This window comes from Priestia sp. MDV22-iso46, assembly GCF_058629175.1.
Genome location: NZ_JBZVWT010000003.1, coordinates 557095 through 613951 on the forward strand (window position 1 = coordinate 557095; position 56857 = coordinate 613951).

General features: G+C 39.0%; 61 protein-coding genes, 1 pseudogene, 2 riboswitches and 3 other annotated features (2 of these 67 running past the window's edge). Of the genes and pseudogenes, 42 read left to right on the forward strand and 20 right to left on the reverse strand.

Annotation, left to right across the window (positions count from 1 at the left end):
* On the forward strand, positions 1-66 hold the end of the coding sequence (locus AC4NPH_RS20375; protein ID WP_097812199.1) for a cobalamin B12-binding domain-containing protein. Its footprint begins 600 nt before the window's first position; the window shows 66 of its 666 coding nt (coding positions 601-666); the start codon falls outside the window, past its left edge; it ends in the stop codon at positions 64-66.
* Positions 53-877, forward strand: coding sequence for an STAS domain-containing protein (locus tag AC4NPH_RS20380; protein WP_013057754.1), 825 nt, complete (start codon positions 53-55; stop codon positions 875-877). Before AC4NPH_RS20375 ends, AC4NPH_RS20380 begins: the two co-directional genes overlap by 14 nt.
* A gap of 78 nt (positions 878-955) precedes the next feature.
* On the opposite strand, the gene pdxR is transcribed toward AC4NPH_RS20380, so the two are convergent.
* Positions 956-2389 carry a MocR-like pyridoxine biosynthesis transcription factor PdxR gene (gene pdxR / locus AC4NPH_RS20385; RefSeq protein WP_063672012.1) on the reverse strand — a complete coding sequence of 478 codons (1434 nt, stop codon included), beginning with the start codon at positions 2387-2389 and terminating at the stop codon, positions 956-958.
* A gap of 144 nt (positions 2390-2533) precedes the next feature.
* Between pdxR and AC4NPH_RS20390 the strand changes: the two are divergent.
* Positions 2534-3452: pseudogene (locus AC4NPH_RS20390) on the forward strand (DMT family transporter).
* Between the two features lie 112 nt (positions 3453-3564).
* Here AC4NPH_RS20390 and AC4NPH_RS20395 read toward each other — a convergent pair.
* Positions 3565-4479 carry a LysR family transcriptional regulator gene (locus AC4NPH_RS20395; protein ID WP_013057751.1) on the reverse strand — a complete coding sequence of 305 codons (915 nt, stop codon included), beginning with the start codon at positions 4477-4479 and terminating at the stop codon, positions 3565-3567.
* A gap of 408 nt (positions 4480-4887) precedes the next feature.
* Here AC4NPH_RS20395 and AC4NPH_RS20400 point away from each other — a divergent pair, with 408 nt between their 5' ends.
* On the forward strand, positions 4888-5991 hold the full coding sequence (locus AC4NPH_RS20400; RefSeq protein WP_013057749.1) for a citrate synthase/methylcitrate synthase: 1104 nt from the start codon (positions 4888-4890) through the stop codon (positions 5989-5991).
* A gap of 55 nt (positions 5992-6046) precedes the next feature.
* Here AC4NPH_RS20400 and AC4NPH_RS20405 read toward each other — a convergent pair whose 3' ends face one another.
* The gene (locus AC4NPH_RS20405) at positions 6047-6511 is read right to left on the reverse strand and encodes a DUF4306 domain-containing protein (protein ID WP_223260182.1); all 465 of its coding nucleotides are present in this window, start codon (positions 6509-6511) and stop codon (positions 6047-6049) included.
* Between the two features lie 188 nt (positions 6512-6699).
* On the opposite strand from AC4NPH_RS20405, the gene AC4NPH_RS20410 reads away from it, so the two are divergent.
* On the forward strand, positions 6700-7584 hold the full coding sequence (locus AC4NPH_RS20410) for a diacylglycerol/lipid kinase family protein (RefSeq protein WP_025751162.1): 885 nt from the start codon (positions 6700-6702) through the stop codon (positions 7582-7584).
* Between the two features lie 28 nt (positions 7585-7612).
* Here AC4NPH_RS20410 and AC4NPH_RS20415 read toward each other — a convergent pair whose 3' ends face one another.
* Positions 7613-8176 (reverse strand): YitT family protein, encoded by a 564-nt coding sequence (locus AC4NPH_RS20415; protein ID WP_029322703.1) that lies wholly within the window; start codon positions 8174-8176, stop codon positions 7613-7615.
* A gap of 348 nt (positions 8177-8524) precedes the next feature.
* On the opposite strand from AC4NPH_RS20415, the gene AC4NPH_RS20420 reads away from it, so the two are divergent.
* Positions 8525-9694, forward strand: coding sequence for an MFS transporter (locus tag AC4NPH_RS20420; RefSeq protein ID WP_098196684.1), 1170 nt, complete (start codon positions 8525-8527; stop codon positions 9692-9694).
* 184 nt (positions 9695-9878) lie between these two features.
* Positions 9879-10325, forward strand: coding sequence for a GNAT family N-acetyltransferase (locus AC4NPH_RS20425; protein ID WP_013057744.1), 447 nt, complete (start codon positions 9879-9881; stop codon positions 10323-10325).
* Positions 10326-10650: 325 nt separating this feature from the next.
* Here the strand turns inward: AC4NPH_RS20425 and AC4NPH_RS20430 are convergent, their stop codons facing one another.
* Positions 10651-11010, reverse strand: a complete 360-nt coding sequence (locus tag AC4NPH_RS20430; protein ID WP_013057743.1) for a hypothetical protein — start codon at positions 11008-11010, stop codon at positions 10651-10653.
* A gap of 67 nt (positions 11011-11077) precedes the next feature.
* Complete coding sequence (locus AC4NPH_RS20435; RefSeq protein ID WP_013057742.1) at positions 11078-11944, reverse strand: YitT family protein; 867 nt, start codon at positions 11942-11944, stop codon at positions 11078-11080.
* Between the two features lie 162 nt (positions 11945-12106).
* Here AC4NPH_RS20435 and cobT point away from each other — a divergent pair, with 162 nt between their 5' ends.
* The gene (gene cobT, locus AC4NPH_RS20440) at positions 12107-13144 is read left to right on the forward strand and encodes a nicotinate-nucleotide--dimethylbenzimidazole phosphoribosyltransferase (protein ID WP_013057741.1); all 1038 of its coding nucleotides are present in this window, start codon (positions 12107-12109) and stop codon (positions 13142-13144) included.
* 58 nt (positions 13145-13202) lie between these two features.
* Here the strand turns inward: cobT and AC4NPH_RS20445 are convergent, their stop codons facing one another.
* On the reverse strand, positions 13203-13337 hold the full coding sequence (locus tag AC4NPH_RS20445; protein WP_013057740.1) for a hypothetical protein: 135 nt from the start codon (positions 13335-13337) through the stop codon (positions 13203-13205).
* A gap of 318 nt (positions 13338-13655) precedes the next feature.
* On the opposite strand from AC4NPH_RS20445, the gene AC4NPH_RS20450 reads away from it, so the two are divergent.
* A complete protein-coding gene (locus AC4NPH_RS20450) occupies positions 13656-14336 on the forward strand; it encodes an FHA domain-containing protein (protein ID WP_013057739.1) in 681 nt (226 codons plus the stop codon).
* A 15-nt stretch (positions 14337-14351) separates the two neighbouring features.
* Here AC4NPH_RS20450 and AC4NPH_RS20455 read toward each other — a convergent pair whose 3' ends face one another.
* The 3 genes from AC4NPH_RS20455 to AC4NPH_RS20465 all read right to left on the reverse strand — a co-directional run bounded on the left by AC4NPH_RS20455 (position 14352) and on the right by AC4NPH_RS20465 (position 16160).
* Positions 14352-15119 carry a class I SAM-dependent methyltransferase gene (locus AC4NPH_RS20455; RefSeq protein ID WP_279824100.1) on the reverse strand — a complete coding sequence of 256 codons (768 nt, stop codon included), beginning with the start codon at positions 15117-15119 and terminating at the stop codon, positions 14352-14354.
* Between the two features lie 182 nt (positions 15120-15301).
* Complete coding sequence (locus tag AC4NPH_RS20460) at positions 15302-15763, reverse strand: DinB family protein (RefSeq protein ID WP_053487444.1); 462 nt, start codon at positions 15761-15763, stop codon at positions 15302-15304.
* 121 nt (positions 15764-15884) lie between these two features.
* The gene (locus AC4NPH_RS20465; protein WP_013057736.1) at positions 15885-16160 is read right to left on the reverse strand and encodes an AbrB/MazE/SpoVT family DNA-binding domain-containing protein; all 276 of its coding nucleotides are present in this window, start codon (positions 16158-16160) and stop codon (positions 15885-15887) included.
* A 413-nt stretch (positions 16161-16573) separates the two neighbouring features.
* On the opposite strand from AC4NPH_RS20465, the gene rpsN reads away from it, so the two are divergent.
* The gene (rpsN, locus tag AC4NPH_RS20470) at positions 16574-16843 is read left to right on the forward strand and encodes a 30S ribosomal protein S14 (RefSeq protein WP_013057735.1); all 270 of its coding nucleotides are present in this window, start codon (positions 16574-16576) and stop codon (positions 16841-16843) included.
* A gap of 29 nt (positions 16844-16872) precedes the next feature.
* On the opposite strand, the gene AC4NPH_RS20475 is transcribed toward rpsN, so the two are convergent.
* Positions 16873-18624 carry an N-acetylmuramoyl-L-alanine amidase family protein gene (locus AC4NPH_RS20475; protein ID WP_491938902.1) on the reverse strand — a complete coding sequence of 584 codons (1752 nt, stop codon included), beginning with the start codon at positions 18622-18624 and terminating at the stop codon, positions 16873-16875.
* 560 nt (positions 18625-19184) lie between these two features.
* Here AC4NPH_RS20475 and AC4NPH_RS20480 point away from each other — a divergent pair.
* Positions 19185-19718 (forward strand): GrpB family protein, encoded by a 534-nt coding sequence (locus AC4NPH_RS20480; protein ID WP_013057733.1) that lies wholly within the window; start codon positions 19185-19187, stop codon positions 19716-19718.
* A 34-nt stretch (positions 19719-19752) separates the two neighbouring features.
* Here AC4NPH_RS20480 and AC4NPH_RS20485 read toward each other — a convergent pair whose 3' ends face one another.
* From AC4NPH_RS20485 to AC4NPH_RS20500, 4 genes are all read right to left on the reverse strand, one after another.
* Entirely contained in the window at positions 19753-20433 is a 681-nt protein-coding gene (locus AC4NPH_RS20485; protein ID WP_057235282.1) for a DUF4397 domain-containing protein, read from the reverse strand.
* A gap of 115 nt (positions 20434-20548) precedes the next feature.
* The gene (locus AC4NPH_RS20490) at positions 20549-20986 is read right to left on the reverse strand and encodes a hypothetical protein (RefSeq protein WP_013057731.1); all 438 of its coding nucleotides are present in this window, start codon (positions 20984-20986) and stop codon (positions 20549-20551) included.
* A 92-nt stretch (positions 20987-21078) separates the two neighbouring features.
* Positions 21079-21816 (reverse strand): oxygen-insensitive NADPH nitroreductase, encoded by a 738-nt coding sequence (nfsA, locus tag AC4NPH_RS20495; protein ID WP_013057730.1) that lies wholly within the window; start codon positions 21814-21816, stop codon positions 21079-21081.
* Positions 21817-21845: 29 nt separating this feature from the next.
* Positions 21846-22130 carry a putative quinol monooxygenase gene (locus AC4NPH_RS20500; protein WP_013057729.1) on the reverse strand — a complete coding sequence of 95 codons (285 nt, stop codon included), beginning with the start codon at positions 22128-22130 and terminating at the stop codon, positions 21846-21848.
* 204 nt (positions 22131-22334) lie between these two features.
* Here AC4NPH_RS20500 and AC4NPH_RS20505 point away from each other — a divergent pair, with 204 nt between their 5' ends.
* A complete protein-coding gene (locus tag AC4NPH_RS20505; protein ID WP_029322683.1) occupies positions 22335-22649 on the forward strand; it encodes an ArsR/SmtB family transcription factor in 315 nt (104 codons plus the stop codon).
* Positions 22650-22668: 19 nt separating this feature from the next.
* On the opposite strand, the gene AC4NPH_RS20510 is transcribed toward AC4NPH_RS20505, so the two are convergent.
* Entirely contained in the window at positions 22669-23004 is a 336-nt protein-coding gene (locus tag AC4NPH_RS20510) for a CHY zinc finger protein (RefSeq protein ID WP_029322681.1), read from the reverse strand.
* Positions 23005-23181: 177 nt separating this feature from the next.
* On the opposite strand from AC4NPH_RS20510, the gene murG reads away from it, so the two are divergent.
* The 16 genes from murG (at position 23182) to AC4NPH_RS20590 (ending at position 38309) form a co-directional block, all read left to right on the forward strand.
* Positions 23182-24249 (forward strand): undecaprenyldiphospho-muramoylpentapeptide beta-N-acetylglucosaminyltransferase, encoded by a 1068-nt coding sequence (gene murG / locus AC4NPH_RS20515; RefSeq protein WP_013057726.1) that lies wholly within the window; start codon positions 23182-23184, stop codon positions 24247-24249.
* A 421-nt stretch (positions 24250-24670) separates the two neighbouring features.
* A riboswitch (cyclic di-AMP (ydaO/yuaA leader) is annotated at positions 24671-24813 on the forward strand.
* 72 nt (positions 24814-24885) lie between these two features.
* Positions 24886-25023, forward strand: coding sequence for a hypothetical protein (locus tag AC4NPH_RS20520; protein WP_176532961.1), 138 nt, complete (start codon positions 24886-24888; stop codon positions 25021-25023).
* 15 nt (positions 25024-25038) lie between these two features.
* Positions 25039-25179, forward strand: a riboswitch (cyclic di-AMP (ydaO/yuaA leader).
* Between the two features lie 378 nt (positions 25180-25557).
* Positions 25558-25638 (forward strand): K(+)-transporting ATPase subunit F, encoded by an 81-nt coding sequence (kdpF, locus tag AC4NPH_RS20525; RefSeq protein ID WP_063611563.1) that lies wholly within the window; start codon positions 25558-25560, stop codon positions 25636-25638.
* 24 nt (positions 25639-25662) lie between these two features.
* Entirely contained in the window at positions 25663-27324 is a 1662-nt protein-coding gene (gene kdpA / locus AC4NPH_RS20530) for a potassium-transporting ATPase subunit KdpA (RefSeq protein ID WP_170959532.1), read from the forward strand.
* Positions 27325-27345: 21 nt separating this feature from the next.
* Positions 27346-29421: a potassium-transporting ATPase subunit KdpB gene (gene kdpB, locus AC4NPH_RS20535; RefSeq protein ID WP_098314645.1), complete on the forward strand. Its 2076-nt coding sequence runs from the start codon at positions 27346-27348 to the stop codon at positions 29419-29421.
* Between the two features lie 13 nt (positions 29422-29434).
* Entirely contained in the window at positions 29435-30001 is a 567-nt protein-coding gene (gene kdpC, locus AC4NPH_RS20540; RefSeq protein ID WP_053487438.1) for a potassium-transporting ATPase subunit KdpC, read from the forward strand.
* 53 nt (positions 30002-30054) lie between these two features.
* On the forward strand, positions 30055-31197 hold the full coding sequence (gene kdpDN / locus AC4NPH_RS20545; protein WP_279824108.1) for a KdpD-like non-kinase potassium sensor: 1143 nt from the start codon (positions 30055-30057) through the stop codon (positions 31195-31197).
* 35 nt (positions 31198-31232) lie between these two features.
* Complete coding sequence (locus AC4NPH_RS20550) at positions 31233-31667, forward strand: CBS domain-containing protein (protein WP_053487437.1); 435 nt, start codon at positions 31233-31235, stop codon at positions 31665-31667.
* Between the two features lie 254 nt (positions 31668-31921).
* Positions 31922-32476 carry a signal peptidase I gene (gene lepB, locus AC4NPH_RS20555; RefSeq protein WP_013057720.1) on the forward strand — a complete coding sequence of 185 codons (555 nt, stop codon included), beginning with the start codon at positions 31922-31924 and terminating at the stop codon, positions 32474-32476.
* 90 nt (positions 32477-32566) lie between these two features.
* The gene (locus AC4NPH_RS20560) at positions 32567-33661 is read left to right on the forward strand and encodes an oxidoreductase (RefSeq protein WP_055990930.1); all 1095 of its coding nucleotides are present in this window, start codon (positions 32567-32569) and stop codon (positions 33659-33661) included.
* 250 nt (positions 33662-33911) lie between these two features.
* Positions 33912-34799 (forward strand): sulfite exporter TauE/SafE family protein, encoded by an 888-nt coding sequence (locus AC4NPH_RS20565; RefSeq protein WP_013057718.1) that lies wholly within the window; start codon positions 33912-33914, stop codon positions 34797-34799.
* A 464-nt stretch (positions 34800-35263) separates the two neighbouring features.
* The gene (locus AC4NPH_RS20570; RefSeq protein ID WP_013057717.1) at positions 35264-35725 is read left to right on the forward strand and encodes a hypothetical protein; all 462 of its coding nucleotides are present in this window, start codon (positions 35264-35266) and stop codon (positions 35723-35725) included.
* Between the two features lie 115 nt (positions 35726-35840).
* Positions 35841-36299, forward strand: a complete 459-nt coding sequence (locus AC4NPH_RS20575) for a hypothetical protein (protein WP_063671998.1) — start codon at positions 35841-35843, stop codon at positions 36297-36299.
* On the forward strand, positions 36299-36619 hold the full coding sequence (locus tag AC4NPH_RS20580) for a hypothetical protein (RefSeq protein WP_013057715.1): 321 nt from the start codon (positions 36299-36301) through the stop codon (positions 36617-36619). The genes AC4NPH_RS20575 and AC4NPH_RS20580 overlap by 1 nt, the downstream gene beginning before the upstream one ends.
* Positions 36619-37878, forward strand: a complete 1260-nt coding sequence (locus AC4NPH_RS20585) for a glutathionylspermidine synthase family protein (RefSeq protein WP_098314644.1) — start codon at positions 36619-36621, stop codon at positions 37876-37878. Before AC4NPH_RS20580 ends, AC4NPH_RS20585 begins: the two co-directional genes overlap by 1 nt.
* Positions 37879-37892: 14 nt before the next feature.
* Complete coding sequence (locus tag AC4NPH_RS20590) at positions 37893-38309, forward strand: DUF350 domain-containing protein (protein WP_013057713.1); 417 nt, start codon at positions 37893-37895, stop codon at positions 38307-38309.
* 18 nt (positions 38310-38327) lie between these two features.
* Here the strand turns inward: AC4NPH_RS20590 and AC4NPH_RS20595 are convergent, their stop codons facing one another.
* Positions 38328-38474, reverse strand: coding sequence for a hypothetical protein (locus AC4NPH_RS20595; protein WP_016764718.1), 147 nt, complete (start codon positions 38472-38474; stop codon positions 38328-38330).
* Positions 38475-38663: 189 nt separating this feature from the next.
* On the opposite strand from AC4NPH_RS20595, the gene AC4NPH_RS20600 reads away from it, so the two are divergent.
* Positions 38664-39089 carry a DUF6843 domain-containing protein gene (locus tag AC4NPH_RS20600; RefSeq protein ID WP_013057712.1) on the forward strand — a complete coding sequence of 142 codons (426 nt, stop codon included), beginning with the start codon at positions 38664-38666 and terminating at the stop codon, positions 39087-39089.
* A gap of 42 nt (positions 39090-39131) precedes the next feature.
* Here AC4NPH_RS20600 and AC4NPH_RS20605 read toward each other — a convergent pair whose 3' ends face one another.
* Entirely contained in the window at positions 39132-39584 is a 453-nt protein-coding gene (locus AC4NPH_RS20605; RefSeq protein WP_013057711.1) for a hypothetical protein, read from the reverse strand.
* 172 nt (positions 39585-39756) lie between these two features.
* On the opposite strand from AC4NPH_RS20605, the gene AC4NPH_RS20610 reads away from it, so the two are divergent.
* On the forward strand, positions 39757-41094 hold the full coding sequence (locus tag AC4NPH_RS20610) for a sodium-dependent transporter (RefSeq protein ID WP_013057710.1): 1338 nt from the start codon (positions 39757-39759) through the stop codon (positions 41092-41094).
* A 304-nt stretch (positions 41095-41398) separates the two neighbouring features.
* Positions 41399-41800: a YfbO family protein gene (locus AC4NPH_RS20615; protein ID WP_013057709.1), complete on the forward strand. Its 402-nt coding sequence runs from the start codon at positions 41399-41401 to the stop codon at positions 41798-41800.
* Positions 41801-41847: 47 nt separating this feature from the next.
* Here the strand turns inward: AC4NPH_RS20615 and AC4NPH_RS20620 are convergent, their stop codons facing one another.
* The gene (locus tag AC4NPH_RS20620) at positions 41848-43542 is read right to left on the reverse strand and encodes a catalase (protein WP_013057708.1); all 1695 of its coding nucleotides are present in this window, start codon (positions 43540-43542) and stop codon (positions 41848-41850) included.
* A 452-nt stretch (positions 43543-43994) separates the two neighbouring features.
* On the opposite strand from AC4NPH_RS20620, the gene AC4NPH_RS20625 reads away from it, so the two are divergent.
* Together AC4NPH_RS20625 and AC4NPH_RS20630 are read left to right on the forward strand one after the other, a co-directional pair.
* Positions 43995-45161, forward strand: a complete 1167-nt coding sequence (locus tag AC4NPH_RS20625) for a C40 family peptidase (RefSeq protein ID WP_013057707.1) — start codon at positions 43995-43997, stop codon at positions 45159-45161.
* A 124-nt stretch (positions 45162-45285) separates the two neighbouring features.
* The gene (locus AC4NPH_RS20630; RefSeq protein WP_013057706.1) at positions 45286-45600 is read left to right on the forward strand and encodes an MTH1187 family thiamine-binding protein; all 315 of its coding nucleotides are present in this window, start codon (positions 45286-45288) and stop codon (positions 45598-45600) included.
* 64 nt (positions 45601-45664) lie between these two features.
* On the opposite strand, the gene AC4NPH_RS20635 is transcribed toward AC4NPH_RS20630, so the two are convergent.
* On the reverse strand, positions 45665-47248 hold the full coding sequence (locus tag AC4NPH_RS20635) for a PucR family transcriptional regulator (protein ID WP_098314643.1): 1584 nt from the start codon (positions 47246-47248) through the stop codon (positions 45665-45667).
* A 306-nt stretch (positions 47249-47554) separates the two neighbouring features.
* On the opposite strand from AC4NPH_RS20635, the gene allC reads away from it, so the two are divergent.
* The 9 genes from allC to AC4NPH_RS20680 form a co-directional block, all read left to right on the forward strand.
* Complete coding sequence (allC, locus tag AC4NPH_RS20640) at positions 47555-48796, forward strand: allantoate deiminase (protein ID WP_029322650.1); 1242 nt, start codon at positions 47555-47557, stop codon at positions 48794-48796.
* Between the two features lie 12 nt (positions 48797-48808).
* Positions 48809-50059, forward strand: coding sequence for a pyridoxal-phosphate-dependent aminotransferase family protein (locus tag AC4NPH_RS20645; protein WP_029322648.1), 1251 nt, complete (start codon positions 48809-48811; stop codon positions 50057-50059).
* Positions 50060-50102: 43 nt separating this feature from the next.
* Positions 50103-51713 (forward strand): gamma-glutamyltransferase, encoded by a 1611-nt coding sequence (gene ggt / locus AC4NPH_RS20650; protein WP_057273475.1) that lies wholly within the window; start codon positions 50103-50105, stop codon positions 51711-51713.
* A 24-nt stretch (positions 51714-51737) separates the two neighbouring features.
* Positions 51738-52322, forward strand: coding sequence for a chromate transporter (locus AC4NPH_RS20655; RefSeq protein WP_013057701.1), 585 nt, complete (start codon positions 51738-51740; stop codon positions 52320-52322).
* The gene (locus tag AC4NPH_RS20660) at positions 52319-52849 is read left to right on the forward strand and encodes a chromate transporter (protein WP_013057700.1); all 531 of its coding nucleotides are present in this window, start codon (positions 52319-52321) and stop codon (positions 52847-52849) included. Before AC4NPH_RS20655 ends, AC4NPH_RS20660 begins: the two co-directional genes overlap by 4 nt.
* 59 nt (positions 52850-52908) lie before the next feature.
* A complete protein-coding gene (locus AC4NPH_RS20665; protein WP_098196676.1) occupies positions 52909-53367 on the forward strand; it encodes a GNAT family N-acetyltransferase in 459 nt (152 codons plus the stop codon).
* A 200-nt stretch (positions 53368-53567) separates the two neighbouring features.
* Positions 53568-53773, forward strand: a binding site (T-box leader).
* 70 nt (positions 53774-53843) lie between these two features.
* Positions 53844-54050 (forward strand) — a binding site (T-box leader).
* Positions 54051-54176: 126 nt separating this feature from the next.
* A complete protein-coding gene (locus tag AC4NPH_RS20670; protein WP_013057698.1) occupies positions 54177-55250 on the forward strand; it encodes a bifunctional 3-deoxy-7-phosphoheptulonate synthase/chorismate mutase in 1074 nt (357 codons plus the stop codon).
* Positions 55251-55256: 6 nt separating this feature from the next.
* Positions 55257-55457: a binding site (T-box leader), on the forward strand.
* A 49-nt stretch (positions 55458-55506) separates the two neighbouring features.
* Entirely contained in the window at positions 55507-56673 is a 1167-nt protein-coding gene (gene aroC / locus AC4NPH_RS20675; RefSeq protein ID WP_013057697.1) for a chorismate synthase, read from the forward strand.
* A 20-nt stretch (positions 56674-56693) separates the two neighbouring features.
* Positions 56694-56857, forward strand: partial view of a prephenate dehydrogenase gene (locus AC4NPH_RS20680; RefSeq protein ID WP_013057696.1) — the start only. The gene runs 694 nt beyond the window's last position; the window shows 164 of its 858 coding nt (coding positions 1-164); it begins with the start codon at positions 56694-56696; its stop codon lies off the right edge, out of view.

Genomic DNA, 56857 nt, shown 5'->3' on the forward strand with positions numbered 1-56857 from the left:
CTTCACCAACTAAATAACTGGTTAATCAGTTATCACAAAGGAGTGGAAGTTAATGTCGATGCTTGAATATGTTCCAATTCCTTACTTTTTAGTGGATACTGAATTTAATATTTTGGAATGGTCGCAACAATCAGGTCATTTATTTAAGCCTTCAGCTAATTTTTTAGATCTTGTAGACGTATTTAGTCAAGAAAAGGCGAGAAAGTTTTTAAGCTTGCGCCAAAAAGATTCTCGAGAACTGTCGGTAGACGAACCCCATGATGAGCAAACGCTTGTCCAAAGCCGAGGCCAGGCTATTCAGAAAGTAGAGCTTGTGATGCAAACCAATGATTCGCCTTATTCACTGTTTGAATGCTTAATTCAATGGGATAGTGATATAGGTCATTTAGTTTGTATTCGCCAAGATGAACGTATACAAGAGCTAACGAATCTTGTTCAAGACCATCGGAAACGATTAGCAGATACAGATTTTGAACTGCTTGAACAAAAAGAACGTCTTGAAAAATCATTACAAAAAATTAAGCAATTGTCCGCTTCTTTTATTAAATTATCCTCTAAAGTAGGACTTATACCTCTTTTTGGAGACTTAGATACAGATCTTGTAGCTGAAAATACGTGCATTTTGCAAAACTTTGCGCATGAAGGAAATTACACCACGCTTCTATTTGACTTTGGAGGCTTAGATATATTAACAACCGAAGGAATTCAAGCTTTTGCAGGCTTTATGCAGTCCTTCTACCTTATGGGTATCACATGCTACATTATCGGCATGAAGCCTCACCATACGGCTGCTTTGAAAAATAGAACGTTTGGTGATCAAATTATTTATATGAATAATCTTAGTGAAATTATTGCTGTGAATAAAAATGTGAGTTAAAAGAGTGGAGGAGAAGAAAGAATAACTTTCTTCTCCTCTTTCTGTATACACTTCTTCGCTTACAATTAAACATTCTTTTTATATTTCAGCTGAAAAGATAGCATTAAGACGTTGAAGTCCAATGTTCAAATCAGTATCACTAAGAAGGGAATAGCTTATTCGAATGTAAGCATGAGGAGGTTTGTGAACGAAACAAGCTTCACCAGGTAAAAAGCAAACATTATGCTCCTGGGCTTTTTTTAATAATGCGAATGTGTTTACATTTTGCGGCAGTTTTAACCATAAGTTGAAGCCTCCTTTAGGGACTTGGAATTGAACGTAGTCGGAAAGAGGCGAAAGCAGGTCGCTTGCATGATCTCTTCTCAATTGCAAAGCGATCCTCAGCTTTTCCATATGCTGTTTCATTCGCTCAGTGCGTAAGAAAGCTAGCACAGCTTTTTGAGTTAGTAAGGGACTACCAATATCCATCAATGCTTTAACCGCATATAGCCAATCAAATACAGAACCTTGTGCATAAAGTAATCCAATTCGAAGTCCTGGAGCCAAAGTTTTACTAAACCCCTTCAAGAACAAAACATGCCCATTTTTATCAAACGTTTTGATCGGTGGAGGCACTGATATATCATCGAAATAAATCTCTCCAAACGAATCATCTTCAACAATAAAAAAGTGATACAATTCGGCCAAATCAACTAGTTCTTTGCGGCGCTGTCTGCTCATTAGTATACCTGTAGGGTTTTGAAAAGAAGGGTTTACGTACAAAAGCGAAGGCTTTATTTTTTGGCAGACTTCTTCTACTAAATCAGATTGTATTCCTTCTTCATCTAGTTCAATTGAAATGACGTTAACACCTTTATTGGTGAAGACATCAATTGCAGCTCCGTAGCATGGACTCTCTACTATAACCGTATCCCCTGGCTTTAAAAGCGTTTGAGCAATTAAATCAATACCTTGCTGAGCGCCACTTGTAATCATGATTTCATGAGGATCAGCTTTTATTCCTTGCTCTCTCTGTAAATAAGAAGAAAGCTCTATGCGAAGCTCACGATCTCCTTGAATTGGACCGTATGTGGCTAAAACAAGCTCATTGGTACGTAAAAGACTTTGCATTTCTTGCGCTAAAAACTGATTAGGAAGGAGACGAGGGAAAAGAATAGCCTGAGAGAAATCATAATATTTACGATCACGATTTAAGCTATACTGAGAGCGCGTGATATTTACGTTTAATTCATCTTGCCATGAAAAATTATTTAATACCTTGGAAGAACGTTTAGTAACCCCTTTAACAAAAGCTCCTTTTCCTGACTGTATTACGATTAATCCTGATTTTTGTAAGAGCTGATACGATTTTCGTACCGTTAATAAGCTTATTTCTAACTCTTGTGATAGCTTGCGTAAAGAAGGGAGCTGATCACCAGGTTTTATCATGCTCGTTTGGATGCGATAACGAATCTGCTCATAGATTTGCTGATAAATGGGGGTAGAAGATTTTTTATGTACATTAAATCTCATTGTGTCACCTAACTATTCTTTTTCTTTAGTTAACCTCAAAATAAGCATGGGCGCAACTGGAAAAACAGCAACTGTTATAGTCAAGGTTTTACTGTTATACTTCCTTTCTTTTATACTCGTGGCATGTTTAAAGGAGGAAGATATATGATTATTATTAATTACGTACTTATCTGTTTTATTTTCGGCACGACATTCTTAACTATTAAATTAGGGATTGAAGCAGGAATGCCTCCACTTTTCTCAGCTGGAACTCGCTTTCTTTTAGCAGGAATATTAGTAATCTCGTACTTTGCATATAAAAAAGACGTTCGACGCTCGTTATTACTTTCAAAAAAAGTGATGATAGTAGGGTTTTGTTTGACCTTTATGACATTTTCAACACTCTATTGGGCAGAACAACATGTGACATCGGGTCTTGCAGCTGTTTTATCTGCTACTGGCCCAATGATGATATTGCTTATTCAAGTGATGCAAAGAAAAATGGAATTAAAAAAAGAGCAGTTATTCGCTTTGCTTCTGGCTTTTACCGGTGTTATTTGCATTTCACTTCCAAATGTGACAGCCACTATGTCTTATTCGCGGACGTTAGGGTGTATCATTATCATAGTAGGAGAAGTATTTTACGGCATAGGCAGCAATTATTCGAAAGCTTTGTTAAATAAACTAAAAGAAGTATCACCGTTTTTAATTAACGGTATTCAAATGTTTTACGGGGGAATATTTCTACTGGTGCTATCTTTATGTACAGAGCAGATCCATGTTTTCACTATTATGCCTTGGAACGCAGTATGGTCTATTGTATATTTAATTTTTGTTGGTTCAATTGCTGGACACGGCTTATATTATTGGCTAATAGCCCAAACAAATCCGGTTTTTCCATCTACGTGGTTGTATGTATCTCCTTTAATCGCGGTGTTAATCGGTTATGTAGTCTTAAATGAAGCTATCACGCCTTCTATTATTGGCGGAGGCCTTCTTATTTTAATAGGAGTGTTTATGGCCAATCGTGAAGCTTTGGGAGTACATTTTTAAAAAAGGTGTGCTATTCAAAAAGCAGCTGTAAAACAAGTCGCCATTTGCTGACTTGTTTTTAGTCAATCGGATGACAAAGAAGATTGAAGAAGATATCAAAGATGACTAAAAACCTCTTCCTAATGAAAGAAGAGGCTTTTTTGTTAAGAGTTTGCTGACATCGTATGAGACGGTAAAATGATATCTTGGTCGACGAGAAAGGACAAAAGTTCTCGTGTAGCATATGACATATAGCGATCTTTTTTCAAAATGATCCCGAGCTCCCACATTGGAGTAGGGGCGGCAATTGGAATACTTTTAATAAAGGGATTATTGATTTTCGGAAACACGGACTTTGGTAAAATAGCAATACCTAATTCAGAAGCAACTAGTTCAATAATCAAATCCCATTGAGAACTTTCGTACGCTATTTTTGGATGAAAACCCGCTTGAATGCACTCATGAATAATGCGATCATGAAGAGAGAAATCTTTGCTGAACAGAACAAACGGCTCTTCTCTAAGCTCGCTCAAAGCAACAATTGATTTAGCTGCCAGCGGATGCTCATGATGAATGTATAAATTAAACTCTTCTTCAATAAACGGATAGATGTGAAAAAGAGGGTTTTGAATAGGCAACACGATAATGCCAAGGTCTACTTGTTCGTTTTCTACAAGTTCGACAATTCGCTTTGCGCCAAGCTCCACAAGCTCTAATTTCACCTGAGGATGTTTTGATGTAAAGTTTTTTGCAATCATCGGGAAAACAACAGTCCCTACTAAAGGAGGAATTCCTACTTTAATATCTCCTGTAGGCAGATTCCGTAAATCATCTAACAGAGCATGCAGCTCGTGAAGAGTGGATACCAGCTTTTGGCTTTGCCCATACACAATCTGTCCTGCATCGGTTAACGTCAGCTTTCGAGTAGAGCGATCAAAAAGATCTACGCCGAGTTCTTCTTCTAGTTTCTTTACAATTTTACTTAATGCTGGCTGAGACAAGTGAATTGCAGCTGCTGCTTTCGTGAAACTTTTTTGATTAACTACTTCCATGAAATGTTGCAGTTCTCGAATATCCATAAATTCTCCTCACTAGTATTCTTAGTTTTCATACTATTTATTCTATTTATCTATTTTACTTATGATTCAAATAAATGTAAACTCTTACATAAGGAAGTGAATAGGGATTCATCTAAAAATAGTACATCAAATTCCTCTAAATACGTTAGAAACCCGCATGTTTGTAAGCGTTAACAAAAAAGCACCCTCGAAGAAAATCCTAGAAAAATATTTTTTTCTCCCGTAAAACAAAGCCGCGAGCGCAGAAATAACAAGTGTTGAAATGTTCATTTTGTATACTGTTCTGACAATTAAGAAAGAGGAATAAAATGGTATAGTGCACCACTAAGGTGAGTCTATTCATTCTGCAAACGAGCCGTACATAGAAAAAAGGCCTGTTTGTTAAAAATAATTGGGGGAGTGGTTGAGATGACATACGTTAAAGGACTAGAAGGAATCATTGCAGCTGAAACAAAAGTAGGGCATGTTGATGGAGAGAAAGGTCAGCTGATTTATCGCGGATATTGGGCAAAAGATTTGGCGATCAATTATTCTTTTGAAGAAGTTTCTTATTTAATTTGGAACGGCACGCTGCCAAATCATGATGAGTTAAAAGCATTTAAACAAAAAATGGTGACTCATCGTACGCTTCCAGCTAATATTGTTGCGTTAATGGACTGTTTGCCAAAAGATACAGAAGTGATGAGCGCGCTTCGCACATGTATCTCAGCATTAGGAGACCCTTCATACAGCTGGCCTCCGACAAAAGAGCAGGCGCTTGCGATTACAGCGGTAACACCTACCATTATTGCCTATTGGTATCGTAAAATGAATGATTTAGAAGTAGTAGAACCTAACGAGCATTTGGATCATGTAGCAAACTATTTATATATGATTAACGGGGAAATTCCAGATCAAAGTTTGGTTACTGCGCTGAACGCATATTTTGTTTTGACAATTGAACATGGGATGAACGCCTCAACCTTCTCATCACGCGTTATTTCATCTACCGAATCTGACATGGTTTCAGCTATTTGCGGAGCAATTGGCGCGATGAAAGGTCCGCTTCACGGAGGAGCTCCTTCTGGTGTTATTACCATGTTTGATGAAATTGGAAGTGAAGAGAATATTGAGCCTTGGGTTCGTAAAAAATTAGATAATAAAGAGAAAATTATGGGATTTGGTCATCGCGTTTATCGTACACATGACCCAAGAGCAGAAGCATTAAAAGAAGTATCGAAACAAATCTCAGGAGACAACGGGCTATTTGATTTAATTGTTAAAATTGAAGATAAAACCATTGAATTACTCAATGAATACAAGCCGGGTCGAGGCATTTATACCAATGTAGAATATTTCGCTGCAGCGGTTATGAAAGCGGTTGAGCTTCCGTCTGAACTATTCACACCAACCTTCACAGCAAGCCGTGTAGTTGGCTGGACAGCTCATGTCGTAGAGCAGTCAGAAAATAATCGTATTTACCGACCTCAGTCTGCGTATATAGGTTATACGCCAGTTGAACAAAATCAATAAATAAACTCGGTTTCACATAAAAAACGTCGGTAGATCCGACGTTTTTTTCATATGGTTAAATATATTCTTTTTGAGAATAAAATCGCTTTAATAAATAGAATAATCCGACTGCTAAGCATAAACTTGCTGCAGCTAAGCTAGAGGTAATCATGGCGTGCTCACCTTCGGTAGGGGTATGTGAAAGTTTATAGCTGCTGTAGCATAAGAGAGCTGTGATACATAAACAGCAGGAACTAATCAATCCATAACGCTTTTTGAAGCCAATAATAGATAGTAATACAATCAAATAAATTCCGCTCACCATCATCATAATTGGAAACTGAGGGTGGAATTTAATTGTATATAACAAATAATCGATGTGAGAATAGTGATGAACCGCCGAGGACTTTGTTAGCCCTCCGGTCAAACTAGCTGATAAAGGTCCTTCAAGCATCGAAGAGCCGTTATACCAAGTAGCGACTGAGGAAAGTAAAAAAACAAAACAACTTGCAAATAGCTGCGTCATGCATTTTATTGACACGTATAGAAAGCTCCTCTCAATAACCATCTTTTGTTAATACAAGTCCGAAAATTATTATAGCAGGTTTTGAAAGTAAAAAAAGTACTATTGGAATGGTTTCATAAAACGTTCATATTTGAAAAGGTTTGTTTTTTAAAGAGAAAGGGAAAAAAAGTGAAACGGAAGATATGAATAGAGGAGAGAGAAAGATGAAAGCAGCAGTGATTTTGAATCCAAACGCAGGAAACAAAAAATTAGTAAATGAAATTGACTTTATATGTGATCGGTTAAACACTGCATTTGAGACGGTTACTTTATATAAAACAGAGCAACCTGGAGATGGTGCCGATCTGGTAAGAAAATTGGAAGGCAAAGCGGATGTCATTATTGGAGCAGGAGGAGACGGGACAATTTATGAGCTCATCAACGCTCTTGCTCCGCTGCAGCAACGTCCTGTATTTGCTATTTTACCTGGAGGAACGTGCAACGACTTTTCGCGTGCAATTGGAATGAATCAAAATCCTTTAAAAGCGGTGGAGCAAATTATAGAAAAGCAGACGGAGGCAGTGGATGTTGGAAAACATGGCGAAGATTATTTTTTAAACTTTTGGGGAATCGGCCTCGTAGCTGATGTATCTGAAAATATTTTAGAAGAAAATAAAGAGAAATTTGGTAAGCTCTCTTATTACATGAGCGTAGGTAGAACTTTAAATCAAGCAGAGCCTTTTCAATTAAAAATGACGAGCGAAAAAGCTTCCTATGAAGGAGAAGCTGTTATGGTGTTAATTGGAAACGGTCCCTTTTTAGGAGGAACTCGCGCTATGCTAGGAAACAGCTCATTTCAAGACGGATTATTAGATGTATTCGTTATTAAAGAAATGGGAATCGAGCCGGTTATGGCATGGTTACAAACAAGCCCTGATGAGGAACAGCTTAACCCTGAAAGCAACCTTATGCATTTTCGTGCAAAAGAAGTTCATATTGAAACTACTCCTGAAAAAACGGTAGATTGTGATGGAGAAAAAGAAACGACGACACCTTCAACGATTACGGTTCTCCACAATCACATAAATATGATAGTCGGAAACAGATAAAAAAACGCTGGAAGTTCCAGCGTTTTTTTTATGAAGACAGCCATCGCGGAGAAGTAAAGAGCATAATCATTATGCTGCTCATCGTAATAACAAGCATGGAGTAGCAAAAAGCAGTAAATCCGATAATATGTAAGCCCACTATCATAATCGTACTGTCTAAGATAAAAATGGTTATTCCTATATTGATTTTCCATTTTTTTGATACAATAATGGCAATTAAATCAAGCCCGTCCGAACTGATGCCGTAGCGAAGCATCAGTCCTATTCCCATTCCTACGAGTGCGCCTCCAAGCAGTGAGCTAAAGAGCAAAGGAAGCTCCAGCGTGCCTTCGAGAATAGACAGCCATTCTGTCATAAAAAAAGAAACAAATAAACCTATACTTCCATAAAAAAAGTTTTGACGATGACGAAAAAAAGCATATAAATAGACAGGTACGTTCAAAAAGAAAATGGACATTCCGATAGGAGTTCCAAACACATAATATACGATAAGCCCAAATCCTATAAGTCCACCGTCTAGTAAGTGATACGGAGCAATAAATCCGTTTAGCCCTAGTCCAATTAATAAGCTGCCACAGCAAATCGAAACCACTCTCGAAAAAATATTCCTCACCCTATACGTTAAATTTTAATAGGAGTAATCGTTCATCTATATATATGGCAAGCTTGGGTTATTTAGAAGTAAAAAGAAAATTATGTAAAAAGTATTGATTCTATAACTCTGATATTCTATAGTTAATCTAACTTCGTTTTCACGACAATTTCTTGATTTTTTACGATACTGTTTAACTGTTTGTATTTTTAATATATAAAAAAGTTGTGTTCGGTAAAAAGCATACGATTGTAATAAGTCGATAAAAGCAAGCCGCTATATAAAGGGGTTGATTACGTGTAGGATTCTCTTTCTTTTCAGTCATACTAAAAAGAAAGAGGGATTGTCGTGAAAAATCGTTCCGTAATTTTTTTATGGTTTGGTCAAAGTCAAGCCAATTTAGCAGATGTATTATATATTGTTGCGTTAATCAGCATTCTTTATGCTCAAAATAGTTCTCCCGTGCTGCTTTCATGCATTCCGTTTACCATTACGACTGCTAAGTTTTTGAGCAGTTTTACTGTGCCTTTTCTTATAGATCGCTACAGGGCTAAGCGTATTCTTGTTGTGTCTCAGCTGTTAAAAACCAGTGTTTTGTCTATGTTTTTCTTGTGGCATATGTCGCTTATCAGCATGCTGTGCTGCGTGGCGCTTATTGCTTTTTTCGATGGGTGGGCAGCTCCGGTTCAAAGCTCTATGCTTCCTCATTTAGTAGATAAAGAGACGCTGTTGAAATGGAACAGTATGTTTAATGTCACCGATCAAACGATTCAAATTGCAGCCTATCCGCTTGGAAGCTTTCTGATCATTAGCTGGGATGCTACTGGCCTTTTATGGCTGTCATTTTCGTTATTCAGTTTGTCAATCGTATTTATGCAGTCCATTCGCATTAACGCTCATTCTTCTAAAACGAAGCAAAAACAAGGGTTAAAAGAGGGATGGAAGCTAATTTGGCATTATCCGCGCCTGCGGGTTTTATTAGTCATGGAGGTTTTAGAAGGGATGGCTGCCGGCGTTTGGGCATCAGCAATTGTCTACGTGTTTGTGAAAGAGATATTAAATAAAAATGAAGCTTGGTGGGGATATATCAACAGCAGTTTTTTTGTTGGAACGGTTCTTGGAGGTTTCGTTTTGTTGAAGATTTCAGTTGAACAAGAGAAAAGTCTTTATCATATCGTAACATTAGGCAGTCTTTTATCAGGTTTCTTTACATTATTGTTCGGAGTGATGCCTGCTCCTTTTCTTTCACTTTTACTTAGTTTTGCTATTGGTATTGCCCTTCAAATAAGCGCTACGTGTTCTTACACGCTTACACAAACGGCCGTTCCTTTAGAAAAGCTTTCTAAGGTACTTTCCGCTACGCTTAGCGTTTCATATGTGACGTTTGGGCTTTCGGTGCTGCTGCTTGGAGCTGTTGCTTCGCTAAATGTGACGGCGGCGTTTCTAACAGCAGGAGGACTGATTGTAATCAGCGGCTGTGTAGGTTTATTCTTACGAAATTATGCGCTTGCTAACTAAAAAAGGTTGCTATTTGCAACCTTTTTTAAAACATTGTATTTTCTCTCCTCAACCATAAGCCGTATAAGGTTGTTTGCTTTAAATATCCCTTGTGTAAAAGTAGGGAGCTTTTCACGAAAACGAAAGGAAAAAAAGTATGGTTATCGAATTATGTTAAGAGCGTTGAGCTAAAAGGAGTGATTAAATGGTTGTCATTCGACAGGCGGTTGAAACTGATCGAGAGCGACTGGCTACGTTAATGCAAGAATATATAGTAAAATTCTGTGAGCAGCCTGCCCCTTCCCGGAAAGCTTTAACTTTACATATTAAGCGCTTATTGAATAATCCTTCCTATGGTATCCAGTTTGTTGCTGAATTGGAAGGGAAACTAGTAGGTTTTGCGACGGTGTACGTATCGTGGAGCACCTATTATTTTAAAGAAACAGCCATCTTAAAAGACTTGTACGTATCTCCTTTAAACAGAGGAAATAAAATTGGTGAACGTTTGTTTAAGATCTGCCTTGCCTATTCTCAAAAGTATGAGTTTGCAGGTATGACCGCTGAGTGCAGCAGTGAAAATAAAGTTGCTCAAAACCTTTATCAAAAAATGAACGGTAAAGAAAATGCAGGGGTTCAATACCGTTTTTTTTAAGAGAAGTGCAGCTTTTACTTTTAAGACTTCTACTAAATGGCAAAAATATGTTATAGTATGAAAAGTGAAATTGATGAAAATGTCGGTGGGCTATATGTTAGATGATCGTATCAATAGTAGGGGGAAGTTGGACTAGCTGTTTGAAAGGCGGCCATCCTATTTTTAGTATAGCCGCAAGGAAGGAGCAGGACCTTGAAAAAAAATCCAATCTTAAACGCGTGGAAAATAGTAACTGCAACGAGCGGTTTTTTACTTGCGCTGTTTATCTTTAAAGTCCGAAAAGGAAGATAACCATATAAAGAAAGCTCCTCGATTGAGGAGCTTTTTATGATTTAAGAATAGGAAACGTCAAGGGAGTCACTGTTGATAAAGAATCTCTGTAAGAATGATAGGTGAAATAATGACGTGTTGGACTATAAATAGTCATGTAAAGTAAATAATCATATTTCGTTTCCATATAGAAAAAAACGCCGTCTACGTGGAGTGTATAGAAAGAGTACGACATCCCGAGCAGCGTTTGCTTTTGTACGCTTGTGCTTGGGTTTTCTTTAATCCATTCATACAGTTCAAACGCACTCACTCCTGGTGATGATTGCAGCGTATGTACTTTGTCATATAACTTATCAGATACATCGGAAACCGACTGTTTTAATTGGTGAAATAAGTTGGACATTTGTTCTTTCATTGTGGTGAGCTCCTTTACGGGTAGTCAGCTATTAGCATGCTCAAAGAAATCCACGCTTATGTATAAGTTAGTGGATGGCTGATTTGAATTTGCCGCCATGCGCTTCTTGGGTATCCATAATGGTTGTAAATGCATGCGGATCTATTTCGGAAATAATGGTTTTAAGCTTGGTAATTTCTAAACGCGTCACAACTACGTATATGACTTCTTTTTCTGTACCTTCAAATCCGCCTTTACCGTAAAGCTTTGTAACGCCGCGTCCTAGACGATGTGTAATAGCATCTGACAGCTCTTCGTAGTGATTTGAAACAATAAAGGCTGCTTTTGTTTCATCAAGACCCTGAATAATCGCATCGATTGTTTTAGAAGCAATATAGTACGTAAGGATCGAGTACATGGCCTGTTCCCAACCTAGCACAAACCCTGCCCAAGCAAAAATGAAGATATTTAAAAACATCACAAATTCGCCCACAGAAAACGGGATTTTTTTTGTTAATAAAATACCTAAAATCTCAGTTCCGTCTAACGCTCCGCCGTGACGAATGACCGTTCCTACACCTGCTCCTAACAGTAGCCCGCCAAATACAGTAGCAAGAAGCGGTTCAGATGTTACAGCTGGAACATGGTGCAATTGAGATTCTACAATGGATAAAGCAACAACTGCAAACATAGATGAAAAGCAGAAGTTACGACCAATTTGTTTGTATCCACTATATAAAAAAGGGAGATTAAAGATGATGATAAGCAGACTGAACGGCAATTTCGTTAAGTAAACTAAAATTAGAGAAATACCGATAATACCGCCATCAATTACGGAATTTGGGACTAAAAATAATTCGATAGAAACGGCAGCCAAGGAAGCCCCAATTAACATCATAATGTAGCGATAAATGAGCCGACCTGCCTTTTCCTTTTTGTGCTGTTTCGTTGTCATAAAATCTTTCCTTTCAAAATACTGCCTATACGCAACTCTTACTAGTATAACTAAGTCTTGGGAACTCTATCCAATTATCTACTTTAAAAAAGACTAGCCAGAATAAACAAAATCCTGTTAAATTAAACGGTAGACATTTGCTGAAATAAAGGAGCTGTACATATGATAAACGTTTATATTCCAGCGCTTCAAACAAGCGCTGGCGAAAAAGCGGCACGCTATATTGATACACTAACCAAACCGATAGGAAGCCTTGGAAGACTCGAAGAAATAGCAGTGGAATTAGCGGCCATGACCGGGGAAGTTTTTCCGACAGTCACGCCGCCAGGAGTCCTCGTTTTTGCAGGCGATCATGGAATTGTAAAAGAAGGAGTTTCAGCTTATCCGCAAGACGTAACGGCACAAATGGCGCTGAATTTTTTGCAGGGAGGAGCAGCTATTAACGTGTTTAGTCAGCAAATAGATGCACAGTTCAAACTGATTGACATCGGCATTGCTTCTGACCTTTCCCATAAGGACCTTGTACAACGCAAAGTGAAGCTGGGGACAGCAAGTTTTTATAAAGAAGACGCGATGACGCGCAATGAGGCAGAACTGGCTGTTCAAGTCGGATATGAAGAAGCTGAAGAGCTTATTGCCCAAGGAATTAAATGTTTGATTGTAGGAGAAATGGGCATCGGAAATACTACGTCAAGCACGGCTATTTTAGCTGTATTGACAGGAGAAAAAGTCTCTAAGCTTGCGGGAATGGGCACAGGGATTTCTGATGAACAACTGCGCCACAAAGTGAACGTGATTGAAGAAGCGCTGCAAAACAGGCACATTAACCCTCAGGATCCGATTGATATTATTAGTAAAATAGGGGGTCTTGAAATTGCCGGGATGACAGGTGCTATGCTGGCGGCAGCTGCTCACCGTATTCCTATTTTAGTAGATGGTTTTATTTGTACAGTTGCAGCCCTTCTAGCAACAGAAATCAATACACAAGCAAGAGACTATATGTTTGCTAGTCACGAATCTGTTGAACAAGGCCATGCGTGTGCAATGAAGCTTCTTGGCAAGAAACCGCTCCTCAACCTCAATCTTCGTTTAGGTGAGGGAAGTGGAGCTGCTGTTACATTTCCGCTGCTGCACTCGGCTTCACTGATGATTGCCAATATGGCTACGTTTCAATCTGCTGGAGTGTCTGAGAAAGAATAAACCTAAAAAAGACATGGAAACAAAACCATGTCTTTTTTCTTTATTTTATAAAAAAATCTTATATTTTTAACATCATAAACCAATAAATGCTAAAGCTAGCACCTGTTAAAATAAATGATCCAATAATTAACAATACCAGTGCAACGCGTCGTTTAATCGCTTGAATTTCTCTATCTTTTGGCAAACGTCCCATTGGTCTTCCTCCATTATGTAAATATTTCACGTATTTTCCTATTTTACTCCGCTTTAAAAAGAGAGAACATATGTCAAAGTTACTAAAAACTAAATTATTTTACAAAAAAATTGTATCCCCATTACAGCAGGGCAAAGAATACGTATTTTTTCAGTTAGAAAAGGACTGCTCTAAAGGTTTACTTACATGGCAACAACCTTTATCATATAACTGACTATACTATGATGTTATCCAAAGTTGGAAGAAATCTCAATAAATGTGAGTGTTATAATTACATGATAAGAGTCAGAAAATTTTAAAAAAGAGTGTGAGCAAACAATGAACGGTATGTTGATTATTCGGAACGGAGCTCCTTTTTATGAAGGAGCTTCCGTGCCTATTCCAAAAGATAAAGCCTGTATTATCGGACGAAGCAGTGAAGAATGGGAGCCTTATCTGGCCTTTCAAAGTGCTTACATTTCGCGCAAGCATTTTGAAGTAACGTACGAAAGCAATGCCTTTTTCATTACAGACTTGTTTAGTAAACACGGGACAAAAGTAAATGGAGAAGAGTTACAGCCTGGAACCCCTCGTTTATTGAAAGAGCAGGATGTCATTACCTTAGCAAATGAAGAGGCAGCTTTAGTATTTAGAAATGATGATATGGATGCAACCCTCGATTTAGGACCTTTGCTAAAACAAATAAATAAGCCATTTTACACATTAGATCCAATTTTGCAGAAAGTAAAAATAAAAGAGGAAACGTATATTCTGTCAGATAAAGAATACGCGTGCTTAGCTTATCTTCTAGAATACAACAATCAATTTGTTTCAAAAGAAGCATTAAAAAAAAGCGTTTGGCCTGAACGAGTAGAGTCAAATGGAGAAATTCTAGTAGCAGCGGAAGAGCTGAATGCGCTGATTTACCGGGTTCGCAAAAAAATAGGAACATATTTAGAAATCGAAGTGATTCGAGGAAAAGGATATTGGCTGCACTTTAACGAAAATGGACGTGAATAGAATCACGTCCATTTTTCAATCTCGTTTTACAGCATGTACACGTATATGTTTAGCTTCTGCTAGCCAAGATCCATTTTGAAATAGTTTATCTTGCATTCGATTTTCTAAGCGCGTAATGAGGACATTTTTAGTTTCTGTCGTCACGTGAGCAAAAAGAGGGGCTGCATTTGTTTCCAGCCAATTACGCAAGCCGTTTTCCCCTTTTAACAAGAAGGGACGGCTGTAGTGAATAGCCGTGGTGACTTGAAAATTCTGTGATTCCAAAAGAGAAGAATATTCAGCTACAGAAGGAAAGTACCATGGGAAATCTACATCGTTATAAGGGATATCAAACGTTTTAAATTGACGAATGATTTCTGTGAAAATTTCGTCCATGTTTCCTTTTCCCCAAAATTCTGCTACAAATCGGCCATTTGGTTTTAAAGCATTGTAAATGTTTTTAATGACAAGGTGAGGGGGATGGATGTCGTGTAAAGTTGCATTTGAAAAAACTGCGTCAAATTGTTCGTAATAAGGAAGGTTAAGGGCATTTAACTGTTCAAAGGATAAAGTTGGGTACTGATGACGAGCCTGTTCAATCATATTTTCAGAGCAATCGATGCCCGTTGCACGGACATGAAGCTTATTGAGCTGCGAAATAAATTCGCCAGTGCCGCAGCCAATATCTAAAATATGTTCGCCAGCTTGAGGAGAAAGAAGGTTCATAGCACTTCCTCCAAATGAAGAAACAAACGGAAGATGATACACTTGAGCAATTTTTTGTTGATTAACAGTTTGACTCATGAAGTGATTCCTCCTTTGTAAAAGATGATGACTATCGTTTTATAAGAAGAAACAAGCTTTGAATAGTAGATATGAAGTTATTGATAGAATTATACCATATATCTCACTTATTATGCCGAAAACTGCAAAGAAAAAGCGCACCAAACTTCTAGCTTGGGCGCTTACAAGCACGAACTATTTTATTAACCGAACTGAACAAATAGAGGAAGATCTGTATGACCCATCTCACGTACGTAGACGTATAAATTTCCTTTATGATGAATTTCATGGTCAATGGCCATTTGTAAGAGTTGACTTCCGGGAAGCTTTCTTCCAAACGCTGCAGTGGTGTCAATTGTTTTGTTTAAATCATCTTCGCTAAGTGAACGTAATACGTCTACTGTTTTTTGCGTATATTCAGCTGCAAGGTCCGATAATGATTTGCCGCTAAAATCAGCTTTTTGACCAAGTGGAGATAAATCACCGGATTTTACCACTGATGCAAATGCATAAAAAGATGTTAAAATATGCGTAGATAAGTCAAAAGCGGACATAGATGTCGGGGCAGGCTTGTATTCGTAGTGACCTGCTTCAATTTTGTTGATTAATTCATTAGTTACGTTTCGATGTGCTAAAAAGTGATGAGTAATTTGTTCAACTGTCATGATGAAAGGCTCCTTTATTATGTATTTCGCTTCTGAGTATAGCATCTGAAACTCAGAAAGCGAAGAAAAAACTTTAACAAAAAGAAAAACAGCTGCATATGAGCAGCTGCTTTTCTTTTTATTAGAAATTACGTTGTTTTAACTCTTCAAGTAATAACTCCATACCTTCGCGGCTTAAAGTTAATTTGCCATCTGCGATTGTTACGTTGTCAGAAGATACTTCGCCAGTAATCGCACAAGCACCGTTCGGCTCATATTTCTTTAAAATAATTCGATCTGTTTCGACAAAAATTTCAACAGGATCTTTTACATCTATTTCAAGAACACGTCTTAACTCTTTAGGAATTACGATACGACCTAAATCATCTACTTTTCTTACAATACCAGTCGATTTCATTTTTTAATCACCTTTACTTTTATATTTTATTGAGTACGCAAAATATTATTTTTGGAATTTCTAAGATGATTATATACTAGATAACCGCTAAATTTGTCGAAGTTATTAATATGTAAATGAACTGTAATATTATTGAAATATTATCTGTAAATACAAATCCTCCTACAATATGGAATATGTAGGGCTCTTTGTATGATATAGGAGATACAGGAATTAATTACATTTGACATACAATTTTTTTTATGTTTATGCAGCAGCCTGGGGGTAGGCTACATGTAAGCGTGGAAGCAAACAAGTTGAAAAAATGAAGAAAATATGATTAAATTTAAAAAGTAACTTGCTCAAAATAATTAAATCGTAATGATTACGTATTTCAAATAAAAAATTGATAAAACGAAAGGATGACAAAGAGTTTGGCTAAAAAATCAAAAGTTGTGAAAGAACAAAAGCGTCAAGAGATGGTAGCGAGATATGCGCAATTACGCCAAGAGCTGAAGGAAAAAGGAGATTACGAAGCGTTAAAAAAATTGCCTAGAGATTCTTCACCAACCCGCTTAAATAATCGCTGCCGTGTTACCGGTCGTCCGCGAGGCTATCTTAGAAAATTTGAAATGTCACGCATCGCTTTTAGGGAATTGGCCTACAAAGGACAAATTCCAGGTGTTAAAAAAGCAAGCTGGTAGTATAAAAGCCCTCATTATGAGGGCTTTTATTATTTATTAGCTGCAAAATATCGAGCAATTCCTTGGTAAATACCTGTAGATATTTGCTGCTGATACGCGTTAGAAGAAACAATTTGCTCATCGTGAGCATTTGATAAAAAGCCTAGTTCAAGAAGTACAGCACGCTGGTTGTTTTCTCGAGTAACATAATAATCTCCAAAACGAACCCCCATATCCTTCATAGAAGGCGCGTTTTCAGCCATGCTTTCTTGAATGTATTTTGCTAATTCTTTATCTTTGGCTTCACTGTAATAAAATGATGCGATGCCGTTTGCAGAAGATGAAGTAGAAGCGTTATAGTGAATGCTGATAAATGCATCTGCATGCTTTGCTTCACTAACGTTCACTCGTCCGCTTAGTGAGATAAAAGTATCGTTTGAACGCGTCATAAATACATTTGCTCCAGAATTAGCTAGGCGGGTTGCCACAAGTTTTGCTGTTGTTAACGCTAAATTTTTCTCACTCGATGACTTGCCTGAAGTGCCAGGATCATATCCGCCGTGCCCAGCGTCTACTACAATAATTTTATCTTTTAAAGCAGCAGATGAGGAAGGCAAACTAGCTGAAGTTGTAGAACCAGCCGCAGCTGTTAACCCTTTTGACACCCATGCTGTTTGACTTGCAGAGTACTGAATTTGCACCCAGTCATTCGTTTCGCCTACTTTTTTGAATCGTTCACCTGCTTTTGCTACACGAATGATTCCCGCACTTAAGCTCGGCTGACTGCGCAAATTTGAAGCTTTTGTAATTTGAATCGACTGGGCTGGTTGTGAAGACTGTCCAGAATCAGCTTTTAAATACTGACTCGCCACCCAGCCGGTTTGACCCGATGCCGTTTTAATCTGCGACCAAGCTCCGCTTACTTTTACCACCGTTACTTTTGAATTGCGCGATAAGCTCGTCACGATGGACGCGCCTGTGCTTGCAGAAGAACGAACGTTTAATGAGCTCGCGTTAACGACCGCTGACTGTGATGATGTGGACCCAGAATCTTTAGCTGGCGCAGAAGAAGCAGAGCCTGCTTGTAAGTACTGACTCGCTACCCAGCCGGTTTGACCCGATGCCGTTTTAATCTGTGACCAAGCTCCGCTTACTTTTACCACCGTTACTTTTGAATTACGCGGTAAGTTCGTTACGATGGACGCGCTTGTGCTTGCAGAAGAGCGCACGTTCAATGAACTGGCATTAACGACCGCTGACTGTGATGACGTAGACCCAGAATCTTTAGCTGGCGCAGAAGAAGCAGAGCCTGCTTGTAAATACTGACTCGCCACCCAGCCGGTTTGACCCGATGCCGTTTTAACCTGCGACCAAGCTCCGCTTACTTTTACCACCGTTACTTTTGAATTGCGCGGTAAGTTTGTCACGATGGATGCGCTTGTGCTTGCAGAAGAACGAACGTTTAATGAGCTCGCATTAACGACCGCTGACTTCGATGTCGAATTTGCGGTAGACGTACTGTTTGTTTGCGTTTTATTTATGTATTGAGATGAAATCCAAGCTTCTTTACCGCTATAGGTAATTTTGGCCCATCCTTTGCTTTCATCTACTATATCAACGGTGTTTCCCTTCGTTATTTTTCCAACGATAGCACCGCTTGTACTAGGCGTTGCACGTACATTTAACGATGTAGCAGTTACTTTGGCCGATTCAGCTGCATCTGCATCAATTGAGTGCAAAAGCAATGAAGAGCTTAAAAGAACAGAAGAAACGGCTGTGTACATGACATGTTTTTTACTCATTTTTTCCTCCTTGCAAATTACAAATTTCAACATAAGGTTATTGGTATACAAAGCATATATCGGCAAATAGTCCAAAATTTTGAGTGAAATCTACTATTATCTCATAATACCGATATTATCCATCATACTATATGTCGAAATTCAATTGTATAATGAATTTGAACTATCTGCCATCCTTACCGATAAAATTTTACATTAATGTAAAATATAATTATGTTAAAGGTGGAATATAGAGATATTAAAAGCATTTAGTCCTTTGTTTATCGACATTTTGAGGACGTGTTTTATACTAGAAAAAATGTAAAATAGTATAAAGCAGCCGGATGTGAATAGGATAGAGGAGAGATAGCAGATAAAATCGTATCTATCTTTTGGAGGAGGAAACATCCACAATTATGAAACATTTAGAATAAAAATAACAAAAATATATAAAATAATAAAAAGCCTGTCTATATTGCTGTAAAGCTCGTAGCATAAACTAAAAGTAAATAGTTAGAAAATTCTTTCTTTTTATTTTAAAACATGATACAGTATAAAAAAGTGAAAGGGTGGAAACTGATATGCGAAAGATTGTTCAGTATGAAACAAAGTGGTCGCTTTTGTATCAAATGGAAAAAGAAGCGTTGCTTAATACACTAAAAGACTTTTCAGTAGACATCGAACATATTGGAAGCACGTCCGTTCCAGGATTGGCAGGTTCACCAATCGTTGATATTTTAATCGGAGTCAAACGCGAAGAAGACATAAATGAAGTGCGGGCTATATTAAAAAATAAATCTCACGTATATGTAGCGGAAAAAGAGATGTTTGTCTTATTAAAAGAAGGCGTTCCAGCTGCACACTATCCTCCAATTATGACAGCTAAAAATGCCCGTAGGCTCATTCCACATGATGCTAGAAGAAGTCATGTGTATGTAACGGTCAGTGAATCTCCTTACTGGAACGAACGAATTAATTTCAGGGAGCAGTTACGCTCGAGCGAACGTGCTAGAAAAAAATATGAAGGTATGAAATACGAGCTTTCAAAACGATTGTGGAACGATATTTCTACCTATGAGTACAAAAAAGAAGAATTCATTCAGCGCAGTCTATAAAAAACGTCATTTCAATTGAAATGACGTTTTTTAATTAATTATCTTGTAAAACAATGGTCTCAAGCTTGTCAGCAGTATTTACTGCGAGAACCGTATAGTTTTTACCGCTTTGAAGATTTGTTCCAGGAAGACTTAGTATTTCTTTTCCATCTGCTGTGGAAACAGATAGATCATACGAACCCGGATTTACTACTTGATAACCTGAAATGCTTTTAAAAGACAGATCTTTAAATAAAGGAGCAGCACCTTTAGGACCTACGTTTACCGCAGGAGCATCAGGAGATAAATGAGCAACACGTAAGCTTGCTTTTCCATCCATTCCTTGCTTATTATTCGTGAAAGCCTGTAGTTCAAGATTTTCCGCTTTATTTACAGCGGCCACTGTATACGATTTTCCACCGTCTACAACAAGGGTAGCTTCGATGATGGAATCTTTTGTTCCTTTTGTCTTCGCTTCGTATACTTCTACTTTATGAGAACCGGCTGACAAAGGCAAGGAGTTGGAGACATCTTTAAACTTTGCTCCTTCTACTAAAGCTTTGTCATCCACAAAAATGTCTACAGCCGGAGCATCCGGTGAAGCATGAACGATGCGAACTTCTGCATTTTGAGCTGTTCGCTCATCTGCAGCAGGAGGTGTTTCAGCGGCAAATACTAACATGCGGCTAAGTGCCAAGAAGGCAATCACTGCTGCCATTACGAATAGTCGTTTCATCAAGTATCACTCCTTTTTTAGTATACACAGCTTTATGTAAAGAGAAGGACTGTGCAGTTGTTAGCGTACACTAAATAAAATCAACTATTCGTTTGTTTGTTAACTTTTGATATGTTTACTGAGATTTCTGACGAAAAAATCGAAGAATAGCCAAAATATTGTATAGAGCTGTTAAGAGCCATGTCAATAAAAAGCCTAGGCCAAGCCCAATATTGGCATCTATATACGTATGCGTGAAGTCGTCATATACGACGTAGGAAAGAGGAGCAATCGACAGTAAAAATAGAAGAAAAAACAAAAGCTTTTTCCATCTGTTTAAAGTGAAGGTTAAATAAAAGAAAAGGAAAGCGGCGAACAATAGAAGACCGTCTCGAATAGCCCAAGGCAAAACGCCGATATGTGGATTAGCGAGAAGAAAAGTCGGGACAATCGAAAGGAGGAAAAGGAGAGAAAGTAAAGTTACGTGAAGTGTGTGCTTTTTTGTAAAAGCCGGCACCAATAAAAACGCTGCGGTTGCACTTAAAAGAAAATTACAAATTAAAATAAACTCCATATCAACACCTCATTTATTGAGTATTACTTTTAGTCTATTCAGCACGCTGTTAAAGTAGATAAAAAAGCTGCGATGTTCATCGCAGCTTTTGGTTATTCGAATTTAAATCCTTGTTTTTCAAGCATCGCTCGAACTTCTGGATAATAAATGGTTTTGTAAATAGCTGATACAGTTTGTGACCAGTTGCGGTCATCAGCACCGTTTGTTCTCTTTTTCATATACTCTGCCATTTCAGCATCATAGTCTTGAATCAATGACTTCAAGTCGTGATTATAGCTTTCACGATGGTGCACAGCAGCTTGTGGCAATCGAGGCTTTTTCGCAGAATGATCTGACGGATGTCCAACCACAAGACCGCTTACTGGGAATACGTATTCCGGTAAATCGAGCAGTTCAATGACTTCTAGCGGCTTTCTGCGAATTCCTCCGATTGGGACTGTACCTAAACCGAGTGATTCTGCTGCAACTGTTGCGGCTTCTAAAGAAATTCCAGCATCAGTTGCCCCGACTAAAATTGATTCAAGTCCATCGGTTACGCCAAGAGGGGCATCGTTAAGTTCAGCTGCAATCTTAGCACGATTAAAATCTGCACAAAAGATTAAAAATAGAGGAGCTTGGTCAATCCACGCTTGGTTGCCGGCAAGCTCTGAAAGTTTTTTCTTCTTTTCTTTATCTTGGACGCTAATAATAGTTACTTGCTGTCCATTAATAGAAGAAGCGGCTGACTGAGCAGATTGAATAATCGTATCTAAATGTTCGTCACTTACTGCTTCGTCTGTATACTGACGGATAGAACGATGATCTTGAATTGTACGAATTGCTTCATTCATGATGCGTCATCCTTTCAAAGAAGTTATGATTAACCTTGTAATGTTTTTACATCTAAAGGTGCTACAAGTACGCCAGTTTGAGCAAATGCTACAAAACTTTGGAAGTGAGCTGATTTATTGTGTGCTTGAATTGCTTCTTCGCTTTTCCACTCTTCAATCATCATAAATGTGTTAGGTGTAAAAGCATCTTCAAATAGTTGATAGTTGCTGTTTCCTTCTTCTTGTAAAGAATGCTTAATTAGTTCTTGTACGTTTTCTAAAAATTCTTCTCTTTTTGCTGGGTTAACTTTCATTGAAGCTTGTAAATGAATCATGGGTGATTCCTCCTTTAATAATGATGGTGCTTTATATTATTTGTTTTGTTTTTAATCTTTCATTCAATTTACGATTAAAATGAAGATAAGTTCGAATATCATCGAACAATGAAACTATAACACCGATTAAATAACAGTGCAAGGAATTTAGTTCGAAAGTTATCGAACATTGATACACAAAAGAAGCTGTGTTATATTTTAAGCATGAGAAAACCTTATCAACCACCGAAATCTGAAATTAAATTAACGCCTATTTTACATGCGTTGAGTGATCCTAACCGGCTGCGAATTGTACAGTGTTTAGCGACAAGAAAGGAGCAGACCTGTTCGTATTATCAAAAATTAAATGTATCAAAATCAACGCTATCACATCATATTAAAGTACTTCGCGAAGCTGGAATTATCAAACTACGTATAGAAGGTACGCAGCACTATTATTCCTTGCGTTTAGAAGATCTTGAGGAATTGTTCCCAGGTCTGCTTCCTTCCATTATAAATATAGATGAGCAATTATTTTAAAAGCTGAACGATGTTTTGTTCAGCTTTTTTGTTCAAAATAAATGTGTGCATGCAGGCTGCACCCGGGATTAAAAGAAGAACGACAGTGAGGGCAAGTCGAGTTACAGGTTAAGTATTCATTAATTGATAGCTCATGTTTACATACTCCGCAAAGAATAGCTTTTTTATTAAACATAGCTTTTGGCCACCTTTTAATATCATGATCAGCATGTCCGTTATGACATTGATAGCATGGATAATATGTATTACAGCAATAAAATTTTATTGCGATAATATCTTTAGCTGTATGATAGTGCGTACAGCGCGTTTCGGAATCCACCGTATCACCTTTTACTGCAGGTACAGATTTGTTCATTATCATCACTCCCTATGAAAAGTATAGCATGCTTTTATACGCCTTATCATACATATGTAAAAAGAAAAATGCTATAATAAAACCATCGTTTTACATGTCAGATTGCATGCTAAAAAGATCAGATAAAAATTGATGTCAAAACAGATCGATTAAGTGAAGTAAAGAGAGGAAGAAAAAATGAGTAAGCAAGTTATCGTTTTTACCGGAGGCGGAACAGCTGGACACGTAACACCAAACATTGCCATTATGAAAGAATTAGACAGTGAAAAATGGGATATCCATTATGTCGGTTCTCACAATGGTATTGAGAAAGAATTAATTACAAAATTAAACGTTCCATATCATGCGATTTCAAGCGGGAAGCTGCGTCGATACGTAGATATGGAAAATGTAAAAGATGTATTTCGAGTAGCAAAAGGAGTTGGCGATGCACGTCGCGTGCTGAAAAAGTTAAAGCCTTCTCTTGTGTTTTCAAAAGGCGGTTTTGTCACAGTTCCTGTTGTAATGGCTGCTAAATCGCTAAACATTCCCGTGTTCATTCATGAAAGTGATTTAACACCGGGACTGGCAAATAAAATTGCGCAGAAATTTGCCACTAAAATTTTCACTTCTTTTGATGAAGCGGCAAACTATTTTCCAAAAGAAAAAGTGCAGGTTGTTGGTTCACCTATTCGAAAAGAATTATTTAGCGGAAGCGCAGCGAACGGGGAAAGCTGGCTTCGCTTTTATGATAAGCGCCCAATTTTAACCATTATGGGCGGAAGTTTAGGAGCACGTCGCATCAATGAAATTGTTCGAGAGTCCTTGCCTGAACTGCAAAAGAAATTTCAAATTGTACATCTGTGCGGAAAAGGCAATGTTGATACAAGCCTTGAAAAAGAGTCGGGCTACCGTCAGTTAGAATATGTAAATGAACAGCTTCCAGATGTTCTAGCGGCCACTGATTATGTGATTACACGCGGCGGATCAAATGCTATCTTTGAGTTTTTAGCCCTTCATAAACCGATGATGATTATTCCTTTGTCAAAAGCACAAAGCCGCGGAGATCAAATTTTAAATGCACAGTCCTTTAAGAAAAAAGGCTACTGTATGGTTGTGGAAGAAGAACAGTTAACAAAAGAAGTGTTTTTGCGTGAAGTAAATGAGCTTCAGCAGCAGGCAAGTACGATGAAGCGTACAATGCGTGAAGCAACAAAAACGGATGCCATTTCAATTCTTGTAAATGAAATTGAGAAAATGAGCTAAAAAAAAGGCTGGGACAAACGTACTTTAGCCGAAGTGAAAAACGAACCATTGATCAAGGTGTTTGATTAGTGGTTCGTTTTTTTTGTTAAAGTGAACGTAGGTTTCACCTGTTCAGATCCTTCTAGCAGTTGATTGGAGGGCAAGAAGAAGCCTCCTGCGGGAAAAGCGACGAGGAGGCTCAGCGGCCGCCCGCGGAAAGCGAAGTCTTGCACAGAAATCAACTGCGGTGTCACAAGCGGTTCAGCTCATGTATCCCATTTGTTCATCTTTAGATGGGCTACATTCAGTCACAACCTTTTTTTCTTCGAATCTATTATTTTAAAATAATGAATATACATAGAAAAATAAAGCTTTTAAAATTTCAAAAAATGTTGTTGACAGTAAATTTTAACAGGAGTAAGATTACTCTCATGAAACGTTCCACTGTGAAACGCTGAGTCTTTTCTGAAAGAGAAGGAAAGAGCGGAGGACCCAATTATCAGGGGTGAATCTCTTAATTGAGTAGGGTTACTTTCTTGACCCGAACCCGTCAGCTAACTTCGTAAGCGTTAAGAGAGAGGATGGTGTAATCGTGGTCGTTTTCTATAACAGCGGATAGTACGCTCCTTTCAAAATATAGGTGAAAGGAGCGTCAAGATGCATTTATCTAAGCAAATGATTCAATTGATTGAATACCGAGCAATGTGCGACCAGCAATCTTTTGATCTAGCAAACCGCTATTTGTCTACGTTAGCTAATCAAAGTTTTAAACGCAGCAGGAAAAACCATAATTAAGTCTAAAAATTAAATAACAAATATACGCTTAATCAATTATGAGCGGGGGACCCAATATTTTGTACGTATGTACTAGGGGTGAATCTCTTAACTGAGTAGGGTTACTTCCATAACCCGAATCCGACAGCTAACTCCGTAAGCGTTTTGGGAGTAAAAAAATTCGTGTCGATCACGGCTTATTTGTCGTGCATTAAACCGCGGAAGAGAACTCTCTTCTGCGGTTTTTTTAATGGGGAAAATAGGAGAGCAGGTTATGTCTGCACCGTAAAGAGGATATAGTAGGGCTTTTAAAACGAGAGCAACAATACGTGAGGATTAAACAATCAAAGATAACCTTTCGCAGCTAGCTCACTTGGGCGTGATGCTTTACGCACAGAAACAGTCACTACGCTTAATCATGGGTGGTAAGAAACAGTTAGGAGGGAGCAACTTGGATATAATCATGCTTGGAACGCTTGCCATATTAACAGCTGCTATGTACGGAATTATTTGCTGGTCGTCTCATGTAGTAGACGAAAGAGAGGAGAAGTGAACATGTCGTTCATTTTGTTAGGTATTTCAGTTCTCGTTTTAATTTATTTAGTATATGTACTGTTAAATCCAGAACAATTTTAATAAGCGGAGGAATAAAACGTAGGAATTTTTCTACTATCAGTTGCGCTGCTGCTTGTTTTTGTAGCGCTTATTGCAAAGCCCGTAGGTATTTATATAGCGAATGTGTTTTCAAACGATAAAAACACTAGCTTGGTAGGGAAGATAGAATCGGTGATGTTTAAAGCGGCAGGAATTAAAGGGCATAATCAGACGTGGAAGCAATATGCACTTGCTCTCGTTTTGGCGAATACGTTTATGATTTTTGTGGTGTATCTTATCTTCCGGTTTCAAGAGGTACTGCCGCTTAACCCAAGCCACATCAAAGGAATGGATCCGGCCCTTGCTTTTAACACGGCCATTAGTTTTATGACAAATACGAACTTGCAGCACTACAGCGGTGAATCAGGTTTGTCTTATTTCTCGCAGATGGCCGCCGTTGTATTTATGATGTTTGCTGCACCAGCAACAGCCCTTGCAGTAGCAATCGCTTTTATTCGTGGGTTGGCAGGGAAGGAAATGGGAAACTTTTTTGTTGATTTTGTGAAATCAATCACGCATGTTTTACTTCCTATTGCTTTTATAACAGGCATTTTATTTGCGTTTTTAGGTGTTCCTCAAACGTTAAGCGGAACGGTGACTGCCCATACATTAGAAGGGGCATCCCAGCAAATAGCAAGGGGACCAGTTGCTTCTTTTCTTTCAATCAAAGAGCTAGGCAACAACGGAGGGGGATTTTTTGGTGTCAATTCAGCTCATCCATTTGAAAATCCTAATGCGTGGAGCAATGTATTACAAATCGTCCTTATGCTTTTGTTGCCAACCGCACTTCCTTTTACGTACGGAAAAATGATCGGACAGCGTAAACAAGGTCGCATCTTGTTTATATCGATGAGTATGCTCTTTATTGTTATCTTAAGTACAGCGTTTGTAACAGAGTGGGGTGGCAACCCTAGACTTGATGCTTTTCATTTGAATGAAGCGAGCGGTTATATGGAAGGGAAAGAAGTTCGTTTTGGTGTCGGTATGTCAACTCTGTACGCCATCGTGACGACAGCAAGTGAAACAGGCGCAGTCAATGCCATGCACGATACCCTTACGCCTCTTACCGGGTTATTGACACTTGGAAATATGATGTTAAATACCGTATTTGGCGGTGTCGGAGCAGGATTTATGAATGTCATGATGTACGTCATCATCGCCGTATTTTTATCAGGTTTAATGGTTGGAAGAACCCCGGAATACGTAGGTAAAAAAATTGAAGGAAAAGAAATGAAGCTCATTGCCGTGACGCTTATTCTGCAGCCGCTGCTAATTTTAGGGGGAACCGCCGTAGCGCTCACTACTCATTTAGGAATGGAAGGTATATCAAACCCCGGCTTTCACGGGTTAAGCCAGGCACTGTATGAATTTACGTCGTCAGCAGCAAACAATGGATCCGGTTTTGAAGGACTCGGTGACGCAACTCCGTTTTGGAACATTTCTACGGGAATTGTTATGTATATTGGACGCTACTTCGGACTAATTACGATGCTGGCGGTATCGAGCTCACTAGCATCTAAGCAGCTTGTTCCTGAAACACCTGGGACATTTAAAACGGATACGTCTTTATTTAGCGGCATTTTAATTGGAACTACCGTTATTGTAGGGGCACTTACGTTTTTCCCGGTGCTTGTACTTGGGCCGGTTGCTGAGTATTTGACACTGTAATCAAGAAAGCGGAGGATTATAATGAATAAACGGAATTTTATGAATAATCTTGAATTAGATCGTAACAGTCACATTCAAGGTTCTGTAGATAAACAAACTTCATCGATTTTTATTCAATCAGTAAAGCAGGCTTTTATCAAGCTAAGTCCAAGAACGATGATAAAAAACCCTATCATGTTCGTAGTAGAAATCGGGTTTGTTATTACGCTTTTTTTAGCTGTTGTTCCAGACCTTTTCAGAGAAAGTGCAGTAAGCGCAGGCTTTAATATTGCCGCATCCCTCATTTTATTTTTCACAATTGTTTTTGCTAATTTTGCAGAGGCATTAGCAGAAGGACGAGGAAAAGCGCAGGCAAACTCATTAAAGCAATCGAAAGGTGACATTACAGCTAATAAACTTCAAAACGGGCAAATGATACAAGTTTCGGCATCGCAACTAAAAAAAGGAGACATCGTCGTCGTTTCACAAGGCGAGATGATTCCTGGAGATGGAGAAATCATTAAAGGACTGGCGTCTGTTGATGAATCGGCTATTACGGGTGAATCGGCACCTGTTATGAAAGAAGCAGGGGGAGATTTTAACTCTGTAACGGGAGGTACAAGAGTTGTCAGCGATGAAATTACAGTTAAAATTACGTGTGAGCAAGGTGAATCATTTTTAGATAAAATGATTTCGCTTGTTGAAGGAGCAGAGCGTCAAAAAACGCCAAATGAAATTGCGCTAAACACGGTTTTAACAAGTCTGACGATTATTTTCTTACTAGTTGTTGTGACGCTTCCTGTATTTACAAATTACTTACATTTTCAGCTCGACACGGCTATTTTAATTTCACTGCTCGTCTGCCTCATTCCTACGACAATTGGAGGATTATTATCGGCCATTGGAATTGCTGGGATGGACCGAGTTACTCAGTTTAACGTGATCGCCATGTCAGGAAAAGCAGTAGAAGCAGCTGGTGACATCAATACAATTATTTTAGATAAAACCGGCACCATTACGTTTGGAAACCGAATGGCTCATCAATTAACGACTGTAGAAGGCATAGACGAACGTGAACTTTACAAATGGGCGTTTGTTTCTTCTCTTTACGACGAAACGCCAGAAGGGCGCTCAGTTGTTGATTTTATTCAAAACCGTATGGGAGTAGAAGATCTTAGAAAAACGCAGGGAACATTTGTAGAATTCAAAGCTGAAACGCGAATGAGCGGTATTGACTTAGAGAATGTATCTGTACGAAAAGGAGCAGTGGACGCCGTCACGGCATGGGTAGAGTCAAAGGGCGGGAAGGTTCCCTCTGATTTGCAGCAAAAAGCAAACGAAATTGCAGGAGCTGGTGGCACGCCGCTTGCCGTCGCCGATGATGATAAAATCTATGGCTTAATTTATTTAAAAGACACGGTAAAACCAGGAATGAAAGAACGCTTTGATGAACTTCGTAGAATGGGTATTAAAACGGTTATGTGTACAGGAGATAATCCGTTAACCGCTGCAACCATTGCAAAAGAAGCTGGAGTAGATGAATTTATTGCGGAATGCAAGCCAGAAGACAAGATTCAAGTAATTAAATATGAACAGCAGCAAGGAAAGCTAGTTGCTATGACAGGTGACGGGACAAACGATGCCCCTGCGCTTGCTCAAGCTGATGTTGGCTTAGCAATGAACAGCGGAACCTCAGCTGCTAAAGAAGCAGCAAATATGGTGGACTTAGATTCTGATCCCACTAAAATCATTGAAGTCGTTTCAATTGGAAAACAGCTATTAATGACAAGGGGTGCCTTAACTACATTCAGTATCGCAAACGATATTGCTAAGTATTTCGCTATTATTCCAGCCATGTTTACCTTGGCGATTCCGCAAATGGAGGCTCTTAACGTAATGAAGCTGAATTCACCTCTATCTGCCGTATTGTCAGCGCTTATTTTTAATGCGGTCATTATCCCGCTGTTAATTCCCTTAGCCATGAAGGGAATTGCGTATAAGCCGATGAGTTCTAACGCCCTGCTGCGAAAAAATTTGTTCATTTACGGATTAGGTGGGGTATTGGTTCCCTTCATTGGGATTAAAGCGATTGACTTACTACTTTCATTTGTAATGTAGAGGAGAAGAAACGATGATACAAACAGAACGAATGGGAAGCATTATTGTTCGCTTAACAATTATGATGATAATTCTTTGTGGTCTTATTTATCCTGTTGTGATGACAGGCATTGCTCAGACGGCTATTCCAAGTAAAGCAAATGGCAGCTTAATCTATTCAAACAAGCATCAAGTTATCGGTTCTAAGCTGATAGGGCAGCAGTTTACGAGCAATGCATTTTTTCATGGCAGAGTCTCTAGTATTGATTATAACGGGGCAGGGTCTGGCTCGTTGAATTTAGCACCTTCAAATAAAGATCTTACGAACCGTATCGAAAGATCAGTAGCGGCGTGGAAAAAAGAAAACGAGGTACCAAAAGGCGGAATTCCAATTGATGCCGTCACAAATTCGGCTTCTGGACTCGATCCGGATATTACGCCACAAGCTGCATATGCACAAGTAGAGCGCGTAGCAAAAGCAGCGCATATTAACATCAACACGCTAAAAGAGCTGATCAAAGAACATACTCAGCAAGGAGCTTTTGGTGCAAAACGAGTAAATGTAGTAGAGCTAAATTTAGCTGTTCAACGAGAGCGCTAATTACATGCACTCGCTTCATGTATTGAAGCGAGTGTGATAAAGGGGCCTGAACAATGAAAGAAAAAGAAGCTCATCCATACTTTCGAAGAAAAACTCCGGAAGAACTATTGCGTGAACTTCATGATCAGAAGCGCGGAAAGCTTAAACTCTACATCGGTGCGGCGCCGGGAGTAGGAAAGACGTATAAAATGCTTCAAGATGCGCACGATTTAGTCAAAGAAGGCGTAGATGTCGTAGTTGGATATGTAGAAGCACACGGCAGGAATGAGACTGAGGCGATGATCGGAAATCTAGAAGTAATCCAAAAAGAAACCATTTTTTATAAGGGAAAAGAATTACAAGAGCTTGATTTGCTGGCGATTGTAAGAAGGCGGCCAAAAGTTGTAATTATCGATGAACTCGCTCATACAAATGTGCCGACAAGCCGCCATAAAAAACGTTTTAAAGATGTTTCTTACCTGCTCAACCAAGGTATTTCAGTCATGTCAGCAATGAATATTCAGCATATGGAAAGCGTACATGATCTCGTATATGCTGTTACCCAGGTAAAAGTTCGTGAAACAGTGCCAGATTTATTTATCCAGCAAGCAGATGAAATTCAGCTTGTGGATGTTACGCCAGAACAGCTGCAAAAGCGTCTTCGTGAAGGCAAAATATACGAAGTTCATAAAATTGAACAAAGCCTGCAGTCTTTTTTTAAGCTCGCAAATCTCCATGCCCTTCGTGAATTAACGCTCAGAGAAATAGCGGATGAAGTGGACGGTAAGCTCATTCATTCCCATGAAATTGGCGTAACAGGTATTTGCGAACGCATTTTAGTATGCATTCAATACAGTGAAACAGCTGAAAAATTGATTCGAAGAGGCTGGAGAATGGCAAACCGATTGAAAGCAGATTTGCTGCTGCTTCATGTTTTTACAGGCGAGCAAACTGAAAGGCAAAAAGCACAAATCAAAGAGTGGCAGGAATTTGCTGATCGCTTTCACGCATCGCTAATTGTTGAAGAAGCTAAAAAGCAAAAACCGGCTGCAGTGATTGTGAACGTAGCCAAGCAGTATCGCGTTACTCAAATCTTACTAGGGCAATCAGCGAGGACAAGGTGGGAAGAGATTCGAAAAGGGTCTATTGTGAATACGATTATGAGACAGACTCATAACATCGACATTCATATTGTTTCAGATTCAGCAAAGCAATGACAATAAAATGGATGTATAATAAAAGGAGAATATGAGTGAATATTGCGTTCTTTTTACTCCCCAAAAAAGAAGTCGTTACCCTGTCGACACAGTCAACTGTCCGTCAAGCATTGGAGAAAATGGAGTATCATCGCTACTCTTCTGTACCGCTCATTAACCAAAAAGGAGAATATGTAGGGACTTTGGCAGAAGGAGACTTGCTACGGAAAATAAAAAGCCTAGAGCATATAGAACTTCATGAGCTAGAACACCTACGAATTGAAGAGGTCCCAAGGCATCGCGATTATGAACCTATCACCATTAATGATGAAATGGAAAGTATTTTGTCACGCGCGTCTGAACAAAATTTTGTACCAGTTGTAGATGATCAAAATATTTTTATTGGACTCGTGCGGCGAAGAGAGATTATAGAGTATTGTATCTCTCAACTTTTTATACATGGAGAAACGCCTTTAAATGTGAAGATTTAGTTAAGTTTGCGTAAAAAACATAATTTTTACATAAAAGGTAGTCTCTTTTTATATAATTAATGTTATAATAAGAGATGTAAAGACGAAACTTGCGTAATGTAAGCCTCTAACATTTGTTAGAGGTTCTTTTTTTACATAACATAAAACATTTGATTTCAGTTCTTTCTATGATTAAGTTAGAATAAGTGTTAAAGTAAGAGGTTTCTTGCTTTTTTTCATAAGAAAAGTGAGCTGTACAAAGGAGACAAAGTATATTGACTACGGAAAAAACAAAAAGCGATCAATTACGCAGCATATTCAAAACTATTATCTTCGCTATCGCTCTAGTATTTATGATTCGCGCATTTTTATTTTCTCCGTATATTGTAGAAGGCGCTTCAATGAACCCAACGCTTCATAACGGAGAGCGTTTGTTTGTGAATAAACTGTCGTATTCGCTCCATGATATTCGCCGCGGAGATATTGTGATTATTAAAGATGAGGCTAAGAATAAGCATTATGTAAAAAGAGTAATCGGTCTGCCAGGTGAAAAAATCGAAATGAAAAAAGATCAGCTTTATATTGATGATAAAAAAGTAAGTGAACCTTATTTAAAAACGAATCGTCAAATTGCCAATAACATGGATATGGAGCTCACAGGAGATTTTGAACCCGTTCAAATACCTAAAAACGAAGTATTTGTAATGGGTGATAACCGTCTGTACAGTATGGATAGCCGCAACGGTCTAGGTCTCATTGATGAGAAACGGATTGTCGGAAAAAGCGAATTTGTATTTTACCCCATTAAAAAAATAAGAAAAACAACGTAAAAAGAAATGCCGGCGAAGGTATTTCTTTTTTTGTGCCTATGTCTACTCGGCTTCTAGATGGGCAAGCTAAGGAAAAAAGGTGTGAATTAATTGAAGACAGCCTATGAAAAATTATTTAAACATTTTAAATTTGTTGATGCTCTTGAGATGAAAAACCGATTAGCAATGGGACCTATACTCACATACGCTTCACGGGAAAACGGAGAAATATCCGATATCGATCTGACTTTTTACGAAAAACGAGTAGGAGGCGTCAGTACGGTAATTGTCGGCCCCGCGTTTATCACAGAAAATGGCCAAGTAGCACATGGTCAAATCGGCATTCATCGTGATCAGGTCATACGAAAGCTTCATCAACTAACTCAAATGATTCATAGGAGAGGAGCTAAAGCGATTCTTCAACTATCGCACGGGGGAAGAAAGTGCGTAGAAATGAAAAATAAATGGCAAGCCATTAGCCCAAGTGAAAAGCCTCATAAACGTAAAGGCAAAAAGCCTGTTCAAATGAACGAGCGCGATATAACTTATATTGTTCAAGCGTTTGGCGAAGCTACCACTAGAGCTATGGAAGCAGGATTTGACGGAGTGGAAATTGACGGAGGAAATGAATGTTTACTGCAGCAGTTTATGTCAAGGCAAGCCAATGAACGAAGCGATTCTTATGGGGGAAGCGCAGAAAACCGCTTCACTTTTGCACTTGAAGTTATTCGTGAAGTGACGCGTCGAGCAGCACATGCGGGCAAACCATTTATTGTGGGGTATACATTAGCGCCTAAAGAAAAAGGCTATTTAGGAAATAAAGTGGAAGATACATTTGAGTGGATTGATCGTCTTGTTCATACAGAAATTGATTATTTACATATCAGTGCTTTGCATGAATCTACCTTGGATAGTGAAGAAAAGCGTTCACTTCTTTCTTCGATTATTAAGCACGTCAATCACCGTGTCCCTCTTGTAGGTACAGGAGGACTTACGGCAACAGAAGTAGCAGAAGCTTTTGAGCAAGGTCTGGCTTTAATTACGATTGAACAAGCATTAGTCGTACAGCCAGATTGGGTAGAAAAAGTGATAAATAGCGACGAGCCTGCTTCTATGGATATGACGTCATTAGATAAAGATGTGAGTTTGCCTCCTGAAGTGCTGGCTCATTGGAAAGACATGCATAAAAACGACCGCCCTTATTAAGTGAGCGGTCGTTTTTATGTGGTTGACTTAACAAGAAGAATTTTATTTTACTGATACTATAACCAAGCAGCATACATAGACTAAAAGAAAAAATCAAAAACACAGTTGACTTCTAGGAATAGTTAGGATTACAATATAAACAACTTATTCATAAAACGGACAGCTGATCGGACATACCGAAGGCTTCTAGCAAACAACTGTTGGAGGCCTTTTTGTGCTTTCTAACAGAAGATGAAAGTGGAGGGACAACATGAAAAAGTTAATTACGTTTGCACTTATTGGCTTTTTAGCTCAGTTAATTGATGGATCACTCGGAATGGCATACGGGGTGACATCAACTACGCTGCTTTTAACGTTTGGAATTGCACCAGCTGTGGCTTCCGCATCTGTTCACTTAGCAGAAGTTGTAACAACAGCAGCTTCTGGTGTTTCACATATTAAATTTGGAAACGTAGATAAATCAATGGTGTTAAAACTAATTATCCCAGGTTCCATCGGAGCTTTTGTAGGAGCCTGCTTTCTAAGTAATTTACCTGGAGATGCAGTAAGGCCTTACGTTTCAACATTCTTATTGCTCCTAGGAGTTTATGTGTTATTTCGTTTTTTATTTACGTTTAAAACAAACGAAGAAAAGAGCACCAAACCTTTATCGACGAAGCAGTCCATTCCGTTGGGATTAATTGCTGGATTTGCTGATGCTACAGGAGGAGGAGGCTGGGGGCCGATAGCAACGCCTGTATTGCTAGCTAAAAAAGGCACAACAGCCCGGAAAGTCGTTGGAACCGTGGATACAAGTGAATTTGCTATTGCCGTCTCGGCTACACTTGGCTTTTTAATTTCTCTTGGCTGGGAGCAGGTAAACTGGTTCTGGGTAGGCGCCCTTATGATTGGCGGAATTATCGCGGCTCCGATTGCTGCATGGTTTGTTCGTATTATCCCGGCTCACTTGCTTGGTTCACTTGTTGGTGGATTTATCATTTTAACAAATGCTCGAACACTCTTAAACACATGGGTATCCAGCAGCTCAACTCAGATAGCTGTATATGCATTCATACTTATTGTGTGGGCCGCAGCGATCATTTACTCACTGTTACAAGGAAAAAAATATAATCAAAATCGAAACGTAGAAGTTTCGTAATAAAGAGGATGGAATAAAAGTAGCTTAGTTAAAGGAAGATCTGAACGCATTTGATTCTTGATGGAGAATCAAATGCGTTCAGATTTTTTTATGGTTAGAGTGAAGGTAGTTTCATGTATGTAGTGGTTTCTAGCTGTTGGTTGGAGGGCAAGGCGAGGACTCCTGCGTGAAAAGCGGAACAGATGAGACCCGGCAGGAGCGGCCGCCCTCGGAAAGCGCAGCCTTGTACGGAAATCAACAGCGGTGTAACAAGGGATCCATGCTAGCGTATTATCCCATTTGTTCGTCTTTAGATTGGGGTGATTTCGTTATGTCTCAATCTCTTTTATTATCTGAATTCCGTAAAATAGAGAAGCGTAGATATTTTTTTTGCGTCTTATGATACAATAGACGAGTTCATTCATGAGTGGGAATACTTTCTAACACATATAAAATTCATTGAATCGTCGAGGTGTGAAGAGTAAGTGGTCTATTTTATTTTAGTATTAGTAGCAGCTATCGAAGTAATTGTCTTATTGATTAATCGACCTGTATTTGCAAACATTCCGTATGTTCAAGTATATATTGTTCCTTTGTTAGTAGTAATTGTCATCACGATGTTGCTTTCGCGAAATCCAAAGAGATTTATGCGGTGGTTTAAACAAGGGCTTATTACGATTTCAGTCGTTGTGCTTGTATTCGTACCGGTTCTCTATGCCAAAAATCTCCCGCTGTATGGTTATAATGAAGCAAAAAAAATGCTTGCGCAAAGAGAACAGCTCTTGCTAAGTCAGTTCCAAAAAGGAAAATACGTATATCCAGCAAAAGACAGCCCTAAAAAATACCGTTATCTATTTAAAGTCAATCGTGGAAACGGCATGCTTGAATATGTATTCGACCCATACACAGGCGGTTATGAAGTTGTGACAGATGTGATAAAAAAATAAAGGTTTAGCTTATCTAAAGCTAAGCCTTTTAATATGAGAAAAATTGAAACTTTTTGAAAATCTGTACGTATTTATTAAAGAACGTTCACAAAAAAGTCACAAAAGGAGTTGCATAATGGGAAAGTTAGAATACCGACTGCTAAAGCCTAATGATACATTTGTATCTATTTATCACTATCAATCTATTGAACTTGAACAAATTTTAGCAAGAAGAGAATGCGAATTTTTTGTTAAAGAAGGAGTAACGTATAAACAAACTTCATCTGCAGTCGAAGATGATATACATATTATTTATGTAAAAGAACATGAACATGGACCGAAAGAGCAAGCAGAAGATGATCACAGAGAGATTACATTAGAAGTCCGCGAACTGAATTCTCTTCGAGGACATCCGATTTTATTCGTCTCTTCATTTCATACGCATTTGGACGTATTAAGCTATATCGGAACAGTTTATACATACTACAATGGATGGGAATGGGAAAGAGACTCTGCGGAAATTGATGAAGATCGCAGCGTGTACAGTTTATATGTAACAAAAACAGGCGTAACGTATGAAGGGGGAAAGGCGTAATGTCAAAAACAAAAAAAATGATGGCCGGGGTTTTGACCACAGCTTTAATGACATCGCTCGTTGCCTGTGGTTCAACTGATCAGGCAAGACCAGCTAAACCGAAAGATAAATCGTGTGACAAGTGGAAATGGGATGAAGATACCCAAACGTACTACTGTTCAGATTCTTCTTCTTCCCACAGCGGCTCATATTATCACGGAGGCCGCTACTACGGCTCTAAAAAACAGTTGACCTCATCATCGGCCTATAAATCATTTAAATCAAGCAGCTCGTATAAATCTGGAATTGGGAGCGGCTCTAAAGGCGGTTTTGGCGGGTAATGCATAAAGAAAAGCGAGAAATGTTTTATAAAGAAATTGAAGATTTTTGGCACGATTTATACGGAACAGAGTATGCTCTTTATGACGTACATATAGAGTCTTCTCATATCATTGATTCTATTAAAGAAGCTTCAAATCAAATTGGGGAATTATTTTTTAAAACTGCACCTTTACTTTGTTCGTTAGATGATCAGACGCTTTTTTCTTTAGGATTTCCAAAAGACAGCCTCCCGTACCTACGACTGAAAACGATGGAAACAGAAAGTGTGATTTCGCGCCTTGATTTTGCTGTTACGACTGATCAAATCAAGCTTTTAGAACTAAATGCGGATACGCCTACGTTCATTAAAGAATTATTTCATGTAAATGAGTTAGTCTGTCGTCATTTTCAAGTGCAAAACCCTAATAAGCTTGAGGAAGAAAAGCTTGCTTTAGCATTAAAACACGCCATTTTTGAAGCTTATAACGAGCTCGATAGAACGAACTATCCAAACGTCGTTTTTTCTTCTCATGATACACATGAAGAAGATAAGCTAACGACTCTTTATTTAATGAAGCTAGCCGATGTAGATGCTACATACGTTCCATTATCGCAGCTTCGAATTGTCCCTTCCTCTACAGTGGAAGAAGGTGAACATATAGAAGCGGGCGTGTATGATCAATATGGACAAAAAATAGACGTACTTTATCGCCAAACTTATCCGCTTGAACATTTAATTGAAGATGAAGATCCGAGCACGCATGAAAAAGTCGGACACATGCTTTTAACATTGGCACAGCAAAAAAAAGTAGCCATAATCAACCCGCCTTCTGCATTTTTACTGCAGTCCAAAGCCGTGCAAGCACTCATTTGGGCTTTGTATGAACAACATCACCCTTTCTTCACTAAAGAAGAGCATCACATCATTGAAACGTACTTTTTACCAACGTATTTAGAAGAAGATCCATTTATTGAAAGAAAACAAGCATTTGTGAAGAAACCATCTTTTGGTCGTGAGGGAGATACCGTTGAAATTTATAATGAAGATGGAATCAAAATAGACGAAGATCAGCATAAAACATATCAAGAATACACGGCTGTGTATCAACAGTTTATTCCATTGCCAACTGCAACGATGAAGACTCAAACGCAAACAATAGAGGCTCATATCATGTACGGGTGCTTTTTATTAAATGGAAAAGCAAGCGCATTAGGAATACGAGCTGGAAATCAAATTACGGATAACGAATCGTATTATTTGCCGATTGGATTAAAATGAAAAGGGGAATAAAAATGACACAATGGATTGATTGGGCTAGTATAGGGAGTTTTTTATCTCACGTAGCGGTAGGGTTAGGGCTATTATTTATCGGAGTTATGGTATTTGAACTAACAACAAAGTTTAATGACCGTGAACTCATAAAAAAAGGCAATGTGGCGGTTGCTTTGAAGTTATGGGGAAAAGGAATAGGGCTTGCTATTGTCATTTTTACTGTATGGAGCAACAGCTTAAATTTGGTAGATGCAACTCTTTGGGGAGTAGTAGGTATCATTACTCAAGTAGTGGCATATTGGGTTATTGAATTTATCATGACGCCTAAAACGAGCCTAGCCAAAAAAGTAGAAGAAGGAAATGTAGCGGTTGGAGTAACTCTTTTTGCAGCGTCGGTTGCCGTCGGCCTTATTGTGGCCGGAAGCTTAACATATTAAAAGAAGGCGATTCCTGTTTTACGGGGAATCGCTTTTTTTATGTCCAGATTGCTCGTGTTCACTTAGTAATAATGTACGTGTATTTTCACGATCGGCACGAACGATTTTTTGCTGTGTGTAAAGCGGAATGACAAAGAGCAAAATAAATAAAAAAACATAGCTCATTTTTGTTATCCTCCCATGTAAATTGTAAACGCCTGCTAATAGTGTGTGACAAACAATACGTAAATATAGCATATTTGATTGGATGAACTGGAAAAAATTGAGGGATACATAAAGAATATAATCTTACCTTCAACAAAAACTAAAAGCAGTATAGAGGCACGTCTTTTATTAAGAAAGGAGTTGGGAAAAGTGAAAAGGTGGCTCATTTTGTGCTTAATGATTATAATCGCAGCTGGATGTGGACGCCCAGATGAAACGTCTCAACCGAGCATTTTCCTTATACCAGAAGGGTACAAAGGATGGGTTATGGTCGAATATGACAAAGATAACGGAAATCCCAGCAAGACAGAAGGAGACTACATTGTATTTAAAGTAAATGACCAGGGAGTCGGGAAAACCAAAACGCTTTTAAGCGGCGGCGGCTGGGCAAGAAATAAATATTTCTATGTAAATAAAAATGGAGAGCGAAAGCAATTGAAGCAGGGGAAGATGATTCATGGAACGACTCAAGGTAACAAAAATCATACGGTAACCTACTTTTTCGTCGGCACCGCAAAAGAGTTCGATAAGGCCGGAGACTATCGAAGAAAACTTACCGAAGAAAGTTCTTCGTAAAAAAAGAAACGTTGCCTCTTCGGCAATGTTTCTTTTCTATCTTCATTTGAATGTGCAAAAGACGGTGTCTTTTAAACGTTGAATTTCGTTTAATGCTTCTTTCTGCTTATGAATTACCCAATCTGGCAATGAATGTTCAACCGACAGCTCGTCGAAACAAGCCCCGCATGTTTTAACTTCAATATAAGATTCAATATACTGAAGGTGATCTAAGTTATAAGCCCAAAGTCGACGTTCAGGGCATATCGTTTCTAAGTAAAGCGGAAGCTGAAAAAAAGGATCTACTGCTTCAGAAAGTTCTAACGGTCCTTGGCTATCAGCATTGGTTACGTCTAGATAACCGCAGTGAGGACACGTGCATGAGTGCGTTGACCCGCTCAATTTTTTATCCAGTTTTACAACTCGCGCACATAGTTCGCAGTTTGGACATTTTACTAAGATAAAATCAAGGAACTTATCTAAAAATTGTTGCTGTATTACTTGCTGATTTGTCATTTTTTGTACCTCTAACTGTCAAACTTTTTTTAGTTACGAAAATAAATCATGAAACCTACATACTATTCATAACACATGATGGGGGTTAAAACAACAAAAACCCTTTTCGACAGAAGGGTTGTATGATATAGTATGACAAATCAGAATAAATAAAGAAAAATGGTGAGAAAAAATGAGTCAAAACGAACAATGGACCTCAAAACTCGGCTTTATCTTGGCATCTGCCGGTTCCGCGATTGGAATCGGAGCCATTTGGAAACTGCCTTATGTAGCCGGAACAAGCGGAGGAGGGGCCTTTTTTTTACTGTTTATCTTGTTTACAGCAATTATTGGTTTGCCGCTTTTGCTTGCTGAATTTGTACTAGGTAGACATACACAAAAGGAAGCAATTCGTGCTTATGATGCAGTTGCTCCCGGTTCTCTATGGAAAGGAATCGGGTATTTAGGTGTGATTACATGCTTCATTTTATTATCTTTCTATAGTGTAGTAGGAGGATGGATTTTACAATATATTTTTGCAAGCGTCACGGGTCAGCTGAATGGAGTAAGTGACTACGGGAGTTTATTTAACTCGACCATTGCTAATCCAACAAGTGCTGTTATCTCTCAATTTGTTTTTCTTCTTTTAACAATTGTTGTAGTCGCAAGAGGCATTCAAAATGGTATTGAAAAAGCAAACAAAATTTTAATGCCTGCTCTTTTTATTTTATTTATTATTATCATTATTCGTTCTTTAACATTAGACGGGGCGATGGAAGGCGTATCTTTCTTTTTGTATCCAGATTTTTCAAAGCTTACATCCCAAACCATTTTGTTTGCCATGGGACAAGCATTCTTTTCGCTTAGCGTAGGCGTTTCAGTTATGGTTACGTACAGTTCGTATCTATCTAAGCAGCAAAACTTGCCAAAATCGGCTATTTCAATTTCAGCGTTAAATATTTTGATTTCTTTACTAGCAGGACTGGCAATTTTCCCTGCGGTCTTCTCAATGGGTGTAAAACCGACGGAAGGACCAGGTCTTTTATTCATTGTATTGCCTTCTATTTTTGAACAGCTTCCGTTCGGAATTGTGTTTCAAACTTTCTTTTTGGCGCTGTTTTTATTTGCCACTTTGACATCTGCGTTTTCGATGTTAGAAATTATTGTTGCTTCTTTAGCCAAAGGAGAGCAGCACAAGCGTATAAAGCTATCTTGGATTTCGGGCTTGCTAATCTTCGTGGTAGGAATACCTTCAGCGCTATCGTATGGTTTATTAAGTGACGTATCGATCTTTGGAAAAAGCATCTTTGACGCTTTCGATTTTCTTGTAAGTAATATCCTTATGCCACTAGGTGCTCTTTTAATCGCCATCTTTGTTCCTTGGAAAATGAAAAAAGATGTGCTAATTGAAGAATTTAAGCACGGTTCAGCGAATGTGAAGCGCTGGTTCTCTTTATGGCTTCTTGCTATTCGATACATTGCACCTGTTTTAATTATCATTGTATTTCTTAATATGCTAGGCTTTATCTAACGAAAAAACGCTGTTAAAACGCTTGGTTTTAACAGCGTTTTTTTGAAGGAAGAGGAGGAGTATGATGCTTGATTTCTTGTATGATATGTTTGTAGGGGCAGGGGTATTTATTTTATTAATAATTCTGTTGCTAGTAGCGAGAACGTCAGGGAAACGCAAGAAATAGGCGGGTATAATTCCCAGTGTAAAAACCCCAAAAAAGACTAACACCACAGAATTAAACTATGATAATATATTATCCTATGAGCATAATCAATGCTCACATATGTTGTGATGAAGCGTTTTTTTAGAAAGAGGGATCATCTTGAGTGGAGAAGTTCTTGTCAAGATTTTATCTCAAGCGTATGAACAAAAAAAGACATTACCAATCGTCTCATTCTCGTCTTTTTTTGAACAAAAAAAGGTGGGCTTTCGTTTAAATAACGATGTGTCCGCTGATATTATCTACCATACGCTTATGTGTATTCAGAGAAAAACGTGTGTCCAAGATGTGTTAGTGGAAGTACTAAAAGTTGATAGTCCAAACAATGACGGGGCATTTTCTGATTGTGTATATATTTTAGCAAATGGTACAAAACAGCAAGTGAAAGAATGGGTTCAACCCTTACATCCTAAAAGAGTGAAACAAGGATATCAGCACGGGACACCCATTGATGCGCCACAGTTAAAAAATGACTACCACGTGTTTGCCGTTACTTGGTCATAAGCGTTTAACCCAAAAAACATCCTGCTGTCGCTGCAGGATGTTTTTTGTTAATAAGGATGAGCATCGTGACCTTTTTCATTAGCTTCTTCTACCGCATCAGCAGCTTTGTTGCTTCCTAAGGGTGAACCGCCTTCTTTTGGCAATTTCCCGTATGTAGGAGTCATTTCTGCTCCCATTTCAATTTCTAGGGAACCATCATCATGCATCAGAAGACCAATGCCATTTGCTACTCGATTGCCGTAGTCAAAATCACATTGAGTTAAAAGCTCAATCATCTTTGTTTGAACGGTATGGTGACAACATTTTAAGCCGTCTACTAAATTTTGAATAAGCTCATCACGTTCCCAGTCCTCTAGTAAACGATAGCGTTCACCAGCTTGCTTAAAGTCATTTGTACGATCAATTTTTTCTTTTTTTACATTTCCTTCAACATAAGGCTGATGAGGTTTTGGATGGTCATGCGCTTCTTGAAGACCTCCAAGAGAAGAAGGCTCGTAATTCACGTGCGGGTTCTGACCTGGAGCAGCATCTACATGATAGGCCATTTGACCGTCGCGTTGATTTGTTGCTACATGTTTTTTCGGCGCGTTAATAGGCAGCTGCAAGTAGTTTGTTCCCACCCGGTGACGCTGCGTGTCGGAATAGGAAAACGTTCTTCCTTGCAGCATTTTATCATCAGAAAAATCTAGCCCGTCTACAAGTACACCCGTACCAAATGCGACTTGCTCCGTTTCAGCAAATACGTTGCTTGGATTTTTATCTAGGACCATTTTACCTACTGGGAGAAATGGAAATTGGTCTTCCGGCCAAATTTTCGTGTCATCAAGCGGATCAAAATCCAGTTCAGGATGCTCTCCATCTTCCATGATTTGTATACAAAGTTCCCACTCGGGGTAGTTACCGCTCTCAATCGCTTCATACAAGTCTTGAGTGGCGTGACTGATATTTTTAGCTTGAATTTCTTCTGCTTGCTTTTGGGTCAAATTTTTAATTCCTTGTTTTGGTTCCCAATGGTATTTCACAAGAAACGCATCGCCATCTTTGTTTACCCACTTATATGTATTAACACCGGAACCTTGCATTTGCCGATAGTTAGCAGGTATTCCCCAAGGTGAAAATAAAAAAGTAATCATATGCATAGCCTCAGGGGTGTGAGAAATAAAATCAAAAATACGCTCGGTATCTTGACGGTTTGTCACAGGATCGGGCTTAAAAGCATGAATCAAATCAGGGAATTTAATAGCATCGCGGATAAAAAATATTTTAAGGTTATTTCCTACTAAGTCCCAGTTTCCGTCTTCTGTGTAGAACTTTACAGCAAACCCCCTTGGGTCTCGCATTGTTTCTGGAGAGTCCTTTCCATGAGTTACGGTAGAAAATCTGACAAAAACGGGCGTCTGTTTGCCTGCTCCTGAAAAAACTTTTGCGCGGGTGTATTTTTCAACGGGCTCGTCTCCAAGCTTTCCGTACGTTTCAAAATATCCGTGAGCTCCCGTTCCCCGGGCATGAACAACACGTTCCGGTATACGTTCACGATCAAAATGCGAAAGCTTTTCAATCAGCTGGTAATTTTCAAGAGTAGCAGGTCCTCTGTTGCCTACCGTTCGAGAATTTTGGTTATCACGAATGGGGTGACCTTGACGCGTCGTAAGCGTCTGCTCGTTTTCTCCTGCTGCATAGCGTTGGTCTTCCGAGTCACCTGATCCGCTAACATTTGTACCATGAATGCCTTTATGGCTCATAAAATAATCCTCCTTGTTTCAAACATAACAAGACTATTTTTTTCAGCCTTCGCTTTTTTATTCATTAATATGGAAACAATATAAATTTTTAGAAGAAAAGCTGTTTTACTAAAGAGGGGAACAAGTCCGCTAAACGAATAAATTTTAAAAAAGTTTCACATTTCAAAAAAAAATAAATTGTTTTTTTTGAAATATAAAGATAATGTTACGGGTGATTTTTTACCTATTATTAGTGTAGGAAAAGGAATAATATTGGAATATATTATCTTTTTTGTCGAACTTATTAAGTGTTAAACGACAATAAACTACGACAATATACACCATACAGCTGCGCTACTGTCGTTTCCTGTAACATAAATGTAATATTAGTGATGTTATTTTGTAATAATGTGTTGTTACAATGTAAACGTCTTATAGATTAGTAGATTATGGCATTGGAGGAACCTTTTTTTATGAAAAAGTTGATATATTCGTTAGCGTTATGTGGATCTTTAACAGTAGTACCTACAATTAGTGAAGCTGCTTTAGGAGATGCTACGCTGCACCCAGGAACAAGTAATTCAGATGTGAAAGAATTACAGCAAAAATTAAAAAACAAAGGTTATTTTACATACGGTACAACAACAAACTATTACGGTTCAATCACGACTAGCGCAGTAAAGTCGTTTCAGCGTGCAAATGGTTTATCTGCAGATGGTATTGCAGGTCCATCTACATTTAATAAGCTGCTAGGAAGCGGAAGTTCATCAATTAGCTCAAGTTCATTGCTGCGCGTTGGTTCAACTGGACCAAACGTACAATCTTTACAGCAGCAGCTAAAGAATAAAGGTTATTTTAAAGGAACTACGACTCAATACTTCGGTTCAATTACAAAAAATGCAGTAATGGCATTTCAACGTGCAAACGGACTGTCTGTGGACGGAATTGCGGGTCCAGCTACGTTAAGCAAATTAAAAAATGGCGGTTCTAGCGCTTCAACTGGTGGTTCTAGCTCTAGCAGCTCAACTATTTTACGTCAAGGTATGAAAGGTTCAGCAGTAAGCAGCCTTCAGCAAAAACTAAAAAATAAAGGTTACTTCTCAGCTGGTGTAACAGGCTACTTTGGCTCAATTACAACAAGTGCAGTAAAATCATTTCAACGTGCAAATGGTTTATTAGTAGACGGAGAAGCGGGTCCAGATACGCTGAATAAATTAAATTCAAGCAGCTCTAGCAGCTCAAAACCTTCAACATCAACTGGAAGCAGCACAAGCTCAAGCTCAGCTTCAAAAGTTATTTCATATGGTAAACGTTTTATGGGAACACCTTATGTTTGGGGTGGAGCTGCGCCTGGAGGCTTTGATTGCAGTGGTTACCTTAACTATGTATATCGCAATGCAGTAGGTGTAAGTCTTCCTCGTACAGTTGCTAGCATCTATCAAACTGGTACGCGTGTAAGTTCACCTCAGCCTGGCGATATCGTTTTCTTTGAAACGTACCAACCAGGAGCTAGTCATGCTGGAATTTATATCGGGAACGGTCAATTCATGCATGCAGGTTCTTCAACAGGCGTGACAATCACATCACTAAGCAACTCTTACTGGTCAAAACGTTACTTAGGAGCAAAGCGTTACCTATAAGAGTGTAACAAAAAGGAGTAGTTGCAGAACTATTCCTTTTTTCTATGCAACATAAACGTAAAAGTAGGAAATTTTTGCGCGATTTGGTATGATAACTAGGGAACAAACAAAAGGAGTGTATAATATGGCTATTGTAGATGTAACCATTATTCCGGTAGGTACGGAAACGCCAAGCGTGAGTCAGTACGTAGCTGATATTCAAAAAGTGTTGGCCAAGCATGAAGATGAAATTACATATCAATTAACCCCTATGAATACATTGATTGAAGGGGAATTAAGCACGCTGCTAAAAATTGTTCAAGAGATGCATGAAGTACCTTTTGAAAATGGTATTCAGCGCGTATGTACAAATTTACGAATTGATGATCGCCGTGATAAAGAAAATCATACGATGGCTGGGAAATTACAATCAGTACAGTCTAAATTAAAAGCAAAATAAATAATATGTAATACAATAAAAAACGCTTGAGTATCCACTCAGGCGTTTTTTATTGTATTTATACTTAATTAGCATGCACAAGAGAAAAAATTTGAAAAGCTACGCGCAGCCGAAGGGTTTCCTCTGACGTGTGAATAGGTCTTTTTAATAATTCTTCGCATTTTTCAATTCGATAGATCACCGTGTTCCGGTGAACGAATAACTGCTTAGCAGTCTCTGAGATTTGGCAATTGGAATTTAGATATGTTTCAAGCGTGTCAAGTAAGATGGAGCGATCTTTCTTGTCGTACTGCAGCAAACCTTCTAATGTTTGAGAATAGTAATCTTGTAAATCGTTTGCTGGAAGCAACCTCAGCAGTTCTTTAAACTGTTTTGGCTGATAAAATTGAATAAGCTTCGACTGATCTTTAAAATGGATGGTTTCAAGAGCTTCAACAGCTTCTTTATATGAGTCAGCGATTGTAAGTAGGGATTGGCTTTGGTTTCCAACTCCAAATGACATTCGCTTATCGTAGTGACGGTAAACAGCTTCCTGCAAGCGATGCAAGCATTCTATAATCATAGGTTGAGAATGAGGTGTAAACAAAAGAATATAAAGATTGTCATAGAAAAACAAAACGGCCTCTGTATGACCTGTTGATAACTCATATTGAAGGAGCTCATAGATCATATCATCATCGCTGTAAGGCGTGAATGTAGAGTGGATTTTCCCGACGGCGCAAATATAGCTGTTTCCTGCTGATAAGCCCATCATCTGTGCTTGAAAGGAAGCATCTTCAAGCGTTTTATAATAATTGTTAACAAGCTGATTGAAAAAATCGTTTTTTCGTCGCCGTTCAGCTTCATACAAAGCCTGCTGTCTCATCATTTCGAAGGATAAAACGTTTGTCGCTTGTTCAATCGTTAGGAGCGCTGAATCGGATAAAGAAACTTGGTGTTCAATAAGTAAATAACTGTACTTTCTTGTATGAGTAGCAATCGGAAAAAGCGTAACGGTTTTTTTGGTGTGTAAAAAGGAAAAGGTTGTATATTTTGACGTTCGTAAAAACAACTGCTTAGCGCCCGCTATCGCTTCTTCCATCGGGAGTGAAAAAGGTTCGCGTTTGTTTGTATAAAAGAGTTCATGGCCATGGGTATCAAAAAGGGCAACGTGAGCATTGCATAACGTTTGAATAGATTGCATAATTTTCTCAATGCCTTTTCCTTGTAAGATGTACGAGGAAAATAGCTGATGTGTGACCATCGCTTGCTGAAGCTCGGCTGTTTTTTTATCTAAAATAAAGCTGAGAGATTCGTTAATAACCGCGCCTAACGTTTCGTCCGTTTGGAAATCGATGATCGGAAAGTGAAGTTCATCAGCTAGCTGACAAATAGAAGCAGGCACGTGTTCGAAAAAGCGCTTTGTTTTGATGGCCAATCCTGCACATTTCTTTTTAGCCATTCCTTCTACAAGTTTTGCTAAGCTTTCTTCATGTTCTTTGAAGTGATAACCCGTTGTAATTAAAAATTCTCCTTCTTTTAAAAAAGATAAAATATCGGGTGCATCCATCATATTGACGTTATGTACTTTGCGGGTGACTCCTTTTTGCCCGGCTACTACAGTTGCTTTTTCATAAATTGGAATGCGTAAAAGAGTTTGTAGTTCCATTATTTATTACTCCTTTTGTTAAAAATTCTCACATTTACCTGCGCGTATCTTTATCTATCTTTTATTTTATAAGAAAGTTTAGTTAAAATAAATAAAATCTTCAGAAAAAAATGTATAAATTGTTAATGAAGAAGTGTATTCAATCCTGTAAGATAAAATAAATAACATATAATGTTAGAAAAAGTGACGTATATAAGACTTTGTATATTTAGTGATAATAGCCAAAAAAACACTAAATCATTGTAGGAAGTGTTAATGAAAACAATCAGTCATTTTCTTAAAATGAAGATAGCAGGAGGGATAGCAATGGTTGCAGATATGACGGGAAAATCTAAGCTTTGTCAGCAAATCGAAGAAAACGTTAGCTGGTTGTCACAGTTTGGGTTAGATGAAAAAGAAGGCGTTACGAGGCTTTTATATACCGAACAGTGGAATGCAGCTCAAAAAGCATTGGAAGAAAAAATGAAGGGACTTCACCTCAAAACGTATTACGATGATGTAGGAAATTTATTTGGACGGTTGCAAGGAACGGGTTCAGAACAACAAGTTATTTTAACAGGATCCCATATCGACACCGTGATAAACGGAGGAAAGTATGACGGGGCGTTTGGTGTTGTGGCAGGTATCATTGCTCTGCAGTACCTATATGCGCATTACGGCTCCCCTACAAAAACCTTAGAGGTCGTATCACTTTGTGAAGAAGAAGGTAGCAGATTTCCTCTTACGTATTGGGGATCAGGTAATATGAATGGATTACACAGCAAAAGTGATGCAAAACATGTTATAAATAAAGAAGGGGTTAAGCTGGATGACGCAATGAAACAGCTTAATTTCGGAAAAGGCCTCCACAGCGAGCCATACCGCACGGACATCGCTTCTTTTATTGAACTGCATATCGAACAAGGAAAGCAGCTTGAAATGTCTCGTTGCGATATCGGAATTGTTTCTAGTATCGTCGGGCAGAAACGATTTACAGTATCTGTTAAAGGTGAAAGTAACCATGCGGGCACAACCCCGATGAACATCAGAAAAGATGCATTTTATGTGAGCTGCAAACTTGCTAAAGCATTTATTGAATTGAGCGAAAAATATCATAACGCTTTATACGTAACGGTTGGCAAAATTACACTTTCTCCAAATGCACCGAATGTAATACCAGGATATGTAGAATTCACGGTCGATATAAGACATCATGAATATGAGGTTTTACAAGAGGCAGAACGAGAAATGAAGGAAATTATAAAGCGAACAGCAGGGGATTTAGAAGTGAATATCGACTGCTGGATGGATGAAAAACCTGTCGCCATGAGCGAAGAATTATCTGAACTTTCCAAAATTATTTCCTCGGAAAAGAATATCTCCTCCCGAGAATTAGTAAGCGGTGCAGGACACGACTCGCAGGTATTCGGACGAAGAGTTCCCACATGTTTGTTATTCGTACCGAGCCAAGATGGAATCAGCCATTCCCCAAAGGAATTCACCAAAGGAGAACAGTTAGAAAAAGGAGTAAAGGTCTTAATAGAACTATTATATAAACTTGCCTACTAGGAGGAATTTGACATGACTATAACAAAACAGCTTCATACACCGCCGCGTACGATTATGACACCCGGACCCGTAGAAGCAGATCCCCGCGTATTAAGAGCATTAGGAACACCTATTTTAGGTCAGTTTGACCCCGCATTTACGCACATTATGAACGAAACGATGGAAATGCTTCGTGAACTATTTCAAACCAAAAACAAATGGGCTTTTCCCGTTGATGGAACGTCTAGAGCTGGGATTGAAGCAGTTCTTGCAAGTGTAGTTGAGCCTGGAGATAAAGTATTTGTCCCGATTTTCGGCCGCTTCGGCTATTTATTAACGGAAATTGCCGAGCGCTACGGAGCTGATGTACACAATATTGAATGCGAATGGGGAGAAGTGTTTGACCCTGAAACAGTTATCCATGAAATAAAAAAAGTGAATCCGAAAATTGTTGCAATGGTTCATGGTGAAACGTCTACAGGAAGAATGCAGCGGCTTAAAGAAATTGGTGCTGCATGCCGCAACCAAGATGTTTTATTTATCGTCGACGCAGTAGCCACTATTGGCGGTACGGATGTAAAAGTAGATGAGTGGAACATTGACGCATTGATTGCAGGTACACAAAAGTGTTTATCTGTTCCGTCGGGCATGGCACCTATTACGTACAATGATCGTATTGAAAAAATTATCATGGAACGCAAAAAAGTTGAAAAAGGAATCGCAACAAAAGCGGATGCTCAAACTGTTCGTCTGCGTCCCAATATTATCAGCAACTATTTCGATTTAAGTCAGCTTCAAGACTATTGGAGTGAGCGCAGGCTAAATCATCACACGGAAGCAACGTCCATGCTCTATGCTTTAAGGGAAGGGCTGCGCGTTATTTTAGAAGAAGGATTAGAGGAAAGATTTGCAAGGCATCGTCTCCATGAAAAAGCACTTGTAGCCGGTATTAAAGCAATGGGATTATCGTTATTCGGAGATGAGCATTCAAAAGTTCCAACCGTTACTTGTGTTTTAATTCCCCCAGGTATTGACGGAGAGACAGTTCGTTCTACGCTTCTTGAACAATTTGGGATTGAAATTGCAAGTTCTTTTGGGCCGATGCACGGAAAAATATGGCGTATCGGTACAATGGGATACAGCTGTCGAAAAGACAACGTTCTATTTACATTGGCTGGTCTTGAAGCAGTGCTTATTCGAAACGGGGCAAGCGTGAATGCAGGTGCTGCTTTGCAAGCAGCATTAGAAGTTTACGAGGAAGAAGTAGCGTTGTCTAGCCTGTAGAGATTCGTTTTATTCATCATATAAAGAAAAGAGGAGATTTTCTATGAGTGAATACTTTTTTACACACCCCTATGCATCGCAGCGTACGTGTACGTTTGGAAAAAACGGAATGGTAGCAACCAGTCAGCCTCTTGCTGCTCAAGCGGGTCTTGAAATGTTGAAAAAAGGAGGCAATGCGGTAGATGCTGCTATTGCCTCCGCGGCTTGTTTAACGGTTGTAGAGCCTACGTCAAATGGAATTGGCGGAGACGCATTTGCTCTTGTGTGGATAAATGAAGAGCTATACGGACTCAACGCGAGCGGTCCTGCTCCTGCTTCTATCTCTATTGAGGCTCTGCGTGCCATGGGGATAAAAGAGATGCCCGCTCGCGGTTTTGTTCCTGTTACGGTCCCAGGTGCCCCGAGTGCGTGGGTAGAACTGTCAAAACGCTTTGGGCGGCTATCTTTAAAAGAAGTGCTGCAGCCTGCTATTTCATATGCACAAGAAGGGTTCCCAATCTCTCCGATTTTAGGGTACAATTGGGAACGAGCGTTTGAACGATTTACACACGCGTTAAAAGGTGACGAATATAAGCACTGGTTTGAGACGTTTGCCAACAATGGATCAGCTCCTAAAGTAGGGGAAGTGTGGCGATCACCGGACCATGCTGCTACGCTGCTTGAAATTGCCGAAACGAATGGAGAATCTTTTTACAGAGGGGATTTAGCTGATAAAATAGCAGCTTTTTCGAAAAAATACGGCGGATTTTTAGCAAAAGAAGATTTAGCAGCTTTTAAAGCAGAGTGGGTGAAGCCAATTTCAACTTCTTACCGAGGATATGATGTGTGGGAAATTCCGCCTAACGGCCAAGGCCTTATTGCACTTTTAGCTTTAAATACGCTAAAAGGCTTTTCTTTCGATGCCAAAGATTCTGTCGATACATATCACAAGCAAATTGAAGCCATGAAGCTAGCGTTTGCAGATGGACAAAAATTCATTACAGATGCTGATAAAATGACAGTAGCAGTTGAAGATTTGTTGAATGATTCTTATGCAAACAAGCGCAGAGGACTGATTGGTGAAAAAGCGCTTATTCCCGAAGCCGGACAGCCGTCTCATAGCGGCACGATCTATTTAGCGACAGCTGATGGAGAAGGAAACATGGTATCATTCATTCAAAGTAATTACATGGATTTTGGCTCAGGACTTGTCGTACCTGATACGGGCATATGCCTGCAAAACCGCGGGCATAATTTTTCGTTAGACCCACAGCACCATAACCGATTAGAGCCAGGAAAACGGACCTATCATACCATTATTCCAGGATTTTTAACAAAGAATAAAAGTGCTGTAGGTCCATTCGGTGTAATGGGCAAATTCATGCAGCCTCAAGGACATGTGCAAGTCGTCATGAATATGATTGATTTTCATCTAAATCCTCAGGCAGCTTTAGATGCACCAAGATGGCAGTGGATTGAACATAAAAAGGTTCTTGTGGAAAAAGAAATGCCTTCACATATTGTAGAAGCATTAGAACGCAAAGGGCATGATATTCATGTGGCTACGAGCAGACATACGTTTGGAAGAGGGCAGATTATTTTGAGAGATGAACAAACCGGCGTATTATACGGCGGCACAGAAGCGCGAACAGACGGAGCGGTCGTTGCTTATTAGATCACAGAGAAAGGAGCGCGAGAAATGCGACAATTGGATATTTTTATAGCGTTTTTTCGCTCAGGTATGCTCGGCTACGGAGGAGGACCTTCAGCTATTCCACTCGTAAAAAAAGAAGTGGTCGATACGTACAAATGGATGGATGACGATGAATTTGGCGATTTGTTAGCAATCGCCAATACGCTGCCTGGGCCTATTGCTACAAAGCTGGCTGGATACATCGGCTATCGAGTCGGCGGTATTTTGGGTCTCGGGACAGCTTTATTTGCAGCCGTTATTCCAACCGTTTTTTTAATGGTATTGCTGTTAACAACTTTAACGCAATTTAAAGATCAGCCGTGGGTTATGGGCATGACCAAAGCAGTTGTTCCTGTAGTGGGAGTTATGCTCGCGGTTATGACGTGGGACTTTTTTAAAAAATCAACATCTGGTTTAGGGTGGACGCCAGCTATTATCTTACTGATTATTAGCTTAGGATTAATGGAATTTGCCCATATCCATCCAGCGGTCATTATTATTGTTCTTATGGCGGCAGCTTGGATTCCGCTAAAACGAAAAGGAAAAAAAGGCGAAAGTGCTGAACACAAGCAGAAGAGGGAATCGGTATGATTTATATTCAGCTATTTATGGCGTTTTTTGTTTCAAATATTTTAGGCTATGGAGGCGGACCTGCGTCGATTCCGCTTATTCAAAAAGAAGTCGTAGATCGCTACCATTGGCTTACCGTCAAAGAGTTTAGTGAAATGCTGGCAATTGGAAATGCGCTTCCTGGTCCGATTGCAACAAAAATGGCGGGGTTTATCGGATATCAGCAGGCAGGGATTTTAGGCTCTGTGATTGCTCTTTTTGCAACGATTGCTCCATCGGTTTTACTTTTAGTTATTTTACTTCGAATATTATTTAAGTATAAAGATTCGCCAAATGTTAAGAAAATGACGAACTACATTCGTCCCGTTATCGCCATTTTACTGGGCTTGATGGCGTATGAATTTTTTATGAATTCATACGGTGATTCAGGTATATGGCAAACTTTATTTTTAGTAGTAGCCAGCTTTCTTTTATTGGAAAAATTACGTGTGCATCCAGCGTTCGTTATTGTCGGAGCACTCGTATACGGAGCTGTTTTTCTTGCTTAAATGAAGCTCTCAAATAATGAGAGTTTTTTTGTGTAAAAGAGACGAAAAGAGGGGAAGTCATGGTTGAAAAAGCAGCGCTAGAAAACGTTCAGGATTTGGTTAAACTGCGAATGTTGCTCATGAAAGAACTGGGAGAATTAAACGGGAACGAGGAGCTGTTTCAAAAAGATACAGAAGAATATTTTACTGCAAATATAAATAATCCAAATAGCTATACGGCTATTTTAAAAGCGGATGGAGAAATTGTATCAGCAGGAAGCATCGTCTTTTTTATACGTCCGCCTTCACCGAGTAGCCTCCAAGGAAAAGAAGCATATGTTATGAACATGTATACAGCTTTTGATCACCGAAAGCACGGCTACTCTTCAGCTATTTTAAAGCATTTGATGCAGTACTGCCAAAAAAGTGGTGTAAATCGAATATGGTTAAATGCTTCTTCCGCTGGAAAAAGCTTGTATCAAAAACATGGGTTTATTGAATGTGAATCTGAAATGGAATACAAGTTTGAAAAAAAATAGAGCAGCAAAACTCTTGATAGAGATGGGTTTGAAGGAGCTATGGTTTTTAAAAAATAAAAAAAATTGATAAAAAGTGTTGACGAAGATAAAAAAACCATTCATAATACAAATCAACATCACACAACATTACACACAACTTGGAAGCGACAAACAGTTTCAAACGATCGGAACTGATTATCCAAGTACACATACATAGTCAATACTGAGCGTTGATAGGAGCACTAGTAGAAAAAATTTCCCTGTAACAGAGAGCTGACGGTTGCTGCGAGTCAGAACACAAATTTTTTCGAAGTACATTCCTTGAGCATCTTTTCCGAGTAGGAAAAGACGGCCTGGCCGTTATTTTAATGAAGAGGCAAGCAAAATGCTTGCAACTAGGGTGGTACCGCGAATTTTCGTCCCTACTGACTCTTAAGAAAAATCTTAAGGGTGAGTAGGGACTTTTTGTATTTCGGTCCATTATAATTTTATATCCATTACAAGCGATGAAAAGAGCATAGTAGCAAAATCTTCCCTGTATTCAGAGAGCTGATGGTTGGTGCGAATCAGTACAAAAGAGATTGCGAATTACATTCTTGGAGCTTTCTTTTGGCGATAGTCAAAAGCGGCAATAGCCGTTATCTTAATGAAGAGGCAAGCAATGCTTGCAATTAGGGTGGTACCGCGATCAATTCGTCCCTACTGATACAATCAGTAGGGACTTTTTGTATATCCGCATAAGCGGCTGTGTAGGTGTAAAACGGATTTTTCAATACAAACTAAACGAGAAGATCCGTTCAAGGTTATAAAATCAAAGGAGGATTTTTAAAATGACAAAATCACTAGAACAATTACGAGGACAAATCGACGAAATAAATTTAGAAATTTTAGAATTATTAAATAAACGCGGTGAAATCGCACAAGAAATCGGAAAAGTAAAAGGTACACAAGGTGTGAATCGCTTTGATCCAGTGCGTGAACGTAAATCGTTAGATCAAATCTTAGCTAACCATAATGGACCATTCGAAGCTTCAACAATTCAGCATATTTTCAAAGAAATTTTCAAAGCAAGCTTAGAGCTTCAAGAAGACGATCACCGCAAAGCACTTCTTGTATCTCGTAAAAAGAAATCTGAAGATACAATCGTTGACATCAACGGTACAAAAGTAGGACCTGGAAATTTAGAATTTGTAATGGGACCATGTGCAGTAGAAAGCTACGAACAAGTAAAAGAAGTGGGCTTAGCCCTTAAAGAACAAGGCATTACGTTAATGCGCGGCGGAGCGTTCAAACCACGTACATCACCTTACGATTTCCAAGGTCTTGGAGTGGAAGGGTTAAAAATCTTACGTCAAGTAGGCGATGAGCTAGGCCTATCAATTATCAGTGAAATTGTTTCTCCTCAAGATATTGAAACGGCTCTAGACTACGTAGATGTGATTCAAATTGGTGCACGTAACATGCAAAACTTCGAGCTATTAAAAGCTGCAGGTTCTGTAGACAAACCGATTCTTTTAAAACGTGGATTGGCAGCAACAATTGAAGAATTCATTAACGCTGCTGAATACATTATGTCTCGCGGAAATGGAAACATTATTCTTTGTGAACGCGGTATCCGCACATACGAACGTGCAACACGCAACACATTAGATATCTCAGCTGTTCCAATCTTGAAAAAAGAAACGCATTTACCAGTTGTAGTAGACGTAACGCATTCAACAGGACGCAAAGACTTATTATTACCATGTGCAAAAGCAGCGATTGCTATCGGCGCAGATGCTGTAATGGCAGAAGTTCATCCAGACCCAGCGGTAGCACTATCAGATTCAGCACAGCAAATGAACATTCCTGAATTCCACAAATTCATGGAAGAATTAAAAGGTGCAGCAGTAAAATTATCTTAATTTCATAGTGATACAGTGATAAGAAACTAGTAGCAAACATTTCCCTGTCTCAGAGAGCTGACGGTTGGTGGAAGTCAGTACACAAATGTGAGCGAATTACACTCTTTGAGTACTCTTTTACAGAGCGGTCAGCAGATCGTTAACAATTCGAGGTGGCAAGCAATGTTTGCAACTAGGGTGGTATCGCGAGAAAAACTCGTCCCTATGACATAGGGGCGAGTTTTTTTATTTTTTATAACAGAAAGGAATCGATAATATGAGATATTTAACAGCAGGAGAATCGCACGGACCTCAATTAACAGCGATTATTGAAGGAGTACCGGCAGGGCTTGAATTAACAGCCGAACATATTAATGAAGATTTAGCAAGAAGACAAAAGGGACATGGGCGCGGACGCCGCATGCAGATTGAAAAAGATCAAGTTCAGATTAAAGGCGGGGTTCGCCACGGTGAGACGCTTGGTTCACCCATTGCTTTAGTCGTTGAAAACAAAGATTTTACTCACTGGAGAAATATTATGGGTGCTGATCCAGTTGATCATGATGAAGAAGTAAAGCGACAAATTACAAAACCTCGTCCAGGTCATGCGGATTTAAATGGAGCGATTAAATACGGTCACAGAGATATGCGAAACGTATTGGAACGTTCATCTGCTCGTGAAACGACGGTGCGAGTAGCCACAGGCGCAGTTGCCAAACAAGTACTAAAAGCTGTAGGCGTAAATATTGCGTGTCACGTGCTTGAAATCGGCGGTGTGAAAGCTGAAAAAACGGCATATGAGTCACTGACAGAACTTCAGGAAAAAACAGAAGCGTCACCTGTTCGCTGTTTAGATGAAGAAGCAGGACAGAAGATGATGAAAGCAATCGATGATGCAAAAGAAAATGGAGACAGCATTGGTGGCGTAGTGGAAGTAGTAGTAGAAGGAATGCCTACTGCAGTGGGAAGTTACGTGCACTATGATCGTAAGTTAGATTCAAAGCTAGCTGCTGCTATTATGAGCATTAACGCGTTTAAAGGCGTTGAAATCGGCGTAGGCTTTGAAGCAGCTCGCAGACCGGGAAGCGAAGTCCATGATGAAATTCTATGGGATGAACAAAACGGCTATACGCGTAAAACGAACAATGCAGGAGGTTTAGAAGGAGGCATGACAACAGGGATGCCGATTGTTGTGCGAGGCGTCATGAAACCTATTCCTACCTTATACAAGCCGCTGCAAAGTGTAGATATTGATACAAAAGAACCATTTGCTGCAAGTATTGAACGCTCAGACAGCTGTGCAGTACCGGCGGCAGCGGTTGTAGCAGAATCAGTGATTGCTTGGGAACTAGCATCTGCTATTATCGATCAATTTGGGGCAGATCGAATTCAGTTAATTCAAGAAAACGTAAAAAAACATGAAGAATACGCAAAGCAATTTTAATGAATAGAGGAGAATGAAAGGTGAAAACACGTGTATTACTTATTGGCGTCGGCCTTATTGGAGGATCATTAGCGCTAGCTATGAAGAAGCATCGTCACGTCACAGTCGTTGGAGCTGATATCAATACAAATGAAGTACAAGTAGCCAACCAGCTAGGTATCGTTGATTATGTAGCTGAAGATAT

Bases quoted from the DNA above. Each gene is read 5' to 3' on its own strand.
- AC4NPH_RS20380 (WP_013057754.1), top strand. From the start codon at position 53: ATGTCGATGCTTGAATATGTTCCAATTCCTTACTTTTTAGTGGATACT.
- pdxR (WP_063672012.1), bottom strand. From the start codon at position 2,389: ATGAGATTTAATGTACATAAAAAATCTTCTACCCCCATTTATCAGCAA.
- AC4NPH_RS20395 (WP_013057751.1), bottom strand. From the start codon at position 4,479: ATGGATATTCGAGAACTGCAACATTTCATGGAAGTAGTTAATCAAAAA.
- AC4NPH_RS20400 (WP_013057749.1), top strand. From the start codon at position 4,888: ATGACATACGTTAAAGGACTAGAAGGAATCATTGCAGCTGAAACAAAA.
- AC4NPH_RS20410 (WP_025751162.1), top strand. From the start codon at position 6,700: ATGAAAGCAGCAGTGATTTTGAATCCAAACGCAGGAAACAAAAAATTA.
- AC4NPH_RS20425 (WP_013057744.1), top strand. From the start codon at position 9,879: ATGGTTGTCATTCGACAGGCGGTTGAAACTGATCGAGAGCGACTGGCT.
- AC4NPH_RS20430 (WP_013057743.1), bottom strand. From the start codon at position 11,010: ATGAAAGAACAAATGTCCAACTTATTTCACCAATTAAAACAGTCGGTT.
- AC4NPH_RS20435 (WP_013057742.1), bottom strand. From the start codon at position 11,944: ATGACAACGAAACAGCACAAAAAGGAAAAGGCAGGTCGGCTCATTTAT.
- cobT (WP_013057741.1), top strand. From the start codon at position 12,107: ATGATAAACGTTTATATTCCAGCGCTTCAAACAAGCGCTGGCGAAAAA.
- AC4NPH_RS20445 (WP_013057740.1), bottom strand. From the start codon at position 13,337: ATGGGACGTTTGCCAAAAGATAGAGAAATTCAAGCGATTAAACGACGC.
- AC4NPH_RS20450 (WP_013057739.1), top strand. From the start codon at position 13,656: ATGAACGGTATGTTGATTATTCGGAACGGAGCTCCTTTTTATGAAGGA.
- AC4NPH_RS20455 (WP_279824100.1), bottom strand. From the start codon at position 15,119: ATGAGTCAAACTGTTAATCAACAAAAAATTGCTCAAGTGTATCATCTT.
- AC4NPH_RS20460 (WP_053487444.1), bottom strand. From the start codon at position 15,763: ATGACAGTTGAACAAATTACTCATCACTTTTTAGCACATCGAAACGTA.
- AC4NPH_RS20465 (WP_013057736.1), bottom strand. From the start codon at position 16,160: ATGAAATCGACTGGTATTGTAAGAAAAGTAGATGATTTAGGTCGTATC.
- AC4NPH_RS20475 (WP_491938902.1), bottom strand. From the start codon at position 18,624: ATGAGTAAAAAACATGTCATGTACACAGCCGTTTCTTCTGTTCTTTTA.
- AC4NPH_RS20480 (WP_013057733.1), top strand. From the start codon at position 19,185: ATGCGAAAGATTGTTCAGTATGAAACAAAGTGGTCGCTTTTGTATCAA.
- AC4NPH_RS20485 (WP_057235282.1), bottom strand. From the start codon at position 20,433: ATGAAACGACTATTCGTAATGGCAGCAGTGATTGCCTTCTTGGCACTT.
- AC4NPH_RS20490 (WP_013057731.1), bottom strand. From the start codon at position 20,986: ATGGAGTTTATTTTAATTTGTAATTTTCTTTTAAGTGCAACCGCAGCG.
- nfsA (WP_013057730.1), bottom strand. From the start codon at position 21,816: ATGAATGAAGCAATTCGTACAATTCAAGATCATCGTTCTATCCGTCAG.
- AC4NPH_RS20500 (WP_013057729.1), bottom strand. From the start codon at position 22,130: ATGATTCATTTACAAGCTTCAATGAAAGTTAACCCAGCAAAAAGAGAA.
- AC4NPH_RS20505 (WP_029322683.1), top strand. From the start codon at position 22,335: ATGAGAAAACCTTATCAACCACCGAAATCTGAAATTAAATTAACGCCT.
- AC4NPH_RS20510 (WP_029322681.1), bottom strand. From the start codon at position 23,004: ATGAACAAATCTGTACCTGCAGTAAAAGGTGATACGGTGGATTCCGAA.
- murG (WP_013057726.1), top strand. From the start codon at position 23,182: ATGAGTAAGCAAGTTATCGTTTTTACCGGAGGCGGAACAGCTGGACAC.
- AC4NPH_RS20520 (WP_176532961.1), top strand. From the start codon at position 24,886: ATGCATTTATCTAAGCAAATGATTCAATTGATTGAATACCGAGCAATG.
- kdpF (WP_063611563.1), top strand. From the start codon at position 25,558: ATGTCGTTCATTTTGTTAGGTATTTCAGTTCTCGTTTTAATTTATTTA.
- kdpB (WP_098314645.1), top strand. From the start codon at position 27,346: ATGAATAAACGGAATTTTATGAATAATCTTGAATTAGATCGTAACAGT.
- kdpC (WP_053487438.1), top strand. From the start codon at position 29,435: ATGATACAAACAGAACGAATGGGAAGCATTATTGTTCGCTTAACAATT.
- kdpDN (WP_279824108.1), top strand. From the start codon at position 30,055: ATGAAAGAAAAAGAAGCTCATCCATACTTTCGAAGAAAAACTCCGGAA.
- AC4NPH_RS20565 (WP_013057718.1), top strand. From the start codon at position 33,912: ATGAAAAAGTTAATTACGTTTGCACTTATTGGCTTTTTAGCTCAGTTA.
- AC4NPH_RS20575 (WP_063671998.1), top strand. From the start codon at position 35,841: ATGGGAAAGTTAGAATACCGACTGCTAAAGCCTAATGATACATTTGTA.
- AC4NPH_RS20580 (WP_013057715.1), top strand. From the start codon at position 36,299: ATGTCAAAAACAAAAAAAATGATGGCCGGGGTTTTGACCACAGCTTTA.
- AC4NPH_RS20585 (WP_098314644.1), top strand. From the start codon at position 36,619: ATGCATAAAGAAAAGCGAGAAATGTTTTATAAAGAAATTGAAGATTTT.
- AC4NPH_RS20590 (WP_013057713.1), top strand. From the start codon at position 37,893: ATGACACAATGGATTGATTGGGCTAGTATAGGGAGTTTTTTATCTCAC.
- AC4NPH_RS20595 (WP_016764718.1), bottom strand. From the start codon at position 38,474: ATGAGCTATGTTTTTTTATTTATTTTGCTCTTTGTCATTCCGCTTTAC.
- AC4NPH_RS20605 (WP_013057711.1), bottom strand. From the start codon at position 39,584: ATGACAAATCAGCAAGTAATACAGCAACAATTTTTAGATAAGTTCCTT.
- AC4NPH_RS20610 (WP_013057710.1), top strand. From the start codon at position 39,757: ATGAGTCAAAACGAACAATGGACCTCAAAACTCGGCTTTATCTTGGCA.
- AC4NPH_RS20620 (WP_013057708.1), bottom strand. From the start codon at position 43,542: ATGAGCCATAAAGGCATTCATGGTACAAATGTTAGCGGATCAGGTGAC.
- AC4NPH_RS20625 (WP_013057707.1), top strand. From the start codon at position 43,995: ATGAAAAAGTTGATATATTCGTTAGCGTTATGTGGATCTTTAACAGTA.
- AC4NPH_RS20630 (WP_013057706.1), top strand. From the start codon at position 45,286: ATGGCTATTGTAGATGTAACCATTATTCCGGTAGGTACGGAAACGCCA.
- AC4NPH_RS20635 (WP_098314643.1), bottom strand. From the start codon at position 47,248: ATGGAACTACAAACTCTTTTACGCATTCCAATTTATGAAAAAGCAACT.
- allC (WP_029322650.1), top strand. From the start codon at position 47,555: ATGGTTGCAGATATGACGGGAAAATCTAAGCTTTGTCAGCAAATCGAA.
- AC4NPH_RS20645 (WP_029322648.1), top strand. From the start codon at position 48,809: ATGACTATAACAAAACAGCTTCATACACCGCCGCGTACGATTATGACA.
- ggt (WP_057273475.1), top strand. From the start codon at position 50,103: ATGAGTGAATACTTTTTTACACACCCCTATGCATCGCAGCGTACGTGT.
- AC4NPH_RS20655 (WP_013057701.1), top strand. From the start codon at position 51,738: ATGCGACAATTGGATATTTTTATAGCGTTTTTTCGCTCAGGTATGCTC.
- AC4NPH_RS20660 (WP_013057700.1), top strand. From the start codon at position 52,319: ATGATTTATATTCAGCTATTTATGGCGTTTTTTGTTTCAAATATTTTA.
- AC4NPH_RS20665 (WP_098196676.1), top strand. From the start codon at position 52,909: ATGGTTGAAAAAGCAGCGCTAGAAAACGTTCAGGATTTGGTTAAACTG.
- AC4NPH_RS20670 (WP_013057698.1), top strand. From the start codon at position 54,177: ATGACAAAATCACTAGAACAATTACGAGGACAAATCGACGAAATAAAT.
- aroC (WP_013057697.1), top strand. From the start codon at position 55,507: ATGAGATATTTAACAGCAGGAGAATCGCACGGACCTCAATTAACAGCG.